Consider the following 57,671-nt stretch of genomic DNA (forward strand, 5'->3'; position numbering starts at 1 on the left):
AATCCCCTGGCAGGCTTGCCTGGACTCACCCTTGGCTTGAAGTATGCAAAAGGACAAAAGGTCGACCCGACGTTGCTGGGCTCCGCTCAGGCCGCCCGCTTACGACTCGAAGGAGAGGACGGTAAGGAATGGGAGCGTGTGACCGATATCACTTACACCATCCAGAGTGGGCCGCTCAAGAATGTGTCAGCGCAGTGGCGAAACTCGACCAATCGGTCGACGTACGCCGATAGCGCCAACGAAAACCGCCTGATTTTCCGGTACACATTTAAATTTTGACGGATCACGTCAATCGGTGATCGGCTGCTTCAGCAGCCGGTCATGATGTATTTCTTTCCAAACAGGACACTCTCATGCCTGTCGCTTCGTTATGGGCGATTCTGGTCGCGTTAGATGGCCAGGACGCTGCAAGGCACCTGATACAGGGTATGTTCGGTCGTGCTACCCAAAAGCTTTTCCAGGCCATGGGACTGGACCCTGCCCATCACAATCACATCCATATGCTGCTCATCGGCGAACGCATTCAGCACCGCGACAGGGTGCCCTTCAATGAAATGACGTCGGTCAGCGGCCACGCCATGTCGGTCGGCGAGGTCGAAAAAGGATGTTGCATGTTCTTTGCGCAACTGCGCGCCGAGGTCCGAGAGTGTTAGCCCGCCGCCGCCCATATCGCCCATGTACACCATCGAAATGTCGCAGGCGTACAGCAGGTGCAGCTCGGCATCACATTGGATGGCGAGTCCGCGTGCCTGCTGGATGATCCGCTCATTGAGCTCGTTATCCTGCGCCAGGGTATTGGAAGCGTCGACCGCTGCCACGACCTTGCGCGGCAAGGGAAGATCACCTTCACCCATCAGGTACACCGGAACCGGGCAGTGGCGCAGCAAACGCCAGTCCAGTGGAGTAAGAAAAGCCCGTTTGAACGCGGACTCGTGCTGCACCTGCTTGATCAGCAGGTCGGGTTGCATTTCGGCGACGTGATCGAGGATGTCTTGCTGCATGTCATCGGCCCAGACCACCTCCGTCGTCACCTCGATGCCTCTTTCACGCAGGTGATTTGCCTGGTCTTTGAGCCAATCTCGATGGTCTTGCAGGTAGCCTTCGCGCGCCTGTTCCCGGTCGCCTTCTTCAAGTAGCGACAACAGTTTCCAGGAAGGGATCAAGGCCGCGATGTGCAAGCGCGCACCGCTGGCCTTGGCCAGGGCCGCGGCATGTTCCAGGGTTTGGGACTGGCGCAGGGCCGGGTTGATGATCAGCAATAACCGTTGATACTGGCTCATGATCGGACTCCATGGAACTTGCACGTTTGTCACGGCCTGCCACGGCGGGCCACTGTCGTGTTTGCCGCTGCAACAGGCATCTTCGTTGTAGGTTCACCATCCTCCGTCAGGGCAACCGTGACGTTGATATATATCAAGTACCATCGTCAGCCAGGCATTCAACGGCTCATGCGCTTGATCAGGTAGACATCACCTGAAGCTTGCGATCAAGGTCGATGAAACCATCGGCTTGCCAGTCCCAATCCTGGGCTTGGGCTGCATCGGGGGCAGGTGCTCCACCGTACTCCAGGGGCCGGTCGATATAGGCCGTCATCAGGCCGCACTCCCTGGCTGCCGCAAGATCGCTGTGGTGGCAGGCCACCAGGCAGAGTTCAGCGGGTTTGATGTCCAGTGCCCTGGCCGTGGACAGGTACGCCGCAGGATCCGGTTTATAGGTTTGCGCGAATTCCGCCCCCAGCAGCGCGTCCCACTGCAAACCGTTGTAGCGGTTCATGGCGATCATCAAGGCCACATTGGCATTGGACAAGGTCACCACCGCAAAGCGCCGGCGCAGCAAGGCCAGGCCCTCGGCCACATCAGGCCAAGGGTCCAGGCGACGCCAGGCATGGGCAAGCGTGTGCAATGCCTCGGGGGCAATCTGGTCGACTTCCAGGCCGTAAGTCGTCAACAACTGGACCAGCGTCTCGTAGTGCAACGTGTCCAGCACGACGAAGCCTCCATGCCCCTTGATGCACTCGCGCAGCGCTGGCGCATACAACCGGCGCCATTGCATTGCAAATTCTGCGGGGCTGACAGCGGGCAGGTAGGTCGATACGAATGGACTCGCCTCACGTGCGATGCCTGAATGCCAGTCAACCACGGTACCGAACACATCGAATGCCAACGCTCGTGGAAGCGTCATCGCAAGACTCCTCTGCTATTTACGACCCCTGGCGCGCCGGGCTGCGGTGCAAGACTTCCCCGCCGTAGCGACTACCTCGTCGCAGGCGGCAGAGCAGGACTGCTTGCCACGTCGCTGTTCTGATAAGCATCCCAAAACCACCACCCCAAGCGCTGTGAATACTTAGTCTGATAGTGGAGAACTTTGTCGGCCTTACGTTGCAAATACTCAGGCGTGTTCATCCCAAACACTTCCATCGGAAACTCCTCATCCAGATCATTCAGCCAGAAGTCAGGGATCGTTTTGTCATCGCCATCGAAACGCAGCGGCTTTGAGAATTTACGCTTTTGCTCACGGAGCATCGCCTCGACCTTGCCCTCCAGACCGGAGTCCAGGGGAATCAACATGTCGCTCACGTGCATCAAGGCAACCTCGAGAACATCGCTATAACGATCGTTTTTTTGTCGAAGCTCCAAAAATGCGATGGCAATGATCTTGGCACCCTTTTTCCAGGCACCAATCTCCCGGCCAAAGCTTTTTTGTGCATCCGGCCAAGTACGCCCGTTGAGGTACATCATGGGCATGCCTTTACTGTTCATCAGCGAAAGGGTTTGCATCTGATCTACGGACTCACCCTCGATGTAAGGCATAAGTACACCGACGGTGACCAGCCTGTACTTGAGTCGACCTGCCTGTTTCACAATTGCAAAGTTTCGAGCTCCACACTTGGGACCCTCTTGTGCTGGACACAAAAGAACGTTGTCCAGCGTCATTCGATGGGTCTTGATGTGTTCCGCCGTTTGCTTGAGCTTCCATTGAAGAATCGAGTCATCCCGCTTGCCTTCCATGTTGGGGTGCCAGGTATTTAGATCACTGCGCGTCCACAGCAGATCCAGCAATCCCCGGAGCTTCATTGCACGCTGTGTTCGCCCCGGTTTTCGGGGATTGAGTGGGAGGTCGACTTTGACTTTGACTTCGGCGTCATCGTTCTTCTTCCTGAGCTGGATCGCTTGAGAGAGACGAACAGTGACGTCATCCTCATCCCCCTCCACCACCACGCCCTCAACGTAGGATTGCAATCCCGTCCGATACTCGGCTTCGCTGAAAAAGCGACAATCCAAGGCATGCTCAGGGCCTGTGTTCGCATACCTTGCGAGAACGTACCGCTTCAGAACCTTGAGGTGTCGGATATTGAGGTGCTTTGAGCCGTTGCCTTTACATAAACACTTGGCCTGCTGGCCATGGGCACTTTTCAGCAACAGTTGCCATTGATCGGCACTCTCGGCAAGCGTCTGGTATGTTTTCGTGCACGGGTGTTTCGCACCCGGCACTTCCACGCTGTAAATCTCTGACATGTCGTCCCTTTCTTGTCGGCGTCGGATCCGCTGTGACGGTGAATAGTGAGGCAAAGCTTACGGAGTTGGCGAGAAGAAGCACAGCCAGCCCCATAAATCCTCGGTTTCGTTCACTCATGTCCAGCCGACCCGCTCTCCAGCACAGGCTCCTAAAGCTTATGACTCCCCAGCACCAAATACCGCTGCGGCGCCACCTTGCGCAGTCGCGCCGCGAGGAATACGCCAGCCAGCAGGGCTGCAGGAATGATCGCGCAGAGGCCATACGACAAGGCCTTGCTCGCGCCCGTCAGCACATCGAAATGCACCACCGCGATAAACAGGACAGCCAATAGCGCAAGGCAAGAGAACCCCGGGAAAATCCGTCCACGCCAGATCCCCAGCTTGAGCTCGGGGTGGCGCTGGGCAAAGACCCAGACCGCGGCGGACGTGAGCGCCATCAGCAAAATCACACAAAGCGTCGCCAGGTTGGACAGCCAGGCGAACAGTTGCAGGATCGGATCGGCATCCATCGCGGCGAAAATCAGCACGACCACGGCGGAGATCAAGCTCTGCAACGCCGAGCCCATGTGCGGGCTCTGGTGGACCCGATGGGTGGTGCCTAACCGGCTGGGCAGCAAGCCGTCACGCCCGATGGCGTAGAAGTAACGGGCTGCGGCATTGTGGAACGCCAGCAGCCCGGCGTAGATGCTGACCATGAACAGCACGCGGATGACCTGGGTCAGGTGCGGGCCGACAAAGTGATCGGACATGCCATAGATAAACGTCGTCGGGTCCTGCAAGGCCTGAAGCGTGGAGACGATTTTGTCCGCCCCTACGCCAATCACCATCGACCAGACCGACAGCGCGTAGAACCCACCGATCAGCAAGACCGAACAGTAGGTGGCAATCGGAATCGTACGTTGCGGGTTCTTGGCCTCTTCGCCGTAGATAGTGGTGGCCTCGAAGCCGATGAACGCAGCGAAGCAGAACAGCAAGCCGATTGACGGCGTGCCGCTGAACACATGGCTGCGATCGAACGCGTCGAGATTGATGCCACTGTCGCCGCCCGTCCTGAGAATGGCGAAATCCAGGAGCAGGATCGCCAGGTATTCGGCGATCACAATGACCGACAACACCCGGGCCGACAGATCGATCTTGCGATAACCGAGGATCGCAACGCTGGCCATCGCCATCAGTGAGTACGACCACCAGGGCAATACCAGGCCGAACACGCTTTCCATCGTGCCGCTGACCACCCCACCGAACATGCCATACAGGCCGACCTGGAGGATGTTGTAGGCAAACATCGCCAGCACCCCCGCCGCGCCACCGGCCAGGCCACCCAGGCCGCGCGAGGTAAACGCATAGAAACCGCCGGCGTTGGTGACGTGCCGGGACATGGTCGTGTAGCCCACCGAGAACGCCAGTAACACCAGCAACGCCAGGATCAGCAACGCCGGTGTGCCGGCGCCGTTGCCCAGCATGATGCCAATGGGAAAACCGCCGGCGATGACACTCAAGGGGCTCGCCGCCGAAACCACGAAGAAGATGATGAAGCCGACACCCAAGGCCCCACGCTTGAGCTCCGTGGAGCTGTTGACCGGGAGAGGTACACTCATGTTTTCTTGACCTTATTGTATGAGGCAGGTGCTGTAGGATCGATGCAGTCAACCGCTCACCGTCACCGAATAGCGTTATTGTTCTTGTCGCACGCTGGATTCGATCCTATGCCTCTCCCTGAACACCCCACTATCCCAAATCGGTAACCAGCGCGTTCGCCTCAAAAAAAGCCTGGCGTGTGACTAATGCCTGTCAGTCAGGAGCAAACGGCATAAATCCTGTGGGAGCAAAGCTTGCTCGCGATAGCGGCAGCGTCGCCAATATTGTTGTCGGCTGGCTTACCGCAATCGCGAGCAAGCTTTGCTCCCACAGATTTGCTGCTAACCGACAGGCCTTAGGGTGTGCGGCCCCTCTCGCTTCACTGCAGGGCGATCCCCAGGTGCAACAATCTGGACGGGATCGCGTGAGCGTCATAGATGCGTCGGATCTGGCGCGGCAGCAGATACGCCAACACGACCCGCGAGGTCGCGCTGTGGAAAAGATCGATCGGCCGCCCCCTGTCGCCACCGACCGGGCCGACATCGGAACCCCGCTGGATCAGCACGTTGACCACTGAATCGCCATGCCACTCACTGACCAGTGCATCCAGGTCGGTATCGTCGACCAGTCTGTCGACCAGGTCCCGGCTGCACGCCAGCAACGGATCGTAGTTCGCCATCTGATGTTCCAGCGTGACGATTCGAGGGCCGAGTGCATAGCCGCGTGGCAACCGCTTCAAGAAGCCCGCGTCGCCGAGCTCGCGCAGATAACGATAGGCGGTGGCAGGCGTGTAGCCGAGCTCCTGGCAAATGATGCCCACGTCGATGACCGGCTGCTCGGGGCGAAACAAGTCGAAGACTCTGAGCAGGCGGCGAAGGCTATTCATCGTTTCTACATCCTTGTGAAGTCAAGCCAGCCCGTTGCGCAGTGCAGCAGGCTGATATTCAAGCGAGCGCGCAACCGCTGATGGCAGCGCGCGCGGTTTGAGACGGCAACTCGGCGAACAGTTCCTGATATTGCGCGGCAAAATGGCTGAGGTGATAGAAACCCCATTGGGCGGCGGCATCGCCGATAGAAAGACGCGACGCCTGGGTGGTCATCAAGGTCCGGCGTACACCGTTGAGCCGCACGGAGCGCAAGTAATTGAGCGGGGTCGTCTCGGCAACCGAGCGGAAGCTGTTCTGCACGGTACGTCGACTCACCTGGAGTCGCTGGCACAACTCATCGACGCTGGGCACGTTGTTCAGCTCCGCGGTCGCCAGGCGATGGCACTTCTCGACAATGAAACTGCGCGTGGAGCTTGGCGAACGCTGCTGCTTATCACAGGCCGGGTCGGTCATGAGTTGCAGCAGCTCGTCGAGCATGGCCTGTTCCAGTTCCAGCTCCCGATCTTGCGCGTTGTCGAGTTCTTCGTTCGAGAGCGCCTGGGAGAACGCCGCCAGCATCCGACGTCGAGCGTCAGCGTAGCGTTGCGCGGGGAGCCTGATTACGGGTTGGCGGAGTAACTGGCTGATTTCCTTGGCCGAGGCGGTTTGCGCCAACGCCTGTTCGAACAATTCACGTTCGAAGGTAATGGCCAGCAGTTCCATGCCCATCGGCATGTGGAACATGAACTCTTCGCCGCCATGAAGAAAGAACAGACTGCTCTCGTCCACCTCCCGACCCTGCATCCGAATCGAACCCGGGACGGTGATGGGCACGGCAAAGCACATCTTGCCTCGGGGGGCCACGCCATGCTGCACCACGCGTTGGTTGATCTGCTCGCGGAATACGTGGCAACGCCCTGTCGACAACTGGATCAGCGAACTCTCAGCCGAACCGGCGGTTAACTGGTTGTAGTCCTGGTTCCATTCCTGGACGGTGGCGGCGTGGACATGGATGTCACGAAAATGGCTGATGTTCTGATTTTTCATGATGTCGAAAGCCTCGGCCAATATTCTTGTTCTTAGGATGCCTCGTTGCGCGATATTCTCACAATAAGAGAATTATGCATAATTCTCTTTGGGTCATGTCAGTGCTCTGGTGCTGACGCTCCAGGCGGTCCGCCCAATGTGCCGATTCGGGCTACCGGCCAGGCACGGGCCACGAGGATGATCGGGACACTGAAACCGACATCCTGAGAGACCGTCATGAGTGAAGCCAAACTAGAATCCCTCCATTTCGCCGATGCCCCGCAGATTACCACCGCCATTCCTGGCCCCAGGACCACCGAGGCCCTGGCGCTGTCGGCGCGTACCGAGTCGATGGCGCGCGGCGGCGCACGCATGCCCGTGGCCATGGACCGGGCCTTCGGCGCGACCTTCAAGGACGCCGATGGCAACACCTACATCGACCTGTCCGCTGGTGTGGGCGTCAGCAGCGTAGGCCGTTGCCATCCGAAGGTGGTGCAGGCCATTCGCGAACAGTCCGAAGTGCTGATGCATGCCTTGGAAGTCAACAGCACGCGGCGCACCGAACTGGCCGCCAAGCTCTCCGAGATCGCGCCCGACGGCTTGCGCGGTGACTGCATCACCTTCTTCACGCAAAGCGGCAGCGATGCGCTGGAGGCGGCGATCAAGTTCGCCAAGCGCGTCACCGGGCGGCACCAGATCATCGCCTTCCACGGCGGCTACCACGGCGTGTGGAACGCCTCCGGTGCGCTGACCACAGGCACGGCCTACCGCAAGGGCTACGGCGCCCAGATGGGGGGTGTCATTCATGCGCCCTACCCTTATGCCTACCGTTTCCCCTTCGACACCACGCACAAAAGCGCCGAGCAGATTGCCGGCGACTACGTGGATTACCTGCTGAACACCCCCTACACCGCCGCCGATGACGTGGCCGCCGTGATCGTGGAACCGGTGCAGGGCGAAGGCGGTTACGTGCCACCCTCACCCGAGTTCCTGCAACTGTTGCGCAAGGCCTGCGACCGCAGCGGTGCGCTGCTGATCGTCGATGAAGTGCAGTCCGGCGCCGGGCGTACCGGCAAGATGTGGGCGGTCGAGCACTCGGGCGTGAAGCCCGACATGCTCACCTTCGGCAAGGGCATCGGCAGCGACTTGCCGATGGCGGGCCTGATCATGCGTTCGGACCTGGCAGCCGCGATTCCTGACGGATCGATGCCCAACACCTTCGCCGCCAACTCGTTGTCCGCGGCGGTGGCGCTGACCAACATCAGCATCCTCCAGGACCCGGAGCTCGATCTGCTCAACCGCGCTCACACACTGGGGCTGGAAGCGCAGGAACGTATTCGTGGCTTCGACAGCCCGTTGGTCGGTGAAGTCCGAGGTCGCGGCCTGATGATCGGGATTGAGCTGGTCGAGGACCCGGTCACCAAGGCGCCACTGGCACCGGAAAAGATCGGCCAACTCATGGGTTACCTGCTGAGCCACGGCGTGCTGATGATTCCCTGCGGGCGCTACAGCAACGTGATGCGCGTCATGCCCTCGCTGACGATCTCACGCGCGCTGTTCTTCAAGGCACTGGACATCTTTGGCGACGCCCTGGCCTCCCTCAAGGGATGAGGTGTGCATACCCCGACTACTCCACATCACTTGAGGGACTGCAAAATGACTCAACACTTGAACCACTTCATCGAAGGCGCGTCCTTCGAGGCCTCCGACGGGCGTCGCATCACACTCGTCGACCCCGTGACAGAACAGATCTACGGCAGCTCCGCGCGCGGCACCGCCCAGGACGTGGACCGCGCCGTAGCGGCGGCACTCAGCCAACTTGAGGGTGGCGCCTGGAGCCAGCTCGATGGCGCCCAGCGTGGCCGGCTGTTGTCGAAGCTGGCGGACCTGGTGGAGCGCGACACCGACGTGCTGGCTGACCTGGACGCCAATGCCATCGGGCGCTCACCGATCGAGCCGCGCCGGCTGGACGTACCCAATGCCATCGCCAACCTGCGCGCCGCCGCCGGCTGGGCCAACCAGTTGGAGGGCCGCACCATTCCCACCGGCGGCTACTTCGGCACCAAGGCCCTCTCGTACACGATCCGCGAGCCGGTGGGCGTGGTTGGCGCGATCGTTCCCTGGAACTCGCCGCTGATGATCACAGTCTGGAAGCTCGCCGCTTTGCTGGCGGCCGGCTGCACCGTGGTCATCAAGCCTTCGGAAGAAACGCCACAGTCGGCCCTGCACCTGGCGGCGCTGGCTCAGGAAGCGGGCTTTCCTGACGGGGTGATCAACGTGGTCACCGGCTATGGCAACGAGGTGGGACGCGCCCTGTGCGAGCACCCGCACGTCGCCAAGATCAGCTTCACCGGCAGCCCCGAGGCCGGACGCGAAATCCAGCGCACCGCTGGCGTACTTTTCAAGCACGTGGCACTGGAGCTAGGCGGCAAGAGCCCACAGATTGTCTTCGACGACGCCTCATTCGAGGACGCGCTGTTCGGTTGCTCGCTCGGCCTGTTCGCCAACCAGGGACAGATCTGCGCGGCCGGCTCGCGCATCCTGGTCCAACGCAGCCTCGCAGATCGCTTCGCCGCGGCGCTTGCCGACGCCGCGCGAGCCGTCAAGGTCGGCGACCCTCGCGAACCCGGCGTGCAGATGGGGCCGGTGGCCAAGAAGGCGCAACTGGATCGCGTTAACCGATATATCCAACTGGGCATCGACCAAGGCGCCACCCTGTTGGCCGGTGGTGTATCGAACCCTGAGCAGGGCTGGTTTGTCCGGCCGACGATCTTCGCCAACGCCCGCAATGACATGGCAATCGCCCGGGACGAGATCTTCGGCCCCGTCGGCACAGTGATCACGTTCGACAGCGAAGATGAGGCGATCGCGCTGGCCAACGATTCCAACTATGGCCTGGCGGCCACGGTCTGGACAAGGGACCTGGTGCGAGCGCACCGCGTCGCCGCAGCAGTCAAGGCCGGTGCCGTGGGCATCAACTGCTGGAGCCCGCTGGACGCCAACCTGCCCTGGGGCGGCGTCAAGTCCAGTGGCGTTGGCCGTGAAGGCGGATTTAGCGGCGCGCTGGCCTATACCGAGGAGAAAGTCATCACCGTACTGCTACCCAACTGAGAACAAAAACCTGCACTGACCGGACCACCCCTGTGTCATAGAGGGTGGCCGTTCAAACGTGCATTTTCGATGCCTTGATGATCGATGGAGAGACCGCGATGAATCCGGTAAATCAAACAATAATTGATCGGTATCCGACATCCCTGCGTATGTTGCACTGGGTGCGCGCCGTGCTCATCGCCGGCCTCCTCTGGGCGGGCTGGCACATGACCGGGCTCGATGACGAAGTGGCGAGCAAATATGAGCTCTATTACCCGTGGCACAAATCCTTTGGGGTGCTGGCGTTTCTGCTGGTCCTGATTCAGATCGCCCTGCGTGTGCGCACCCCCCGGTTGCCGCAACCGCCGGAGACGCTGGCGCGGTACGAGAGAGTTTCGTCAAGGCTTGCGCACCGTACCTTGTATGCACTGCTGGTGATCGTGCCGTTGATGGGCTATTCGATGTCGAGCACCTACACGATGAGTGACGGGGTGTTCTTTTTTGGGGTGAACCTTCCCGAGCTGCTGAGCAAGAATGACGACTGGTTCGTTGTCTTCCAATGGCTGCATAAAGTGCTCGCCTACACCCTGCTCGGCCTGATCGTGGTGCATATTGCCGGTGCCCTCAAACACCGGTTTTATGATCGCGACCCTCGAAACGATGTTCTGCGCCGCATGCTGTGACGCTGACTTGACGAGGCATCGGCGCGGTCCTCAGATGTTCAGCGCTGAGCCTTTGCCCCACCTTCGGCACCTACGACAAACCAGAACGCCAGCCCCAGGGCAACCTCCACCAGCACCGCTGGCAAGATGCCCGACTCCACATGTCCCACGGCCCACTCGCCCAGCCCCAGCAGCGCAAGCAGCAGGCACGTGGTGACAAACCCCGCCACCACGGCGGTTCGCCCTGGCGAGGGCGGCGCATTGCGTGCCAACAGCAACGCGACACCAATGCCCACGTAGAGTGGTGCTGCACGCCGGCCTACCAACCCCGTGGTACCGCCATCGAAGACCACGCCCCAATTGGCCAACAACGTGGCCGGCGCGAACAACCAGATGGCCGCCAACGCAAAAAACAACAGCGCCGAGACGATCGCCAGATAACGGAAAGCGCGCGAAGCGGTGTTCATGCGTTAACGTCCACGACAGTGCGTCCGCGCACCTTGCCTTCCAGTACCCGAGAGGCAACGGTCGGCACCTCTGCCAGGCCAACCGTCTGGGTGGTGCGGGCCAGCTTGCTCAAATCAAGGTCCTGGGCGAGTCGCGACCATGCCTGCAGGCGCACCGCTTGCGGAGCATTGACCGAATCGATACCGGCCAGGGTCACGTTGCGCAGGATAAAAGGCAGTACCGAGCCAGGCAGATCCGCGCCTTGGGCCAGGCCGAAGGCAGCGACAACGCCGCGATATTGGGTCTGTGCCAAGGCATTGGCCAGAGTGTGGCTGCCCACCGAATCAATGACGCCGGCCCAGCGCTCCTTGGCGATTGGCACGCCCGGCTGCGACAAGGTGTTGCGGTCGATGACCTGTGTCGCCCCAAGGTCGCGCAGGTAGTCGCCCTCCTCTTGCCGTCCGGTCGAGGCGATCACTCGATAGCCCAGGCCCGACAGCAGTGCGATGGCCACCGAGCCGGCGCCGCCGCTGGCACCGGTGACCAGGATATCGCCACGATCTGGGGTCAGCCCGCCATGCTCCAATGCCAGGACACTGAGCATCGCCGTGTAGCCTGCGGTGCCGATGGCCATGGCTGCCTGGGTCGAGAATACTTCCGGGATTTTTACCAGCCAGTCACCGCTCACCCGCGCCTTCTGCGCAAAGCCGCCGTGGTGGGTCTGGCTCAGCCCCCAGCCATTGACCAGCACCCGGTCGCCGGCCTCGAACCCCGGGTGGCTGGACGTTTCGACGATACCGGCGAAGTCGATGCCCGGAATCAGCGGAAACTGGCGGATCACCGGTGAGCGCCCGCTCAGGGCCATGGCGTCCTTGTAGTTCACGGTCGAGAACTCGATCGCGACGGTGACGTCACCGGGCATCAGGTCCTCGTCCTTGAAGTCGACCAGATGGGTCGAGATCGCGTCGCCGGTTTTGCTCGAGAGCAGCGCTTTGAATGTCATGGTTTTTTCCTGTTCGTTCAAACGGATCGTCATCGCTGTCAGCGTGCCTGAGCAGGCCATTTGGTTTCGAGCTGCAGCGCCTTGCGAATGCCCGTGTCCAGCAAGCGCGCCGGAGCAAAGTTGCGCAGAAACTGCAACTGGCCGGCCGCCTTGCCAGCGGTATAGCGCAACTTCGGACGCTCGGCCCGCGCGGCCTGGAGTACCACATCGGCCACTACGTCGGGGCCATCGGCGGTCGCCATGGCCTGGCTCACCACTTTCGTCACTTTTACCCGAACGTCTTCGTACACGTCGAGTCTAGCGTCGGGTTGGAGGTTGTTGCTCTCGAATTGAGTCTTGGTATAGCCGGGCTCGACGACCGTGACCCTGATGCCGTGTGTACGCAATTCGTGATCCAGCGCTTGCGAATAACCTTCCACCGCATGCTTGCTGGCTGAATAGAGGGCGGCATAAGGAACCGGCACGACGCCGAGGATAGAGCCGATGTTGATGATGCGGCCAGCGCCCTGGCGTCGCATGTGCGGCACCACCGCGCGCGTCGTGCGTACGATGCCGAGGAAGTTGGTATCGAAAAGGGCCTTGGCTTGCTCGACTGAACTCTCCTCCGCTGCTGCGGGCGCGATGCCGAAGCCGGCATTGTTGACCAACAGATCGATCCGCCCCTCCAACGTCAGCAACTCCTGGATGGCCGCTTCGACGCTGGCATCGTCAGTGACATCGAGCACCAACAGTGGAAACCCCTGCTGCCCCGCCTGCCCGCCGCGTCGGCTGGTGCCGTAGACGCTGTAGCCTGCGGCCACGAGCTTGTGTGCAATGGCTTCGCCGATGCCGGATGAAGCGCCGGTCACTAACGCTACGGGTTTGTTGATCATCATGACTTTCCTTCCGGCTATCGACGTTTTTCCGGTCAGAAGATCGCAACTGTGCTCTTGGATCATCGACTGGCAGCCTTATGATGATGATCATAATCGTAGCGGTCAATCATTTTGATGCTGATCGACATCAATAATGCCGATCGCAGCGTTGCTTCCAGCACTTGAATAAATCAGTTCTGTTTCTGCGGCCACTTAAACTTTCGGGAAAAGCGCAAAAAATGCCTCACCAATGGTTATGGGTTAGTCACATGGCTATTGGGCTTGCTCGCGAAGGCGGTGTCATAGCCGATGAAGATGCTGGATGTGCTGGCCTCTTCGCGAGCAAGCTCGCTCCCACAGGAGGTCTGTGTTGGATATGAATTTTGTGTCCACCGAGGATTGAACGTGGGAGCGAGCCTGCTCGCGATGGCGGTGGTTCAGTCACATGGATGTTGGGCTTGCTGGCCTCTTCGCGAGCAAGCTTTGCTCCCACAGAACTGACGGGTGTACGACCGGGAGAGCCAGGTCGGCTATCAGGCCGCCTCGTGGTGGACGTTGATCTCGGCGCCCCGTTAACCACGCTGGCCGAACGCAGGCATTGCGGAGTGGGCATCCCGGCATGGATGCCGGGATAGCCGCGCTGGGCCATGGATGGCCCTTCGCGGCGGGCCCACGGAGCAATGCCGGAGTGAGGGCATGCCGAGCCTAGGCGAGGCACCGAGTGGTGGGGCAAAAGCGCTTTGGTTATTTTCGCGCTTTTCGAAAGCGACCCGCCGTCAGGGCGGAACCCTAAGCGGCCGTTACCGCAGCAACGGATATACACACGCCCCCTAAACCTCAGCCCCCCAACGACGAAACAACACGCTGGCATTAACCCCACCAAACCCAAACCCATTGGAAAGCGCATAGGTAATCGGCATCTTCCTGGCCTCCAAGCCAACCAGATCAAGCCCCAATGCAGCCTCATCAGGATGAACCAGGTTCAGGGTAGGCGGAACGATCTGGTCCCGAAGCGCCAACACCGTAAAAATAGCCTCAATACCGCCAGCCGCCCCCAGCAGATGCCCGGTGGCCGACTTGGTGGAGGTGATCGCCACATCGCTATCGCGCCCGAACACCGAGCGAATCGCCGCCAGTTCACCGTTGTCGCCGACCTGGGTAGACGTCGCGTGGGCATTGATATGCTGCACATCGGCCGGGCTGACAGCGGCCTGGCGCAGCGCCTGTTCCATCGCACGCCGAGCGCCGTTGCCGTCTTCCGGGCCCGCCGTCAGGTGGTAGGCATCGGCGCTGGTGCCATAACCCACCAGTTCCGCCAGGGGCTTGGCCCCGCGTGCCAGGGCATGTTCCAGCGATTCGATCACCAGCACGCCGGCGCCCTCGGCCATGACAAAGCCATCGCGATCACGGTCGAAGGGACGCGAGGCCTCCTGCGGGCGCTCGGCAAATCCCGTGGACAGCGCGCGAGCCGCCGCGAAGCAACCCAGGGTGACACGATCGATTGCCGCTTCGGTACCGCCGCACAAGGCGATATCCGCCTCACCGCTCCTGATCAGCCTGGCCGCATCGCCAATGGCCTGCACCCCAGCCGCGCAGGCCGTTACCGGCGCGCCAAGCGGCCCCTTGAAACCATGGCGGATGGAAACGTGCCCCGCCGCCATGTTGGCGAGAAAGGCCGGCGCCGTGAACGGTGACAAGCGACGTGGGCCGCGAGCGTCGGTGGTACGCACGGCATCGGCAATCGCGCCAAAGCCCCCCACGCCCGACGAGATGATAGTGGCAGTCCGCTCCTGGTCGGCCGCTTCGGTCGGATGCCAGTCGGCCTGGGCCAGGGCTTCGTCGGCGGCTACCAGCGCGAACTCGATAAAGCGATCCATCTTCTTGCGATCCTTGGCCGGGATGATGCGCTCCGGGTCGTAACCGGCGATGGCGTCCTCCTCCAACGACGGCACCTGGCCCCCCACCGCCACGCCAGTTCCCTCGGTAATGTCGCCAGACAGGATACGAATGCCGGAGCGCCCGGCCAGCAGGCGCTGCCAGACTTCTTCGACACCACAGCCCAACGGGCCGACAATGCCCACGCCGGTGACGACGATGCGTTTTTGACCTTGGGAAGTCATCATTGAAACCTCTTCATATCTCAGTCGATGTTCACTAAAAAGCACAAATGCGCTGCTTAAACCTGCACAGCTGTCTGAGCGTGCGCTGAAGGGTCAGGACGGATCCTGAACCAGATGGAATACATCGCGGGCAGGAACACCAGCGTCATGATGGTGCCCACGAACGTGCCGCCGATCAGCGTGTAGGCCAGCGTCCCCCAGAACACCGAATGCGTCAGCGGAATGAAAGCCAGGATGGCCGCCAGTGCCGTCAACAGTACCGGGCGGGCCCGTTGCACCGTGGCCTCGATGACCGCATGGAAGGGCTCCAGCCCTTCCTGTTTGTTGTGATGGATCTGCCCGATCAGGATCAGTGTGTTGCGCATCAGGATGCCCGACAGTGCGATCAGTCCGACCAGGGCGTTGATCCCGAACGGCTGCTGGAAGATCAGCAACGTCGGCACCACGCCAATCAGGCCCAGCGGTGCGGTGAGGAACACCATGATCATGGCCGAGATCGAACGCACCTGCACGATGATGATCAGCAGCGTCAGGGCCACCATGATCGGCACCAGCGGCACGATCGCCTTGCCGGCCTTGCCCGACTCCTCGATGGCGCCTGCCTGCTCGATCCGGTAGCCGCTCGGCAGCGTCTCGATGATCGGCTGCAGTGCCTTTATGATCGCGCTCGAGACGTCCGGTGGCTGCAAGCCTTCGGCAATGTCGCCGCGCACGGTCATGGTCGGGGTGCGATCACGGCGACGAAGAATCGGATCCTCCATGCGCACATCGACCTCGCCTACCTGGGACAGCGGAATGCGCTGGCCCGCCGCGCCCACCAGGGTGAACCCTTCGATCCTGGCCGGATCGAGGCGAATGTCACCGGCAGCACGACCGACCACCTGCACCGAACGGATGTCCTCGCGAACCGCCGTGATCGGCACCCCCGTGAGCAGGAACTGCAATTGCTGCGCGACGGCATTTGACGTCAGGCCGACCGCCTGCAAACGATCCTGGTCCAGGGTGAAATGCAACGTCGGCACCAGCGGTCCCCAGTCGGTATTGACGGTTCGCATCAGCGGGCTCGCCTGCATGACATCCTGGACCTGGCCCGCGATCTCGCGCAATGTCGACGGATCAGGCCCCATCACCCGGTAGGCAACCGGAAATGGCGAATAAGGGCCGAACACCAGTTGCGTCACCCGGATCCGCGCCTCTGGGGCGAGCCCCTCGGCAGCCGCCTCGCGGAGACGGAACTTGAGGATCTCGCGCGCTTCCTGGCTGTCGGTCAATACTACGATCTTGGCGAACGAAGGATCGGGCAGTTCCGGCGCCATTGCCAGGTAGAAGCGCGGCGAGCCCTGGCCGATGTAGGCCGTAACGATTTTTGCCTCGTCCTGTTTTTGCAACCAGGCCTCGACCTTGGCGGTGGTGGCGCTGGTCTGCTCAATGGAGGTGCCATAGGGCATTTGTACTTCGATCAGCACCTCCGGGCGGTCGGAGGTCGGGAAGAACTGTTTCTTCACCAGCCCCATGCCGAGAATCGCCACGACAAATGTCGCGATCACGGTGCCGGCCACCCACCATTTGCGCGCGATGACGCGGGTCAGGACCCGGCGAAAACGATTGTAGTGTCGAGTGTTATAGATGGCTGCGTGGCCGCCCTCGACCTGCTTGATGTCCGGCAACAGCTTCACCCCCAGGTAAGGGGTGAAGGCCACCGCCACCACCCAGGAAGCGATCAGGGCAATGCCGACGATCCAGAACATGTTGCTGGTGTACTCGCCAGCGGTCGACTGAGCGAAACCGTTGGGCATGAAGCCGATCGCCGTCACCAGCGTGCCGGACAGCATCGGTGCGGCCGTATGGCTCCAGGCATACGCGGAGGCCTTGATCCGGTCATAGCCCTCCTCCATCTTCACCACCATCATCTCGATAGCGATGATGGCGTCATCCACCAACAGCCCGAGCGCCAGGATCAGCGAACCCAGGGTGATCCGGTCGAAGTTCTTTCCGGTGGCCGCCATCACCACAAACACTATCGCCAGTGTCAACGGTACGGCGGCTGCGACTACAACGCCTACACGCCAGCCCATGCTGAGAAAGCAAACGAGCATGACAACCAGCAGCGCGACAAAAAACTTGACCATGAACTCGCCGACGGCCGAGTCAATGTTCACCGCTTGATCGGTGACTTTGGTCAACGTCATGCCCAGTGGCATGCCTTCATTGATCTTGGCCGTCTCCGCGTCCAGGGCCTTGCCCAGGTCCAGCCCGTTCCAGCCCTCGCGCATCACGACGCCCAGCAACAGCGCTTCTTCGCCGTTATTGCGCACCAGGAAGGTGGCCGGATCTTCATAGCCACGCTCGACGGTCGCGACGTCCGAGAGCTTGAGTGTGCGACCTTGAATCGCCAGGGGCGTGTCGCGAATTTTCGCCAATTTATCGAAGGCCCCGTCTACCCGCAGGACAACCTGCGGCCCGTTGGTTTCGATGGAGCCGGCGGGCGTGAGCAGGTTCTGGCTGTTCAGCGCGGCGAAGATGTCCTGGGGCGAAACGCCCAGGGTGGCTAGCCGGTCATGGGAGAAGGACACAAAGATGCGCTCGGCCTGCTCGCCAATGATGTTGACCTTTTTCACACCCGCCACGTGCAACAGGCGCTGACGCAACGCTTCGGCATCACGCACCAGAAGCCGCTGCGGCTCGCCTTTGGCTTTCAGGGCGAACAGCGCGAACGTCACATCGGCAAACTCGTCGTTGACCATCGGCCCAATGACGCCCGCCGGCAACTTGAGTGCTTCGTCCTGGAGCTTCTTGCGCGCCTGATAGAACTCCTCCTGCACTTGCGAAGGTGGCGTGCGATCGACCAGCGACACCATGGTGAACGCCAGGCCCGGACGGGTGTAGGTTTCCGTGCGGTCGTACCACTTCAGTTCTTGCAGGCGCTTTTCAAGCGGCTCGGCAACCTGGTCCTGCATCTCTTGGGCGGTCGCGCCCGGCCATGCCGTGATGACGGTCAACTGCTTGACCGTAAACGGCGGGTCCTCGGCACGCCCCAGCTGGAAGAACGCCAAGGTGCCTGCGACGGCAATCAGAAAAATCAGGAACACGGTAATGGAGCGCTCGCGAACGGCGAGTGCCGACAGGTTGAGGCTCATGGACGGCCCCCGGCAACCTTCACGTCACCCGGTTGAGCCAGCCGCACTTCCTCCCCTTCACGCAGCAGATGGGCGCCGAGCCCGACAATCCGCTCGCCCACATTGAGCTTGCCGGCGACTCGCGCAGCGTCATCGCTCAAACTCAGGATTTGCACAGGTCGCCAGGTGACTTTCGCCGGCTCCCCGTCTATGACCCACACGCCGGTGCCGTTGCCCGGGTCAAAAACGGCAGCGATCGGCACTTGCAGCGCCTGCCGTTGCGCACTGTCTTCGGCGATGCGAAGGGTGACAGTCGAACCCAGCGGCGCATTGGCCAGCGCGCCCTCCAGCACATACCGCGCCTCGAAGGTCCGCGTCACGCGGTCAGCCGAATCCGACAGCAGCCTCAGCTTCGCGGTGACCGCCCCCGTGGTGACGCCATAAAGCGTCGCCTGTGCGGTGGCGCCTGCGGCAGGCCGCAAGGTCTCGGGCAATTGCACAACGGCTTCGCGCTGCCCTGCTCGCGCCAGTCGAACCACGGTTTGCCCGGGACTGACGACTTGCCCGGGCTCGGCGAGCGTGTCCATCACCACGCCGTCGGCATCAGCGAGCAACACGGCATAACCAGACGCGTTCTGGGCGACGTCGGCCTGCGCTTGTGCGGCACTCAGTTGTGCCTTGGCGGTATCGGCAGCGGCTTTTATCTGGTCGTAGCCCGAGGCGGAAATAGCGCCTGCGGCGACCAGGTCGCGATAGCGTGCCTCGTCATCGGCGGTCTGCTTGGCCCGGGCCCGGGCGGCAGCGACCGCCTCTTGTTGGGCTCGCGCCTGCAGCCCCAGGTCGATGGGATCGAGGCGCATCAACGGCTGCCCCCGTTTGACGGCCTGTCCGCTATCGACCAGGCGCTCAAGCACCTTGCCCGCTACCCGAAAGCCCAGGTCGCTCTGGACCCGAGCCGCCACGACACCGGTAAAAGATCGTGAGAGATCAGACGAACCCTGGACTTCAGAGACGCGCACCAAGGGCGCAAGCGTGCGGGGATCTTTAGTGGTGGATGAGTCGCCACACGCCGTCAGGACGAGAGGCAACAAGCAAACGGCAAAGGTGACAGGTCGAAGCCGGAGCATAGGTTCCCTTTTGGGCAGATAGGACAGGAGCCCCATTCTCAATCTAGTGACCATTACTGTCAATCGTCACCATTCATCACATTGCATTGGTTGCAGCGATGCTTGCCGATTAATAGATCATCTTGCCGCTGCGTCCTACGGGTGTTCATTGACAGATTGTGACCACAATATAATATGGTCACAAATCATCCATGGCTCCAGGAGTCTCAATGTCGCCCCTCCACCCCGCTGCTTTGCTGGTGAGCTTCAGCTTGATGACAGGTTGCACGGTCGGCCCGGACTACCAGCGTCCGGACGCTGCGCTGGCGCATCGTTACCTGGGCCAGGCGTCTGTCGAGCAGAGGTCCGCAGCGACATCGGCCAGCCTTGTCGCATGGTGGGAAGGCTTTGCTGATCCAGTGCTCAGCGACCTGATTGCCCAGGCACTTGAGCAGAACCTGGACCTGGCCCAGGCGTCGGCCCGCGTCACCCAGGCACGGGCAGGCCTGGGTGCTGCAAATGCCGCGTTATTGCCCTCTGGAAACATCAACGGCCAGGCCGCGCGCTCCTACCAATCCGTGGAAACTCCCCTTGGCCAAGTGCTGAACTCGACACCTGGATACGATCGATACGGGAACGCCTACGAACTCAATGTGGGGGCCAGCTGGGAAATCGACCTCTTCGGCGGCCTGCGCCGTGGACGCGAGGCCGCATTGGCCCAATACCAAGCTTCAGAGGCAGGCGTCGCGGCTACACGACTGGTCGTTGCCGCACAGACCGCGGATCTCTACATCACTGCCCGCGGGTTGCAGGCGCGGCTGGACATCGCCAACCAACAAGTCAAGACGCAACAGGATTTGCTGGAAAAAGTCCAACTGCTCTACAGCAAGGGCCTTGCGGCCAGCTATCAGGTTCACCAGGTCGAGGGCACCCTCTCGCAGGTCCGGGCGACGGTACCCGTGCTGCAGACCGGCCTGGATGCCGCCATGAATGCGCTGGACGTCATGCTTGGCACGCCGCCCGGCACCCATCGCACGCAACTGGTGAACGGACGAAGCATCCCTCTGGCGCCACAGATAACAGCCATGGGAACCCCCGCCGATCTGCTGCGCCGCCGACCAGACCTGATCGTGGCCGAGCGCCGTCTTGCCGCCTCCAATGCGCGTATCGGCGAGGCCGTCGCTGAGTACTACCCGAAATTTTCCCTCAGTGCGTTACTGGGCAGTGCCACAGCGGTTTCCGCCGGCAACCTGTTCACCGGCGACGCCAGCCAGGCGGCCGGCGCGCTGGGCCTGCGCTGGAGACTCTTCGACTTTGGCCGCATCAATGCGCAAATCGATCAGGCCAAGGGGCAGGAAGCCGAAGCGCTGGCGGCTTACCGCCAGTCCGTATTGCGCGCCACCGAGGACGTCGAGAACGCCTTCTCCGCGCTGGTGAATCGAGAATCCCAGGCGAGCACCCTCACCCAGGGCGAAACCTCGCTGACGCAGGCCCGCCAATCGTCATTCATCGCCTATCAGAAAGGCACAGCCAGCCTGATCGATGTCCTGAATGCCGACGCGACGCTGCTGCAAGTCTCCGATGCCCGGGCGCAAGCACGCACGGAATCGGCACGGGCGGCGGTGGCAGCATTCAGGGCGCTCGGCGGTGGCTGGCAGCCTTCTGAAACCCAACCGGTGGCGACTCGCTGAGCCGACCCCGTTACACAACACCTGCGGCTCCTTCTCCTTCCGCTCACAACCAGAGAACAACGATATGAAACCGAACGAACGCTCCTGGGTGCTCATCACTGGCGCCTCAAGCGGATTTGGCGAAGAGTTTGCCCGGCAATACGCAGCACAAGGAAAATCGCTCATCCTGGTAGCGCGCAGGTTGGATAAGCTCGAAGCGTTATCCGCTCAGTTGCGCGAACGCTTCGCCATTGATGTGATCGTCGAGCAAGTAGACCTGTCGTCGATCCCTGCGGTCATCGAACTGCATAAGCGTCTGAGCGAGCGAAAAATAGTGGTCGATGTGCTCATCAACAATGCGGGACATGGACTGCAAGGGCCTTTTCTGGATCAGCCTCTGGATCGTTCCCTGGCCATGATTGATCTGGATATCGCCAGCCTGACGGCCCTGACTCACGTCTTCGCGGCAGACATGCGAGCCCGCAAGCGTGGACACATCCTGATGGTCGCCAGCCTGCTGTCTTTTCAAGGCGTGAAGAATTTTGCCGTTTACTCTGCCGCTAAAGCTTACGTGCTGCGCTTCTCTGATGCGTTGCATCGTGAACTCAAAAGCGACGGCGTCATCGTGACGGCACTTTGTCCAGGGATGTCGGATACCGGGTTTGCGCAAAGCGCCAGGCAAACGATTACGCCAGCCTTGAACATGGTCATGATGCAGCCACAACCCGTGGTCCGCGCAGGCATTCGAGCACTGCAAGCCGGACGATTGAGTATCGTGCCGGGCTTTGGCAACAAGGCGATGACCGTCCTGACCTGGGCCACGCCGCGTCGGTTTCACCAAGGGCTCATGGCACGCATCATGGGCGCCTGAAAGGATGGCGAAGTGCTCTGAAAGCCGGGAGTCAGCCTACACTCCCGGCCGGCAAAGCGGCACTCGATCAGAAGCGATAGCTAACGGAAGTACCCAGGCCGCTCGCGCTGTTCCTGTACTTGGCGCTGTAGGCACCTCTGGCTGGCGAGGTTTCATTGACCCGTACGCTCTCCTCCCACAGATAGGAATAAGCGACGTCGATCGTGACGTTGTTCACTGGCGTCCAGCCGGCGCCGAAACTGACGATTTTTCGGTCGCCGGTAGGAATACGTGGCCCACGGTTGGTGTTGTTGGCGGGCGACTGGTCGACCGAGAAGCCTGCGCGTAGCACCCACTGGTTATTCAACTGATACGACGTGCCAATGGCGTGAGCCCACGTATCGTGCCAGTTCTGTTCTTCGGTAATAGTGCCCAGCGAGCCGCTCAATAAAGGTGGCAAGCCGGTGTTCTCGATGGTCAACTCCTCGAAGCGACTCCAGCGTGTCCAGGTACTGCCCGCGTACAAGGTCCAATCATTGTCGAGCTGGTGAGTCACCGACACGTCCACGGACTCCGGGGTGTCCACATCCAGCGAAGCGTCATAGCTCTCGCCGCTGACACCTAACACGCTAAAGATGCCGTTGGTGACCTTGGTCTTGGCGTCCAGGTGGTAGCTGACCTTGGAATGGTAGGTCAATCCCACACGGGTTCGATCCGTCGCCTGCACCAGCACTCCGGCATTGAAACCAAGGGCCGTATCGTCGCCATTGCTTTTGAGTTTTCCATCATTGCGACCCGGGCTCAGTGGGTTGGGCACTGTGCCGGTTATCTCGCCACTGATGCGGTTGACAGTCGGACCGAACCCGATCGAAACCCTGTCATTGAAGGCATAGCTGATGGTGGGCTGAAACGTGAGCGTCGTGACCTCGCTTTTGTTGCCATAGTAGCGCCCGGCAAAGTCGCTGCCGTAATCGGTAATCAAGCCGAACGGCACATAGAAACCCACGCCGAACGCCCAATGTTCATCGATGGGCTTGACGTAGTAACCCATGGGCACGGTGGTCGTGGGCACGACGTCGCCGTCTTCCTGGCCGCCAAAGGTACTGCGGGTCTGGCTGATGTCATTCTTCGCGAAGAGCGTCGCCGCCCCCAGGCTGACCTGCTCTGATTTCAGACGAGACATGCCCGCGGGGTTGCCGAAGACGGTGCTCGCGTCCTCGGCCGAGGACGAGCGACCGGCAAACCCCGATCCCATCCCGCTGATGCTCTGTTCATTGAGGGCAAAACCGCTTGCAAGCGCATGAGAAGTGGCGAACGCAACGGCAAGACCCATAGGGGCCTTGAGCTTTATTTTTTTCATTATTGGAACTCTGGGAGCGGTAGTCTGGTTAGGGTGTTTTGTATCAGGTAAAAATCGCCACCGTTTGGCGCGCCCAAAGCACGCGGCGGCCACTTTCGTCCCATATCTCCATGTCCTGTAGCGAGTACCCTTCCAGTGCCTGCTGGCTGAAAGAGCTGACGAGGAACCATTCGCCGACAGCGGCTGGCTGCGGCAGGTCAATCATCCAGGACGCGGAGCTGATAGCGGCGGGTTCGGTGAAACAGGTCATGGCGGCCGGCGGCAAACTGTCAGCCAGTGCAATCAGGGCAACGGCCGGGTCCACGCCCTGGGCATCCCGATGGCGGACCCACATCAATAATTCGGGACTTTCAGCACCGGACACCGGCAGCGAACCGCCCGCAGGACGCATCTCGAAGTTATAAGCACAGGCCGGAGCAATCTTGCTGTCCAGCGCCAGGGTGGCGTAGTGGGACGGTCCCGCCACAAACGGCCGGCCCCAGGAATCGTGCGTAATCTTGCTCGCCCGGGGCTGGGCGAACAGCAGGATCGTGCGCAACGCCAGGTCATTGCCCGACAGGCAGTCGACGGATACCGAGGTGACTGATCGCCCTTGGCGCAACACGCTTACATCGAACGTCTGGGCCTGTGTCACCGGGGCGATGAACGACACCTGGGCGGACTTGAACGGAGGAAAGTCGGCTGGACGTTCCCGCAAGACCGCCTGCAACGACAACGCCGCCGAAAGCCCGCCAAAGATGGTACGACCTTGCTGCCAGTTGGGCGGAGAAACAAAGGGGGCGTCTGGATCGAATTGCTGCAGCAGTTTGGCAAAGCTCGTCATACCGACGCCCCAGGCTAAGAGCAGATGCGTCATATTTATTCATGTGACCATTTGTGTCAATGGTCACGAAGTGGATAAATAAAGACGACCATCAACCGCTGAAACAAGAGGTGAATCGGATGGGTAAAGGCGTCGCCTGCAATGGCCGGGGTGCAATCTTCAGCCACAGCTCAAGGCATGAGGCTGCGCAAGATCAGGTTGCAGGTGAGCGTGGGGGCAACCTCGACGTAATCGAGGCTGTACTGCAGCAGCAAGGGATTGACGAAAGGCCGCAGCGCCAGATGGATCGCGTCTACGGTTTCGTCCAATGGCGTCTTGCGTTCGAACTCGCCCAGTTCCCGTCCCTCGCGCACGATTTGCAACACGAAGCTCTTGATCCGAGCGTTATAGACTTGCGAACTGGGCCATTGCTCAGACGCGGAAAACGCCGCAATGTCATAGAGCTTGCGATCATTGAAAAACAGGTTTACGCCTGTGGTAATCAGGGCCTTGACCAGGCGGCGAAAACGCTCCGTCGCTGAAAGCCCGTCTTCGCTGATGGCCTGCTCCACCGCCGCGACGATTTCTGCCAGGCACTGGCTACAGATGGCCTCGCCAATCGCCTGCTTGGAGTCGAAGAACTTGTAGATGTAGGCCTTGGAGAACCCGATGGCCTTGGCCAGGTCGGACACCGTGGTCTTGCCGTAGCCGTATTGACTGAAATGCTCATTGGCCGCCGCGACAATCTGGTTTCGAATGTCGTGATCGGCGGGGCCGCGGGTGCTTGGCGAAAGTATTGAGGGCTGGTTCATGGGAGCAGCTTACGCATCCTGAAGATAGTTGACAACTTGTGACCATGTTTAAAACTCGTCACAAACTGACCATTATCAAGCCACCGGCAGCCCCTAATGTCAGTTGAGCTGCAAACCTGTGGGAGCAAAGCTTGCTCGCGATTGCGGTAAGCCAGCCGACAACGCTATTGACAACTCTGCCGCTATCGCGAGCAAGCTTTGCTCCCACAGATTTATGCCGTTTGCTCCTGACTGATAGGCATTAACCAGCAGCCCCTTCCTTTTATTTCGCGAAGAGCTGGCTCATATCCTTGAACGCCTTGAACTCCAGCGCATTGCCGCAAGGATCGAACAGAAACATCGTGGCCTGCTCCCCCACCTGCCCTTTGAAGCGTATGTAAGGCTCGATCACAAACTCGGTGCCAAAGGATTTCAGCCGCTCGGCCAGCGCCTCCCACTCCTGCCAACCCAGAATGATGCCGAAGTGAGGCACCGGCACGTCGTGCCCATCTACCGGGTTGCTGTGGACGCTCTCTTGGGAAGCGGTCTTCGGCTGTTCATGGATCACCAACTGATGGCCGTAGAAATTGAAGTCGACCCAGTGGGCGCTGGAGCGGCCCTCTTGCAACCCAAACACCTCGCCATAAAAGGCCCGAGCGCCTGGAAGGTCATAAACAGGGATTGCGAGATGGAAGGGAGAAAGGCTCATCATGGCTCCTGTTGCTTTTGTAAGGATCGGGCCATCGTAAGGCCGGGCTCAAAACAAGAAAAACAATATATTTCTCTCAGTAACACAATTAATATTTGTGAATGATCAAAGAACTCAAGACCCTTATCGCCGTAGCACGGGAAGGTACTTTCGCTGCCGCAGGCAATAAAATCGGCCTCACCCAGGCGGCGGTCAGCGCGCAGATCCAGCGTCTGGAGGCCGAGCTTGGCTTCGAGATTTTCGACCGCAAGGGACGCTCGGCTCATCTCAATCGGATGGGCCATCAAATACTCTTGCAAGCCCAGGAATTGTTGCGCCTTTACGACAATCTTGGCGCGAGTCCTGCCGGGCTTGCCCCCAGCGTCCTGGTGAACATTGGCGCTATCGCTTCGGTGCAGCGCTCCTTCCTGCCAGACGCGCTCGCCAGGTTTCACCAGCAATGTCCGCAATGCCGAACGCGGGTCCTTCCTGGCGTATCGATGGAGTTGATCAACCTGGTGGATGCCGGCGAAATCGACATGGCCGCCATCATCCGCCCGCCGTTCTCGCTGCAGAGCGACCTGCGCTGGATGACCCTGGCGCTGGAGCCGTATCGACTGATCGTTCCGAGCACGCTCCCCGGAGACGACTGGGCCGAACTGCTTGGCAGCCAGCCCTTCATTCGTTATGACCGGGCGTCGTTCGGTGGCCGGCAGGTGGACCGTTTCCTGCGCAAGATGCATTTCGCCTTGCATGAAGTCAGCGAGCTGGATGAACTGGAGGCCATCATCAAGCTGGTTGGAAACGGCGTCGGTGTGGCCCTGGTGCCGCAAACCGCGACCCACCGCAAATGGCCAGAAGGTGTGCGCGCCCTCGACCTCGCGGAGCACACCTTCCACCGTGATGTCGGGCTCGTCCATCGGACTCGACCAAGCCTTGCCGAACCGGCGGAGATACTGGTGCAACTGATTGCGGCGCAAGCCCGGGCTGACGTTGGGCTCATCCCATAGCCCTGTCCGCAAAAGAACCCGTGGCGCACGTCCTTCAAACAATCTTCCTCACGACGCTATCGGCCAGTACCACCTGATTGCGGCCCCGCGCCTTGGCGCTGTAAAGGGCTTGATCGGCCTGCTTGAGCAGTTCGTCTGCCGTCCCCTCCTTGATGAACGCCATCACTGCCAGGCCAATACTCACGGTCACCCTGCCGAACGGTGACATTTCGTGGGGCAGTGCCATGTCTTGCGTCGCTTGGCAAATGGCCTGGGCATGCTCCAAGGCCTTGTCGATCCCCGTGGTGGTGGTGATGAGCACAAATTCCTCGCCGCCGTAGCGCGCCACCCGATCACCCGCCCGCAGGGCATGGGTCTTCAGTGCCTGGGCGACCCTGCGCAAGCAGTCGTCACCTGCCTGATGCCCGTAGTGGTCGTTATATTTCTTGAAATAGTCGACGTCGATCAGCATCAGTGACAGCACGGTGCCTGCACGCAAGCTGCGCCGCCATTCACTGTGCAGCACTTCATCGAAATAGCGACGATTGGCAATACCGGTCAAGCCATCGGTGTTGCTCAGCTCATACAATTGTCGATTGGCTTTTTCGAGTTCGGCGGTGCGCCCCTGCACCTTGAGTTCCAGATGTTCATGGGCATCCTGGACCCGCTCGGCCATTGTGGCAAAGGCGCGGGCCAGCTCACCGATTTCGTCAGAGGACTGGGTTGGCAACTGCTGGGCTCGCAGGCGCTCCTTGCTTATCCCAAGGAGTCGCGCCGCCTGGATCAAGCGAAACAGCGGCGCCGCCACCTGCTTTTGCAGAATGGAACGCAAGATGAAGATTTCCACCAACAGGGTCAGCAGCCCAAGAATAACCACGATCGCCAGGTTATCCAGCACCGCCGGGGTCATCAGCTTGCGCGGGTAATGGACAGCGAGCGCCCAAGGCGTATCGGCAATAAGGCCTATCGCGACGATGTCGTCTTGGGTCTGAACGATCCGCGCCTGGCCAGGCGCCAGCGCGGGAACGGCTTCGAGCAACGGGTAGTATTGAGCCATCTTGAGCGACTGGATGGATGCCTTGCCCTCGCTGCTCTTGACCTGTTCCATGACGCCAGGATGGTAGATCAGCGTGCCTTCATCATTGGCGATGAACAGCGTGCTATACGCACCGTGCATGGCGGGCTTGGCGGTACGTTTCATCAACTCATCGAGCAGCACATCGACACAAGCCAGGATACGGTGCTTGCCGGACGCATCGGCCACATCGGGCGTGGCGATGGTCGTCATCCAGGCATTGTTGGAGAAATCCCAATACATGCGGGTAAACAGTGTGTCGTTGCCGGGCGTGCCGAAGCCGCGTTCAAAGAACTCATAAGTTTCCAGCTTGAGGGCTTCGGGCCCCGAGTAGGTGAACACCTTGGCGATGTCGGCGTCCTGATAGATGGGGAAGCCTTTTTCGGGCACCACGCCGTAGAAATTGAATAGACGGCCCTTGGTGCTGGAACCGTACTTGTGGGACAGGATGTAGGACAGGGCAAACCGCGCCTTGGTGTCGTCGTTGGGCGCGATGTCAGGCGCGTAGGTCGCAGACATCTCGGCAAAGCGGCGCCCGTCGGCCAACGGTTGGCCTTCGAACAGCTGAGGGCGCTGCGTATAGGAGCCGTCTTCGTGACGGTAGAATATCTGCTGGAAGTCGTTCACCAGCCTGGCTTGCATGCCAGGGCGAGACAGGATTTCCTTGAACTCATTGAGAAAGTTCTGTTGCAGATCCTTGATTTCACGAAACGGCAAGGCTTCGCGCTGCAAGGACTGCTCGGTAGACAACAGCAACTGCCCGGTTACCTCTCTTTCGATCGAGGTGGAGTTGACATAGTAGGAAATCGCCCCCGCGCTCAACGACACCAAGCCAATGCGAAATATGGCAAGACGCAGCGCGCGTGTCGTAAGCGAGTGCTTACGGGAGATGACCTCATGGGATTCTTGCACCATCTATCGACTTCCTTTACTGACCCAGCACCGAACCCTGTGATCCCCCTTTTATGCATAGGGCGATGACGCTTGATCGGTAAAGCTGGGTTACTGCCGAGGGCCAGAGATTTACCCCCTCTCGATATGTAACGGGCCCGCTCCTCCGTTACTTGAGCGGTTTGCCGATAAATAAAGTGGTGGACATTCCAATCATCCACATGGGTGCCACCGGCCGTTGAATTAACCGCCTTGATCCGGTATCGACTCAAGGTTTTTATCGACGGGATGATCTATACCTTCAGAGACACGCGGTCAGGCCAATGCAACAGACTGACGTGTCCAGATAAACGACTGTGGCGAACCCGCGTGGGATGCGCCGTATCACATAAAATCGGCCTGCATCACGCTGTTCCCGGCGCCGCCTCGTAGAATGACGCCCCCACCTTCCCATGCCTGAAGTATCGATCATGAGCCCGAGTAAACGCGTCTTGAATGCACCCACCAGAGCGCTATCCAGGCTTTGTCTGTTGTTACTGCTGTTGGTTGTCAGCAACGCACGCGGTGAACCCTTGGAGATAGAACTGCATATCCTCGACGCGCCGCCGCTGACGTTCGTCAACGACCCGAGGGGCCACGGCATCGTTGGCGATGTCGCCGTGGCGGCCATGACCAAGGCCGGGTACGCCGTGAAAGTCCATCTACTCCCCTGGGCCAGGGCACAGAAACACGTCAGTGAAGAACATGACCACTTGATCGCGCCACTGTCGCGCATCCCCACCCGCGAGGATCGCTTCACCTGGATCGCCTCGATCATGCCCATGGAGCGCGCTTTTTTCAGCCTTGAGCGGCGCGTGAGCAGCTTCGCCCAAGCGAAAGAAACCTACCGCAAGATCGGCGTCGGCCTGGGCAGCGCCCAAGCAGATATCCTGCACACGGAAGGGTTCAGCGATGAGCAGATCTATCCGCTGGCCATCGGCGACAACCCCGCCCAGATGCTGTTGATGGGGCGTATCGATGCCTGGTTCAACGGCGTGCCGGAGAGTCTGTACATCTGGCCGAAGGTGTCCAAGCGCAAACTGCTCATGAGTAAGGTCGGCAGCAGCGCTGACCTTTACCTGGCCTGCTCGAAGCAATGCACGCCAAAAATGGTCGAGGATTTGCGCAAAGCGGTTGAAGCGCTTCGCGCGGATGGAACCATCAAGCGGGTCCATGACATCTACTTGCCGCAGTAGACTGCAATCATCAATACATTTGATAGCAAGCGCTCTTACTCTCGTTCGACCGTAGGAGCTGTGTAGGAGCTGTGTAGGAGCTGTCGAGTGCAACGAGGCTGCGATCTTTCCACAACCAATTGAGTCCAGAGCGAAAGATCAAGGTCAAAAGATCGCAGGCTTCGCCAGCTCCTACAGAACCCCGCGGGAGCAAGCTCCCTCGCCACGGCTTCCCTTGCTTGTCCAAAGTGCCCCGCACTGCCGGACTAGAGGCCTTATCGATGGCTTATATCATTCTGAATGATAGTTACCTTTGCTTCATTCGATTCGTTCCTCTGCCTTGCGCCACGCATCATCCGCCCATTCTCAATACATTGGCGGATGCTATCCATGGAACATTCACTTTCAAAACTGCGTTTTCCCCTCGCGCTGCTGGCGGTGCTGGTGATGAGCGCTTGCGGCAAGACTCCCGACACGGCAGCGTCCATGCCGCCGGCCAAAGTCAGTGTGGCCAAGGTATTGGAGCAACCTGTCAACGAATGGGATGAGTTCACCGGGCGCCTTGAAGCGCCGGAAACCGTCGAGATCCGCCCACGGGTTTCCGGGCAGATCGACGAAGTGGCCTTCACCGAAGGTGCGCTGGTCAAGAAAGGCGACCTGTTGTTCCAGATCGACCCACGCCCCTTCCAGGCTGAAGTACGTCGTCTCGAAGCCCAACTGGCCCAAGCCCGCGCCACCGCCACCCGCAGCGAAAACGAAGCCCAGCGTGGCGAACGCCTGCGCTTGAGCAATGCCATTTCCGCCGAGCTGGCCGACTCGCGCACCAGCGCCGCCCAGGAAGCCCGCGCTGCCGCTGCGGCCATCCAGGCACAATTGGACCTGGCCAAGCTGAACCTGAGCTTCACCCGGGTGACCTCGCCCATCAGCGGTCGCGTCAGCCGGGCGGCCATCACCGCCGGCAACCTGGTGACCGCCGACGTCACGCCGCTCACCAGCGTGGTCTCCACGGACAAGGTCTACGCCTACTTCGATGCCGACGAACGTGTCTTCCTCAAGTACACCCAACTTGCCCGCCAGGGCCAGCGCGGCCAGGCCACACCGGTCTACATGGGCCTGTCCAACGAAGACGGCAACCCGCACCAGGGCCAGATGAACTTCGTCGACAACCAGGTCAACCCGCAGACCGGCACCATCCGCGGTCGCGCCGTGTTCGACAACAAGGACGGCGCCTACACCCCAGGCCTGTATGCCCGCCTGAAACTGGTGGGCAGCGGCACCTACTCCGCCGTGCTGATCAACGACGAAGCCGTGGGCACCGACCTGGGCAAGAAATTCGTGCTGGTGATGGATGCCGAGAACAAGCCGGCCTACCGCGCCGTCGAGCTGGGGCCGAAGATCGAAGGCCTGCGCATCGTGCGCAGCGGCCTGAACAAAGACGACACCATTATCGTCAAGGGGCTGCAACGGGCTCGTCCGGGCGCACCGGTCACGCCTGAAACCGTGCCGATGGCCAGCGACGAAACCATTGCCGCCCTGGCACAACAACGTAAAGCGCTCGAAGCCAGCAACCTGCCCCAAGTCGCGCCGTCCAAGGCCGCGTCAGGATCGGCAGGCAAACTGGCCGCTGCGACCCCACGCGGTTAAGGGACTGAATCCAAGATGAAATTTTCCCAGTTCTTCATTTCGCGGCCGATCTTCGCAGCAGTGCTTTCGCTGCTGATCCTGATCGCCGGCGCCATCTCGCTGTTCCAATTGCCGATCAGCGAATACCCGGAAGTCGTGCCGCCGACCGTGGTCGTGCGCGCCAACTTCCCGGGCGCCAACCCCAAGGTCATCGGCGAGACCGTGGCCGCGCCCCTGGAGCAAGCCATCACCGGCGTCGAGAACATGTTGTACATGTCTTCGCAGTCCACCGCTGACGGCAAGATCACCCTGACCATCACCTTCGCCCTGGGCACCGACCTGGACAACGCCCAGGTGCAGGTGCAGAACCGCGTCACCCGGACCGAGCCCAAGCTGCCGGAAGAAGTGACCCGGATCGGCATCACGGTGGACAAGGCGTCGCCCGACCTGACCATGGTCGTGCACTTGACCTCGCCGGACAAACGCTACGACATGCTCTACCTGTCCAACTACGCCCTGCTCAACATCAAGGATGAGCTGGCGCGCCTGGGCGGCGTGGGTGATGTGCAGCTGTTCGGCATGGGCGACTACTCCCTGCGGGTCTGGCTGGATCCGAACAAGACCGCTTCGCGCAACCTGACCGCCACCGACGTGGTCACGGCGATCCGTGAACAGAACCGCCAGGTGGCTGCCGGTGCCCTGGGTGCGCCGCCAGCACCCAATGCCCAGGCTTTCCAGCTCTCGATCAACACCCAGGGTCGCCTGGTGAACGAGGAAGAGTTCGAAAACATCATCATTCGTTCCGGCGCCAACGGCGAGATCACTCGCCTAAAGGACATCGCCCGGGTCGAACTGGGTTCCAGCCAATACGCCCTGCGTTCGCTGCTGGACAACCAGCCGGCGGTGGCGATCCCGATCTTCCAGCGTCCAGGCTCCAACGCCATCCAGATTTCCAACGACGTCCGCGAGAAGATGGATGAGTTGAAGAAGGGCTTCCCGGCCGGGATGGACTACAGCATCGTCTATGACCCGACGATCTTCGTCCGGGGCTCCATCGAGGCAGTGGTGCATACCCTGTTCGAAGCACTGATTCTCGTGGTGCTGGTGGTGATCCTGTTCCTGCAGACCTGGCGCGCCTCGATCATTCCATTGGTGGCCGTGCCGGTTTCGCTGATCGGTACGTTCGCGGTGATGCACCTGTTTGGCTTCTCGTTGAACGCCCTCTCGCTGTTCGGCCTGGTACTGGCGATCGGTATCGTGGTGGACGACGCGATCGTGGTGGTGGAGAACGTCGAGCGAAACATCGAACTGGGGCTCACCCCCGTGGAGGCGACAAAGCGCGCCATGGGCGAAGTGACCGGCCCGATCATCGCCACCGCCCTGGTGCTATGCGCGGTCTTCGTTCCGGCGGCGTTCATCAGTGGCTTGACCGGGCAGTTCTATAAGCAGTTCGCCCTGACCATTGCCATCTCCACGGTGATTTCGGCAGTCAACTCCCTGACCCTGTCACCGGCCCTGGCTGCCGTGCTGCTCAAGGGCCATGACGCGCCCAAGGACCGTTTTTCCAAGTTCCTGGACAAGGTTTTCGGCGGCTGGCTGTTCCGTCCGTTCAACCGCTTCTTCGAACGTGCCAGCCACGGTTACGTGGGCACCGTCGCTCGGGTGATCCGCAGCAGTGGCATCGCCCTGGTGCTCTATGCGGGCCTGATGGTGTTGACTTTCTTCGGCTTCTCCAACACCCCGACCGGCTTCGTACCCGGCCAGGACAAGCAATACCTGGTGGCCTTCGCCCAACTGCCGGATGCCGCGAGCCTGGATCGCACCGAAGACGTGATCAAGCGCATGTCGGACCTGGCCCTCAAGCAACCGGGCGTTGAAAGCGCCGTGGCCTTCCCGGGCCTGTCGATCAACGGTTTCACCAACAGCCCGAACGCCGGCATCGTGTTCGTGACCCTCAAGCCCTTCGACGAGCGCAAGGACCCGAGCATGTCGGCCGGCGCCATCGCCGGCGCCTTGAACGGCCAGTACGCCGGGATCCAGGAAGCCTACATGGCGATCTTCCCGCCGCCGCCGGTACAGGGCCTGGGCACGATCGGTGGTTTCCGCCTGCAAATCGAAGACCGGGGCAACCTGGGCTACGACGAGCTGTACAAAGAAACCATGAACATCATTACCAAGAGCCAGAACGTGCCGGAACTGGCCGGGTTGTTCACCAGCTACACCGTGAACGTGCCCCAGGTCGATGCCGCCATCGACCGTGAAAAAGCCAAGACCCACGGCGTGGCCGTCAGCGACATCTTCGACACCCTGCAGATCTACCTGGGTTCGTTGTATGCCAACGACTTCAACCGCTTCGGCCGTACCTACCAGGTCAACGTCCAGGCTGAGCAGCAGTTCCGTCTCGAGTCGGACCAGATCGGCCAGCTCAAGGTGCGCAACAACCGTGGCGAGATGATCCCGCTGGCGACCTTCATCAAGGTCAGCGACACCTCGGGGCCAGACCGCGTGATGCACTACAACGGTTTCATCACGGCCGAAATCAACGGTGCCGCCGCCCCGGGCTACAGCTCCGGCCAGGCTGAAAAGGCCATCGAGAAACTGCTCAAGGACGAATTGCCCAACGGCATGACCTACGAGTGGACCGACCTGACCTACCAGCAGATCCTCTCGGGCAACACCGCGCTGTTCGTGTTCCCGCTCTGCGTACTGCTGGCGTTCCTGGTGCTCGCGGCGCAGTACGAAAGCTGGAGCCTGCCATTGGCGGTGATCCTGATCGTACCGATGACCCTGTTGTCGGCGATTACCGGGGTGATTCTCTCCGGTGGCGACAACAACATCTTTACCCAGATCGGCTTGATCGTACTGGTGGGACTTGCCTGCAAGAACGCGATTCTGATCGTCGAGTTCGCCAAGGATAAACAGCTCGAAGGCATGAACCCGCTGGCGGCGGTCCTCGAAGCGTGCCGCCTGCGTCTGCGGCCGATCCTGATGACCTCTTTCGCCTTCATCATGGGCGTGGTGCCCTTGGTGTTCTCCAGCGGCGCAGGTGCGGAAATGCGCCACGCCATGGGTGTGGCGGTGTTCTCCGGGATGCTCGGCGTGACCTTCTTCGGCCTGCTGCTCACCCCTGTGTTCTATGTACTGATCCGCAACTTCGTCGAGCGCAGCGAGGCCCGCAAAGCGGCCCGGGCTTTGAAACTGGAGGCGCAACAATGAGTTTGAAAGCGTTCGTGCCGAGCTTGCTGGTGTTGGCCTTGAGTGCCTGTGCCGTGGGCCCGGACTACAAGGCCCCGCAAACGGAGGCGGCGAACATCACCACCGCCACCGACGGCGCCGCCGGCCAGAAGAACTTCGACCGAGCCCGTTTCGAAGGCATCTGGTGGCAGCAGTTCGACGACCCGACCCTAAACGCGTTGGTGACCCGCTCGCTGGAAGGCAACCGCGAGTTGCGCGTGGCTTTCGCCCGCTTGCGGGCCGCCCGGGCGATTCGCGATGACGCCAGCAATGACGCCATGCCGACCATTACCAGCCGCGCCAGCAGCGAACTGGGCAAAGGCCAGAACCCGATGGGGCAAACGGACGACCGGGTCAACTCCGAGCGTTACGACCTGGGCCTGGACATGGCCTGGGAGCTGGACTTGTTCGGGCGCATCCAGCGTAACCTGGAAGCCACCGATGCCGACCAGCAGGCAGTCGAAGCCGATCTCTACCAGTTGCAGGTGACGATGATCGCCGAACTGGTGGATGCCTACGGTCAATTGCGCGGCGCCCAACTGCGGGAAAAGATCGCCCTGGCGAACCTCAAGAACCAGCAGGATTCGCGCAAGATCACCGAAAGCCTGCGTGATGCCGGCGTCGGCGATCAGCTCGATGTGGTGCGTGCCGATGCCCGCCTGGCCGCGGTGGAAGCCAGCGTGCCGCAGCTGCAGGGCGAACAGGTGCGCCAACGCAATCGCATCGCCACGTTGCTGGGCGAGCGTCCGGACAAACTCAGTGTGGACCTGAGCCCGAAACAGTTGCCCGCCATCGCCAAGGCCCTGCCCATCGGCGATCCGGGTGAACTGCTGCAACGGCGCCCGGACATTCTCAGTGCCGAACGCCAGTTGGCCGCTGCCACGGCGCGCATCGGCGTGGCCAAGGCCGACCTGTTCCCACGGGTCAGCCTGAGCGGTTTCCTTGGCTTCACGGCTGGACGCGGTTCGCAGATCGGCTCCTCGGCGGCCAACGCCTGGGCGCTGGGCCCGAGCATTACCTGGGCGGCTTTCGACCTGGGCAGCGTGCGGGCTCGCTTGCGCGGTGCCGACGCCGAAGCGGACGGCGCCTTGGCGACCTACGAACAGCAAGTGCTGCTGGCCCTGGAAGAATCGGAAAACGCCTTCAGCGACTACGGCAAGCGCCAACAACGGCTGATCTCGCTGATCCGCCAGAGTGAATCGAGCCGCGCCGCCGCCGACCTGGCCGAGATTCGCTACCGCGAAGGCACCGAGGACTTCCTCGTGCTGCTCGACGCCCAGCGCGAACGCCTGGCCGCCGAAGACACCCAGGCCCAGGCCGAAGTGGACCTGTACCGCGGCATCGTCGCGATCTACAAGGCCCTGGGCGGCGGCTGGAAGCCGGAGACCGTTGCCAGCAACTGATCCCCCCTGCTCAACCGAGCTCCTTTGGTTGGCCGCAACCAGCCAAATTTTTGCCCCGCCTCTCATTTGGACGCGGGGCTTTTTTTCGGCTGACGCTAACCTCCACCTCCTCCTGTAGGAGCACCCTGTGGGAGCAAAGCTTGCTGAGGACAACCCTGTGGGAGCAAAGCTTGCTCGCGATAGCGGTGTGTCAGTTACGTTGATGCTAAATGTGCCGCCCTCATCGCGGGCAAGCCTTGCTCCCACATTGACTCGGGCAAACTTACCCTGGGCGCATGAGATGCTTCACAGGGTTTGACTCAAGCCCTTACCTGACCGAAGCTTGCGACATTTCACGCTTCTGGTAATGGATTCCCTGCATGCTCTCGCCTCGCCGCCGCTTTCTGCTCCTCAGCCTCTGTGTCCTGTTGTTGATCGGTCTTGTCGCGGTGTGGCTACGCAGCACCACGCCGCAAATCCCCGAAGCGATCAAGCGTGGCTACAGTGATGCCTTGGAAAACGCCCGTAATGGGCAGCCAGGGGCGGCACGGATGCTTTACCAGCAATTGGGGCGTCCGGACCTCTCGCCCAAGCGCCGCGTATGGCTGCACGCCGAACTGCCCAACTACCCCAGCCCTCAAGCCCTGAAACTGGCGGACGCGGACCTGCACAGCGAATCGCCGGACGTGCGTCGAGCCGCCATCGGCAGCATCGTCGGGCTGGTGCCGACCGGCCAGCGCAGCCTGTTGCTCGGCCCGCTCCTGGATGATGATGACCAGAACGTCCGATTCGCCGCCGTGAACGCGCTGCTGGGCTTGTCGCCGGATGACCTCGGCTTGTATTTCGGGGCGATGCAGTTAGCCATCGACACCTGGGAACAGGTGCTCGAGGACGGTCCGAAAACCGCTGAGACCCACTACCAGCTCGCCCGACTGCACCTGCACAACGCCGAACTGAAGAAAGCCCAACTGGCGCTTGAGCAGACTTTGCGCCTGCAACCGAACAACCTGCCGGCGCTGGTCATGCAGATCGAAGTGCTGGACAAACAAGGCCAGGGCGAAGCCGCACGACAATTGCTCGCCCGACAGTTGCAGACCCAGCCAGCGTCGGCTTATCTGCAACATGCGCTGGGCATGTGGCTGCTGCAACACGGTCAGAACGAGTATGCGCTGCTTGGCTTGGCAAAAGCCGTGGAACTGGAGCCCGAGAACCGCCATTACCGCTATGACCTGGCGACCACCCTGCATGCCGAGCAGGAAGTGGAAGCGGCGCAGAAACAGTTGCAGGAAATCGTCCAGCGCTACCCCGCCGACCGCAAGGCACGGGTGCTGCTGATCAACTATTGGCAGGAGACCGGCCAGTTGCAGAATGTTCAAGTCCTGCTGGCGCAACTTGAACAATTGAACCCTGACGACCCGGCGCTGCAACAAGGCCTGTAGGCGCTGCCGAAGGCTCGGGCCGCGTTCGGACGATCTTTTGATCTTAATCTTTCGCTTGCGACTCAATTGTCTGGGACAAGATCGCAGCCTAGCTTCGCTCGACAGCTCCTACAAAGTTGTGCAGCACACCGCGTTTTATCGATATAAGCGGAACCGCCATCACCGCCAAGGGTCAAGTGTTCAGGCAGTTGAATTCAGGCGTTACCCCGCCTGCTGCCCACTTCCCTAGTCATGAGAGGGCTATTTTTGTCTACATCTAACGAGTTGATCAGTGCAAAAGCCGCCACCGGCATCGAAGGACTGGACGACGTCCTTTCCGGTGGTTTGTCCCGCGGCCATGTGTTCCTGCTTGAGGGGGAACCGGGGACTGGTAAGACCACGGTCGCGCTGCATTTTCTGTTGGCCGGCGCCAAGGCTGGCGAGCGCTCGTTGTACATCACGCTATCGGAAACCGAGCGTGAACTGCGTCAGGGCGCAACCTCCCACGGGTGGACGCTGGACGACAATATTCATATTTTCGAGCTGACCCCACCCGAAAGCCTGCTCAATGCCGAGCACCAGCAAAGCTTGCTGTACTCCTCGGACCTGGAGCTGGGCGAGGCGACCCGGCAGATCTTCGAAGTGGTCGAACGGGTCAAGCCAACCCGGGTGGTGCTCGACAGCCTCTCGGAGATTCGCCTGCTGGCGCAAAGCTCCCTGCGCTATCGGCGCCAGATCCTCGCGATCAAGCACTACTTCGTGCGCTACGACGCCACGGTCCTGTTGCTCGACGACCTGACCACCGAGTCCCTGGACAAGACCGTGCACAGCGTCGCCCACGGGGTGATTCGCCTGGAAGAACTGACGCCCAACTATGGCGCCGAACGGCGGCGGATCCGAGTGGTCAAGTATCGCGGGCAGAAATACCGCGGCGGTTACCATGACTTCACCATCATGGGTGACGGCGTGCACGTCTTCCCACGCCTGGTGGCCGCCGAACACCGCGGCCAGTACCTGCGCCAACAACTCTCCAGCGGCATCGGCGAACTGGACTCGCTGCTGGGCGGCGGTATCGAGACTGGTTCCAGCACGTTGATCCTGGGCCCGGCGGGGACCGGCAAGTCGCTGATAGCACTGATTTTTGCCGCCGCCGCTGTGCGCCGCGGCGAGAAGGCCGCGCTGTTCATCTTCGATGAAGAACTGGGCTTGTTGTTCGAACGCATGAAAAACATCGGTATCGATCTACAAGCCCTGCAAGAGACCGGCAACCTGCTGATCGAACAAGTGGACGCCGCCGAGCTGTCCCCTGGCGAGTTCTCCCACCGCGTGCGCCGTTGCGTCGATGAGGGCGACATCAAGACCGTGGTCATCGACAGCATCAACGGTTACCAGGCGGCCATGCCGGAAGAGAATGCCCTGGTGCTGCACATGCATGAATTGTTGCTCTATCTCAACCGCAAGGGCGCGGCGACCTTCATGACCGTAGCCCAGCACGGCCTGGTCGGCGACATGCAGGCGCCCGTGGACATTACTTACCTGGCTGACACGGTGATTCTTTTGCGTTATTTCGAAGCGCTGGGCAAGGTTCGTCGGGCGATTTCCATCATCAAGAAACGTACGGGCAGCCATGAGTCGACCATCCGCGAATACCGCATCAGCGGCTTGGGCATGACCATCGGCGAACCGCTCGAAGCGTTCCAAGGCGTCTTGCGAGGGGTTCCCACTTACATGGGCGAGAGCAACCCGTTGCTCGGGGATGAACACCGGTGACGCTGGCCGAGCCCCTGTCCGAACGGGCGCTGATCCTCGCGCCGCTGGGACGGGACAGCCAGATCGCCTTGATGATCCTCAATGAAGCCGGTTTCGCCGGCCTCATTTGCCGTCATCTGGGCCATTTGTGCGAAGAATTGGAAAAAGGTGCCGGCCTGCTGGTGATTTCCTCGGAAGCCCTGGTGGGGCCCGATCTGGAAGCGCTGTTCCTGCACATCGAGCAGCAGCCGGCCTGGTCTGACCTGCCCATTGTCTTGCTGACCCATCACGGCGGCCCGGAACAGAACCCGGCGGCGCGTATCGGTACACAACTGGGCAACGTGACCTTTCTCGAGCGCCCTTTCCACCCGGTGACCCTGATCAGCCTGGTGACCACCGCCCTGCGCGGCCGTCGAAGGCAGTACGAAGCCCGCGACCGCCTGATCGACCTCAGCAACAGCGAACTGCGCCTGCAAACCACCCTTGAAACCCTCGAACAGCAAGTGGAAGAACGCACCGCCCAGTTGCGCCATAACGAAGAAGCCCTGCGCCAGTCGCAGAAAATGGAAGCGGTCGGCCAGCTCACCGGCGGTATCGCCCACGACTTCAACAACATGCTCACAGGGATCATCGGCAGCCTCGAACTGCTGCGCCGACGTCTGGCCCGGGGCCGCACCGAAGACCTGGACAGCCTGATCGACCTGGGCGTGACCTCGGCCAACCGCGCCGCCGGCCTGACCCATCGCCTGCTGGCGTTTTCCCGTCGGCAATCACTGGACTCCAAGGCCGTCCAGATGAACACGCTGGTGCTGTCCATGGGCGAGTTGCTGCAACGCAGCCTCAACGAAAGTATCCGCCTGGACATGCGGCTGGACGAACAGCTCTGGGTCGCCGAAGCCGACCCCAACCAACTGGAAAGCGCCCTGCTCAACCTGGTCCTCAACGCCCGGGATGCCATGCCCAACGGCGGGAACCTGGTGGTACAGACCTGCAACCAGCACCTGGACGCCGATTTCACCGACGCCTACACCAACCTGGAACCCGGCGACTATGTGGTGCTGAGCGTGCAGGACAGCGGTTGCGGCATGCCCGAAGCGATCATCGGTCGCGCGTTCGATCCGTTCTTCACCACCAAGCCAATCGGCCAGGGTACCGGGTTGGGCCTGTCGATGATCTATGGGTTCAGCAAGCAATCGCGTGGCCATGTGACCATCGACAGCGAAGTCGACAAAGGCACCACCGTGAACCTTTACCTGCCGCGCTTTCGCGGTGAGGAAATACACGAACCTCAGGTCACCACCCCACACGCACCCTATGCGCAGGACGGTGAGACCGTGCTGATCGTCGAGGACGATCCAGCGGTGCGAGTGCTGGTGAGCGCGGTGTTGAGCGAGCTGGGCTATGCCTTTGTGGAAGCGGCCGACGCCAACAGCGCAATACCGATCCTCCAGTCAGGCCAACGCATCGACCTGCTGATCAGCGACGTGGGCCTGCCCGGCATGAATGGCCGGCAACTGGCGGAAATCGGCCGGCAGATCCGCCCGGACCTGCGGGTGCTGTTCATCACCGGTTATGCGGAACACGCAGCGGTACGCGGCGGCTTCCTGGACCCGGGGATGCAGATGATCACCAAGCCGTTCACGTTTGATTTGTTGACGGCCAAGGTGCGGGAGATGATCACGGTTCCTTGATTCAGTGAGAGGGCCCTTAACTCTGTGGGAAGATCCTTAACTCTGTGGGAAGATCCTTGATTCTGTGGGAAGATCCTTGATTCTGTGGGAAGATCCTTGATTCTGTGGGAGCAAAGCTTGCTCGCGATGAAGTCACCTCGGTTTCAGAAAGACCGAGCAGCCCTCATCGCGGGCAAGCCTTGCTCCCACAAAAGCCTTGCCCAATCCAAACAATACTTTTGAAACCTACGACAACATCGACTGCATGATGCTCTGCAACTCATCCAGGTCGAACGGCTTGTCCAGGATCGGCGCCTTGCGGGTAATGGGGCTATCGGTGTCGCGCACTTCCTGCGCGTAGCCGCTGATGAAAATGACCTTCAGCTCGGGGCGCAACTTGACCGCAGGCTCGGCGATCTGCACCCCGGAGATACCACCCGGCAGGCGGAAGTCGGTAATCATCATGTCCAGATGAGGCTTGCTCGCCAGGATCTCGAACGCCTGGGCACCGTTTTCGGCCTGCAGCACCCGGTATCCCTCGCCCGACAGGTAAGCCGACAGCACCATCAGGATCGACGGGTCATCCTCGACGATCAATACAACATCTTGCGCATCTTCACTCATGAGAAGCCTTTGTTCGATCAATAGCTGCTGATACGACCTTGGGGTCTCGCAGAGGTTGCGTCTGTTCGGCGGTTTTGTCCAAGACAGTTTTCTGCAAGGGCAGGCAAACACGAAACAAGGCCCCGTCATTGAGGCGACTGTTGACCGTGATCGTCCCGCCATGGGCCGCGACAATCTGCTCGGAAATGAACAGCCCCAGGCCCAGGCCAGCAGCGGCCGCCTTGGACGATACGCGCTCGAACTGCTGGAAGATACGTTTCTGGTTTTCCTCGCTGATACCGATGCCATGGTCCTGGACCTCGATGCAGGCGTGGTCGGGCGTCTTGTAGACGCGCACCTCGATCGGGCCCTTGCCGCCGTAGCGCAACGCATTGGTCAACAGGTTCGAGACCACCTGCTCGATACGAAACTCATCCCAAAGCCCCTCCACCGCAGGTTCAGCCATGCAGGTCAACGAGCACTCGGCGACGGCGATCTGCGGCTGGAAATTGCGCAGCAGGTTCTCCACCAATGCCGTCAGGTTGAAGCGGGTCGGACGGATCGAAAGCTTGCCGGTGCGAATCCGCGACACATCCAGCATGTCCTCGATCAGCCGGATCAGGCTCTTGATCTGCCGCTCGTCGCGTTCGACCATCGCCCGCACTTTATCCAGGCTGAAGGCGGCGGCGTTGTCCCGGGCCAGGTGCATCTTGCGCAATTGTGTCTCGAGAATGAGACCATTGAGGGGCGTACGCACCTCGTGGGCGACGATGGACATGAAGTCGTCACGCATGCGCACCGCTTGCTCCAGCTCGCCGCGGGTGGTCTCCAGTTGCTGCAACAGCACCTCCTGCTCGCGGCGACTCTGCTCAAGGGCTACGACCTGCTCCTTCATGGCCTTTCGTTGACGGTACAACTCGACGAACACATTGACCTTGCTTTTGACCGCCTGGGTGTCCAGCGGCTTGTGCAGGAAGTCCACCGCACCGTTTTCATAACCGGTAAAGGCATAGTTGCGTTCACGACCGGCGGCACTGACGAAGATGATCGGAATGCTGCGGGTCTTCTCCGTGCCGCGCATCAGCTCGGCCAGTTGGAAACCATTCATCTCCGGCATCTGCACATCGATGATGGCCAAGGCAAAGTCGTGTTGCAGCAACAGCGACAGCGCTTCGTCCGCCGACGGTGCCTTGAAGACCTCGCGGTCGTGCCCCCTGATCAACGCTTCCAGGGCCAACAGATTCTCAGGCAGATCATCGACGATCAGCAGTTTGGCTTGAACATCTCTTGGCATGTGGTTCATTCCAGCCCGGCCAGCAATTGGCCGATGCCTTGCAAAGTAAGGATATGGTCGGGCTCGTGCAGGGCCAGCGCCGCTTCGGGCATGGTCGAGACCTGGGCTTCACCGGGGTCCTGGACCACCGTGATCCCGCCCAGTGCCCTGACCTTCGCCAAGCCACAGGCGCCATCGTTGTTGGCGCCGGTCAGCACCACGGCCAGCAATTTCTGGCCATAGACATCGGCGGCCGATTCAAACAACACATCGATGGACGGCCGCGAATGATGCACCGGTTCCTCCAGGCTCAACGACAGGCTACGGTCAGCCTCGACCGACAAGTGATAGCCAGGCGTGGCGACATACAAGGTTCCCGGCACGATGTCTTGCTTGTCCCGGGCTTCCTCCACCGGCACCGCCAGACGATGTCCGAAGACACGGGCCAGTTGGCTTTCGCGCTCGTCCGGCAAATGCAATACCACCAGGATGGGCACGCCAAAACCCTTGCGCAGGTGTCCGAAGACCCTGAGCAACGCTTCGACGCCACCGGCCGATGCACCGACGACAATGGCCTCGATGGGCGGGTTGGATCTGTCCTTCGTCTGGTTCATAACTTGCGATAGATCCGTTCCTGTTTGACCAACGGCTCGAATCGATGGCCGTAAGCCGAAAAATCCAACGTCTCCTTACTGCCCAATACCAGGAAACCACGGTGACAAAGGGACTCATGAAACAGCCCAAACGCACGATCCTGTAGTTTCTTATTGAAATATATCAATACGTTACGACAGGAAATTAACTGGGTTTCTGAAAAGACACTGTCGGTCGCCAGGCTGTGATCGGCAAAGGTCACGTTCTCGCACAGGGTTTTGTCGAACATCGCATAATCGTAGGCGGCGGTATAGTAATCGGCAAACGAGCGCCGGCCTCCGGCGGCCTGGTAGTTCTGGGTATAGGTGCGCACGTTCTCCAGGGAGAAAATCCCCTGCTTGGCTTTTTCCAACGAGCGCGGGTTGATATCGGTGGCATAGATGAGCGTGCGGTCCAGCAGGCCTTCTTCGCGCAGCAGGATCGCCATGGAGTAGACCTCCTCCCCCGTGCTGCAACCAGCGATCCAGATCTTGATCGAAGGGTACGTCCTGAGCAGCGGCACGATTTCCTCGCGGATCGCGAGGAAATGCGAGGGGTCGCGAAACATCTCGCTGACCGGGATCGTCAGCAGTTGCAGCAACTGCATGAACGCCCCCGGGTCGTGCAGCACGCGCTCCTGCAATGCCGAGATGGTCCTGCACTCGAGCTGGCTCAGCGCATGGTGGACCCGGCGCTTGATGGACGCACCGGAATAATCGCGAAAATCGTAGCTGTACTTGAGGTAGATCGCTTCGATCAACAAACGAAGTTCAATGTCAGTGTCACGTTCCACTAAATTCTTTCCATATTCGGCAACCACACGCGAATCAGCGAGAACAGACGATCCAGATCGATCGGTTTGGCCAGGTAGTCGTTGGAACCCGCCGCCAGGCAGCGCTCCTGATCATCCTTCATGGCCTTGGCCGTCACGGCAATAATGGGCAGCTTGCGCCAGCGCGGGTCCTTGCGGATCAGCGCGGTGGCTTCGAAACCGTCCATCTCCGGCATCATTACATCCATCAGCACCAGATCGATATCGTCGAACTCGTTCAGGCGATCGATCGCCTCGAAGCCGTTACGGCCGATGACAACGATCGCCCCCTTCGTCTCCAGGGCGCTGGTCAGGGCAAAGATGTTGCGCACATCGTCGTCCACCAGCAGCACCTTGCGGCCTTCAAACACCTTGTCGCGGCTGCGGGCGGCCTTGAGCATCCGCTGCCGTTCATGGGACAACCGGGATTCGACTTTGTGCAGAAAGAGTGTCACCTCGTCCAACAGGCGCTCTGGCGAACGGGCACCCTTGATGATGATCGAGCGCGAATACTTGCGCAGTTCGGCCTCTTCGTCACGGGTCAGGTTGCGCCCGGTGTAGACGATCACCGGCGGGAAGGAACAGATGTCTTCGCTGGACATGCGCTTGAGCAGGTCATTGCCGAGCATGTCCGGCAACTTGAGGTCGATGATCATGCAGTCGTAGACATTGGTCCGCAGCAGGTCCAGGGCTTGCTGGGCCAGGCCAACGGCGGTGATCTCGATGTCATCATCGCCGATCAGCCGGGTAATACTGTCACGCTGCAGGTCATCGTCCTCCACCAGCAGCACCCGCTTGACCTTCTGGGTCAGCTTGGCCTCAAGGCGGGCGAATACATCCTTGAGTTCTTCACGGGTGGTCGGCTTGACGGCATAGCCGATGGCGCCCATGTGCATGGCGGCTTCGACGCGGTCTTCGACGGAAATCACGTGCACCGGAATATGCCGGGTTTCGGCTCGCTCCTTGAGCCGCTGCAACACCGTCAGCCCGGAATGGTCCGGCAGGCGCATGTCCAACAGGATGGCGTCGGGGGCCAGTTGCAAAGCCAGGTCGAAACCTTCATCGGCACCGTGGGCCACCAGGCACTGGTAACCGAGCTCATGGGCCAGGTCGAACAGGATGTGGGCGAACTTGGGTTCGTCCTCGATCACCAGAATGCACCGGGTGTCGAACGGCGCCTTGTCGCGGTCGTCGGCGAAGCGGGCAATCGGCGTATCCACTTCAGCGATCAGCGGTGCCGGGGCGGCTTTTGGCGCAACCGGCGCTGGCGCGGTGGCCGTCGGGGTGAAGGTCATCAGCGCTGTCGGCGTGTCCCCGGGCTCGACATAACGCTCAGGCATTACCAGCGTAAACACGCTGCCCTGCCCAGGCTCGCTGGAAACCGAGATAGAGCCGCCCAGCAACATGGCCAGGTCCCGGGAAATCGACAACCCCAGGCCCGTGCCGCCGTAACGACGGTTGGTCGTGCCATCGGCCTGGCGGAACGCTTCGAAGATGCTCTGCTGCTGATCGGCGGCGATGCCGATCCCCGAGTCGCGCACCATGAACGCGATGCCCGAACCCGGCTGCCCGGCCACAGCCAGGCAGACGGAGCCTTGCTCGGTGAACTTCACGGCATTGGACAGCAGGTTCTTGATCACCTGCTCCAGGCGCTGGCGGTCGGTGTAGAGCATCGCCGGCGCATCGGGCAATACCTGGACCTCGAATCCCAGGCCCTTGTCGGCTGCCAACGGCTCGAACATGTCCCGCAGGCCCTCCACCAGACGCTGCACGCTGGTGTTTTCCGGGCGCACTTCCAGCTTTCCGGCCTCGACCTTGGAGATGTCGAGAATATCGTTGATCAGGTTCAACAGGTCGTTGCCGGCGGAGTAGATCGACTCGGCGAACTTGACCTGTTCCTCGCTGAGGTTCTGCTGCGGGTTTTCCGCCAGCAGCTTGGACAGGATCAGCGAGCTGTTGAGCGGCGTGCGCAGCTCGTGGGACATATTGGCCAGAAACTCGGATTTGTACTTGCTCGAACGCTGCAACTCTTCGGCGCGCTCCTGCAATTGGATCTGGGCCAGGTTCAGCTCGCTGTTCTTCTGGTCCATGGCGTCGCGCTGCTCGGCCAATTGCTCGTTGGTCTGCTCCAGCTCCTGTTGCTGGGCTTCCAGGTGGGCCTGGGATTCCTTGAGGATGCGTGACTGCTCTTCCAGCTCCTCGTTGGCGGTCTTGAGCTCTTCCTGCTGCACTTGCAGTTCTTCGTTCAACTGCTGGGTTTCGGCCAGTACTTCCTGCAAGCGCTGGCGATAACGGGCGGCCTCGATGGAGGTGCCGATATTGCCGGCGATCAACTCCAACAGCTCGATATCGCGCTCGGTCAATGGCCGCAGGAAGCCCAGCTCGATGACCCCGTTGATCCGGTCATCGTCACTGGTGGGCACCACCAGCACGCTGTTGGGCAAGCCTTGCCCCAATCCGGAGCTGACTTTGAGGTAATCGTCCGGTACGTCGTCCAGGCGGATGAGGCGGCCCTGTTGCACGGCCTGGCCGGCGATGCCTTCACCGTCGACGATCATCTGTTGCTGCTGGTCATCCTCCCGGGACAGGCCATAGGTGGCGACGCGCTTGAGGACGCCATTTTCTTCCCGCGTATAGAGTGCAGCGACCGCCACATCCAGGTACTTCGCACAGAACTGCAGGATATTGCGGCCCAACAGGTTCAGGGACAACTGCCCCAGGACCTGTTCGGCCAGCAGCGTCTGGCCATTGCGCAACCAGGCCTGCTTCTCCAGGTGCAAGGCGCTGCGTTGCTGGACTTTCAGGCTGGCGCTGTAGCTCTCGGACAAGCTCAACAGATCCCGGCGGCCGACGTAGGCCAGCAACCCACTGACAGCGGCGACGAACAGCAGGTACAGGGCAATGCTCCAGACCGTGGTAGTGCGCACGTCCTGGTTGCGCGCCGCGCGCAGTTGCTGCTCGGTATCGACGATTTCCTCGAAGGTGTGGCGGATCTCGTCCGTCAAGCGCTTGCCGCGCCCGGACCTCGCCGCGCTCCGGTAATCCCCGCTGCTGCGTTGCAGGTCGATCATGCCCTGGGCGTACGTGGACCATTCCGTCTGGAGCGCTTGTATCTTGTGCAACCGGTCGGTCTGGACGGGGTTGTCGGCTGTCAATTCCAGCAGTGTATCCAGCGCGACGGCAATCCGCGGCTTGGCCACTTCATAGGGCTCGAGAAAGTGCTCGTCACCGTTCAACAGGTAGCCACGCATGCCGGTTTCCAGGTCCACGCTCAGCTTGAGCGCCTCATTGGCATTATTGATCACCCGGTCGGTATGCCCGACCCACTGGATCACCGACAGCAGGTACGTGACAAGGATAATGAAAAACACCGCGCTGAGGGCGCCCATGCCCAGCGGCAGGCTGATATTGCGGCTCAGGAGCTTGCGAAAACTTTGCTCGTCGACCGAAGACGAAGGAGTCATGGAAAGGGCCTTGGTGGACAGTTGAAAACCGTGGAGTTTGCCCGAAAAACGGCGTTTGGATCCACATTATCTGACGAGTCAAAGGCGCAAGTCCCGCGACGATCTACCTTGTAGCAAGGAAGCGACTATCCTTGTCAGCTCTTGTACTATAGATCCTTTCTTGTACAACCCTGGGAACTTGTGCCACCTCGGCGCTTACTCATAAAAGAGGCTCATAAAAGAGGCTCAAGAAAGGGGCCGTTTTTTTTCGAGCCCCCTCCCGCTCCCATCTTCGAGAATGCCTACTATGTCCACCCCTCCTCCTCCCAAGCCCACCATCCTGGTAGTCGAAGACGACGACATTGTGCGGATGCTGATCGTCGACGTGCTTGAGGAACTGGAATACCAGGTGCTGGAGGCAGATGGTTGTGAGCAGGCGCTGGCGTTTTTGCGCAACGACGAGCAAGCCATTGCCCTGATGATGACCGACGTCGGCCTGCCGGTAATGGACGGGCGGGAACTGGCCAAGCAGGCTCGGTCCATGCGGCCGGCGCTGCCGGTGCTGTTTGCCAGCGGTTATGCCGAAAGCATCGATGTGCCTGAAGGCATGTCAGTGATCGGCAAGCCCTTCTCCATCGATCAGTTGCGCGACAAGGTCAAACGCATTCTTGCTTGAGCCGGATCGCATTCTTGGTCACTATCGGCGCCCCGCGCGCCGACGGCGCCTGAATCGCTCCGAGGAACCCCCTGCTCATGCATCACCCCACCGCCACCAAGGTCCTGGTTATCGGCTATGTCTGGCCCGAGCCGCGCTCATCGGCTGCCAGCGGGCATATCATGCAGATCCTCGACACGTTCCTCGGGCAAGGCTGGGACATCACCTTCAGCAGCCCGGCGGGCCCGGGCGAGCAGCGCGCCGACCTGGTCGCACTGGGCATCCGCGAAGTGCCGATCGAACTCAATAGCAGCAGCTTCGACGCCTTCATCAGCGAGCTGGCACCGGATATCGTGCTGTTCGACCAATTCATGATGGAAGAACAGTTCGGCTGGCGGGTCGAGAAGCACTGCCCCGGCGCCCTGCGGGTGCTGGAGACGTCAGACTTGCAGAGCCTGCGCCACGCTCGGCACCAGCGTTTGAAGGACCGCCTGAAGCACGATGAGGCTGGCGAGGATTTCAGCGACCTCTTCGCCCCGGCCCTGGACGAGGAGTTCCAGCGGATGGCCGACACCGACCTGGCCAAACGGGAAATCGCCGCCCTGTACCGCTGCGACCTCAACCTGATGGTGTCCGAGGTTGAAATCGAACTGTTGGTGGAACACTTCAAGTTACCCCGCAACCTGCTGCTCTGGTGCCCGTTGATGCTGGACCTGCCCAGCGAACAGCCCGTGCCGTTCGAGGAGCGAGCGCATTTTCTCAGCATCGGCAACTTCCGCCACGCGCCGAACTGGGACGCCGTGCTCTGGATGAAAAACGCCATCTGGCCACTGATCCGCCAACAATTACCCGGTGCGCAACTGCACCTGTACGGCGCCTACACCCCACCCAAGGCCGCCGCATTGCACAACCCGGCCCAGGGCTTTCACATCATGAACTGGGCCGAGGACGCCTTGCAGGTGATGTCGGCGGCACGCATCTGCCTGGCGCCGCTGCGTTTCGGCGCCGGCATCAAGGGCAAGTTGATCGACGCCATGCGCTGCGGCACCCCCAACGTCACCACGCCCGTGGGCGCCGAAGCCATGCACGGCGGCATGCCCTGGCCCGGCGTGATTGCCCAGAGCGCCGAAGGCATCGCCAATGCGGCGGTGCAGTTGTATCGCGACCCGGCACGCTGGACCCAGGCCCAGGATGCGGGCCTCGCCCTGCTGGAGAACCGCTACCGGCAACAGGTGCACGGCCCGGCGCTGATCGACAGCATCAACGCTTGCCGGGCGGACCTGGCGCAACGACGTCGGGACAACTTCACCGGCAGCATGCTGCGTCACCACCAGCACAAAAGCACCCAATACATGTCCCAGTGGATCGAAGAAAAAAACCGCAACGGTTAGACGTCAGAGTGGCAGCCGCCTGGCGAAGGGGGCATTATCCAACGGCGATAACAATAAAAGCGCCAGACCCATGACCCGAACAGCCAGAATCACCGACCCCTCCTACGAGTTGATGGACGACCATAACGGGCTGTCCATCATCTACCGTCAGCACGGTTTTCCCTGCCCCCTGGTGCGCTGGCATTTCCACAAGGAATACGAGCTGCACTTGATCGTCGCCAGTTCCGGCAAAGTGTTCATTGGCGACTACATCGGCAACTTCTATCCCCAGTCGCTGTTCCTCACCGGCCCCAACCTGCCCCATAACTGGATCAGCCAGGTGGCCGAGGACGAAGTGGTGCACAAGCGCGACATGCTGGTGAACTTCACCGACGAGTTGTTCGAAAGCGGCCACCAGGTGTTCGCCGAACTCAAGACGGTCGCACCGCTGCTCGAACGTGCCCAATACGGCATCGAGTTTCGCTGCAAGCGCACCATCCGCCAGGCCATGACCCTGATGCAGCGCATCGCCGATTCCCAGGGCATGAGCCGCCTCGGGCATTTCTTCATCCTGATGGAGCTGCTGGCCGGCACGGATGACTACCAACTGCTTTCCGGAGCGACCTCCCCGCAAGCGGCGGACGAACACAGCATCGACCGCACCAACCGCGCGGTGGACTACATCTTTGCCCACTACGCCCGGGAAATGTCCCTGGAAGAAGTGGCCGAGCACCTGGGCATGAAACCCACCTATTTCAGCCGGGTGTTCAAACAGGCCACCGGTCGCTGCTTCATCGAATTCGTCAATCGCCTGCGCATCAGCAAATCCTGCGAATTGCTGGCCGACGGCGACAAACCGGTGACAGACGTGTGCTTTGAATCCGGCTTCAACAACATCTCCAATTTCAACCGGCGTTTCCAGCAACTCAAGGGCATGACCCCGTCCCATTATCGGCGGCTGGCGGTGCAGCGGTTGACCGAGCAGAATCAAGGCTGAGAATCTCGGATCATTTCTGTGGCGGGATTCATGTGGGAGCAAGGCTTGCCCGCGATGCAGGCGCCTCGGTTCCCCGGAAGACCGCGTCAACTTCATCGCGGGCAAGCCTTGCTCCCACAGATAATTTCCATCGCCACACCCCACCCAGTGCAAAAAAGTATCAGCACAAGTGCGACGGATGATTTGTCACGCCGTCCAATGAGGGCTGTAATCAGCGCACATTCTTCCCTTCATCCGGAAGACACAAAAACAATAACTGTCCTTCTGCAGCCTTCGGGCGCGGAAAAGGAGTGCGCGATGAAACCTTCGGTAAAAGCTCTGCTTGTCTCCACCTGCATGACCCTCAGCAGCGTCAGCTTCGGCGCAGAGACCCTCACCATTGCCACGGTCAATAACAGCGACATGATCCGCATGCAAAAGCTCTCGAAAACCTTCGAGGCCGAGCACCCGGACATCAAGCTCAACTGGGTGGTGCTCGAAGAAAACGTCCTGCGCCAGCGCCTGACCACCGACATCGCCACCCAGGGCGGACAGTTCGACGTACTGACCATTGGCATGTACGAAGCTGCACTCTGGGGCGCCAAGGGCTGGCTGGAACCGATGAAAGACCTGCCGGCCTCCTACGACCTGGACGACGTATTCCCTTCCGTGCGTGATGGTTTGTCGGTCAAAGGCTCGCTGTACGCCCTGCCGTTCTATGCCGAAAGCTCGATCACCTATTACCGCACGGACCTGTTCAAGAACGCCGGGCTGACCATGCCCGAACACCCGACCTGGACCCAGATCGGTGAGTTCGCCGAAAAACTCACCGACAAATCCAAGGAACAATATGGCCTGTGCCTGCGGGGCAAGGCCGGTTGGGGCGAGAACATGGCGCTCATCACCACCCTGGCCAACGGCTTTGGCGCGCGCTGGTTCGATGAGAAGTGGCAGCCGCAATTCAATGGGCCCGAGTGGAAGGATGCGCTGAACTTCTACGTCGACAATATGAAGAAATCCGGCCCGCCGGGCGCTTCCAGCAACGGCTTCAACGAAAACCTGGCGCTGTTCAACAGCGGCAAATGCGCGATCTGGGTGGATGCCAGCGTCGCCGGTTCGTTCGTCACCGACAAGACCCAGAGCAAGGTGGCCGACCACGTCGGATTCACCTTCGCCCCCCACGAAAAAACCGCCAAGGGCACCTCGTGGATGTACTCCTGGTCACTGGCCATCCCGGCCAGTTCCAAAGCCAAGGAAGCGGCCACGGTCTTTACCACCTGGGCGACGTCCAAGGAATACAGCCAATTGGTCGCCAAGACCGACGGTATTGCCAACGTACCGCCAGGCACCCGCACCTCGACCTACAGCGACGAGTACATGAAGGCCGCGCCGTTTGCCAAAGTGACCCTGGAGTCGTTGAAAGTCGCCGACCCGAAAGCGCCAACTCTCAAGCCTGTGCCCTACATCGGCATCCAGTTGGTGACCATCCCCGAGTTCCAGGCCATCGGCACCCAGGTGGGCAAGTTCTTTTCCGGCGCGCTGACCGGCCAGCAGACCGTGGACCAGGCGTTGACCGCCGCGCAGTCCACCACCGAACGCGAGATGAAACGTGCTGGGTATCCCAAATAATCCGCGCCGCCTGCTCTCGCTTTCTGTGGGAGCGGGCTTGCTCGCGAATAGGTCGGCACATTCAACATTAATGTGACTGACAAATCGCTTTCGCGAGCAAGCCCGCTCCCACAGGGGGATCTTCATAGGCCCGCAAAAATCGGTTCAATGCCATGAATAGCTCAACAACAACTGCCAAAGCCCCCATCGAGATTGCCCCGCCGGCACGCAAGATCCGCCTGGCGAACCCCGGTTGGTTCCTGGTCAGCCCTTCGGTGGCCTTGTTGCTGCTGTGGATGATCGTGCCGCTGGGCATGACCGTCTACTTCTCGCTGATCCGCTACAACCTGCTCTACCCCGGTGAAAACGAATTCGTCGGGCTGGAGAACTTCACCTACTTCCTGACCGACTCGGGTTTCATGCCCGGTGCCACCAACACCTTGTTGCTGGTGGGCAGCGTGCTGCTGATCAGTATCGTGCTGGGGGTGTTGATCAGCGCGCTGCTGGAGGCCAGTGAGTTTTTTGGTCGCGGCATCGTCCGTGTGCTGCTGATCTCGCCGTTCTTCATCATGCCCACCGTCGGCGCGCTGATCTGGAAGAACCTGATCTTCCACCCGGTGTCGGGCATCCTCGCCTCGGTGTGGAAACTGTTCGGCGCCCAACCGGTGGACTGGCTGGCCCATTACCCGCTGCTGTCGATCATCATCATCGTGAGTTGGCAATGGCTGCCCTTCGCGATCCTGATCCTGATGACCGCCATGCAGTCGCTGGACCAGGAACAGAAAGAGGCCGCGCGCCTGGACGGTGCCGGCCCGATCGCGATTTTCTGGCACCTGACCCTGCCGCACCTGGCTCGCCCGATTGCCGTGGTGCTGATGATCGAGACGATCTTCCTGCTGTCGGTGTTCGCCGAGATCTTTACCACCACCAACGGTGGCCCTGGCTACGCCTCGACCAACCTTGCCTACCTGATCTACAACCAGGCACTGGTGCAGTTCGACGTCGGCATGGCGTCGGCCGGTGGCCTGATTGCCGTGGTCATTGCCAACATCGCCGCCATCATCCTGGTCCGGATGATCGGCAAAAACCTCACCGACAAGAACTGAGGCCGTCGCCATGACTCTTCAACAATCCCGTCGCCTGCAAAGCCTGCTGCTGGGCACGCTGGCCTGGGCCATCGCGATCCTGATCTTCTTCCCGATCTTCTGGATGGTGCTGACCAGCTTCAAGACCGAAATCGATGCGTTCGCCACGCCGCCGCAGTTCATCTTCGCGCCCACGCTGGAGAACTACCTGCACATCAACGAGCGCAGCAACTACTTCAGCTTCGCCTGGAACTCGGTGGTGATTTCCTTCAGCGCCACCGCCCTGTGCCTGCTGATTGCGGTGCCGGCGGCCTACTCCATGGCGTTCTATGAAACCCAGCGCACCAAAGGCACATTGCTGTGGATGCTCTCCACCAAAATGCTGCCGCCGGTGGGCGTGCTGATGCCGATCTACCTGCTGGCCAAGCAATTTGGCCTGCTGGACACGCGTGTCGCGCTGATCATCATCTACACCTTGATCAACCTGCCCATCGTGGTCTGGATGATTTACACCTACTTCAAGGACATCCCTCGCGACATCCTCGAGGCCGCACGCCTGGATGGCGCCACGCTGTGGCAGGAGATGGTCCGCGTGCTGCTGCCGATTGCCAAGGGCGGCCTGGCCTCCACTGTGCTGCTGTCACTGATCCTGTGCTGGAACGAGGCCTTCTGGTCGCTGAACCTCACCTCCTCCAAAGCCGCACCACTGACGGCGTTGATTGCCTCCTATTCCAGCCCGGAAGGTTTGTTCTGGGCCAAATTGTCGGCCGTCTCGACCCTGGCCTGCGCGCCGATCCTGATTTTCGGCTGGATCAGCCAGAAACAGCTGGTGCGCGGCTTGTCCTTCGGCGCGGTGAAATGAACCGTCAAAAGATCGCAGGCTTCGCCAGCTCCTACACACAGCTCACAGCCTCCGCGATCCCTGTAGGAGCTGCCGAGTGCAACGAGGCTGCGATCTTTCCCAGCCAACTGAATAAATGACAAGTGGAGGCCCATCATCATGGCCAACCTGAAAATCAAGAATTTGCAAAAGGGTTTCGAAGGTTTCTCCATCATCAAGGGCATCGACCTTGAGGTGAACGACCGCGAGTTCGTGGTCTTCGTCGGCCCGTCAGGCTGTGGCAAGTCCACGCTGCTGCGGCTGATCGCCGGCCTGGAAGAGGTCAGCGACGGCACCATCGAACTCGATGGCCGGGACATTACCGAGGTCAGCCCGGCCAAGCGTGACCTGGCGATGGTGTTCCAGACCTACGCCTTGTACCCGCACATGAGCGTGCGCAAGAACATGTCCTTCGCCCTGGACCTGGCCGGCGTACCCAAGGCCGAGGTCGAGAAGAAGGTCAACGAGGCGGCGCGCATCCTCGAGCTGGGGCCGATGCTCGAGCGCAAGCCCAAGCAACTGTCCGGTGGCCAGCGCCAGCGTGTAGCGATCGGCCGGGCCATCGTGCGCAACCCGAAAATCTTCCTGTTCGACGAACCACTGTCCAACCTCGACGCCGCCCTGCGGGTGCAGATGCGCCTGGAGCTGGCGCGCCTGCACAAGGAGCTGCAGGCGACCATGATCTACGTGACTCACGACCAGGTCGAAGCCATGACCCTGGCCGACAAGGTGGTGGTGCTCAATGGCGGGCGCATCGAGCAGGTCGGCTCACCGCTGGACCTGTATCACCAGCCAGCCAACCTGTTTGTCGCCGGGTTCCTCGGCACGCCGAAAATGGGCTTTCTCAAAGGCAAGGTTACCGGCCTGGACAGTCTGGGCTGTGAAGTGCTGCTGGACGCCGGCACGCGTATCAGCCTGCCCTTGAGCGGTGCCAACCTGAGCGTCGGCGGCGCGGTGACCCTGGGGATTCGCCCGGAACACCTGAACCTGGCGCAACCGGGGGATTGCACCCTGCAAGTCACCGCCGACGTCAGCGAGCGACTGGGCAGCGACACCTTCTGTCACGTCGTCACGGCGTCCGGCGAAGCCTTGACCATGCGCGTTCGCGGCGACCTGGCGAGCCGTTTCGGCGAGCAACTGAGCCTGCACCTGGACGCTGAACACTGCCACTTATTCGATGCCGAGGGCGTTGCGGTGACCCGCGCGCTGCGCGCCGCCGCCTGATTGCCGAGACCTGCGATGAAACTCAACCGACAAAACCTGCACAACCTCAAGCCTGACGTCGCCCTGCCCGCCTACCCTTTGGGCGACATCCGCCAGGGCATCGCCCACATCGGCGTTGGCGGTTTCCACCGGGCTCACCAGGCCTACTACACCGATGCGCTGATGAATACCGGCGCCGACCTGGACTGGGCCATCTGCGGCGTGGGCCTGCGGGCCGAGGATCGCCGCGCCCGGGATGACCTGGCCGGCCAGGATTACCTGTTCACCCTGTACGAACTGGGCGACACCGATGACACCGAAGTCCGGGTGATCGGCGCGATCAATGACATGTTGCTGGCTGAGGATGGCGCCCAGGCGCTGATCGACAAACTGGCCGATCCGCAGATCCGCATCGTCTCGCTGACCATCACCGAGGGCGGCTATTGCATCGACGACAGCAACGGCGAGTTCATGGCCCACCTGCCGCAGATCCAGCACGACCTGGCCCATCCTGACACTCCGAAAACCGTCTTCGGTTTCCTCTGCGCCGCCCTGGCCAAGCGCCGCGCGGCCGGCACCCCGGCGTTCACGCTGATGTCCTGCGATAACCTGCCCCACAACGGCGCAGTCACTCGCAAGGCGCTGCTGGCGTTTGCCGCACTGCGCGACCCGGAACTGGGCCATTGGATCGACGCGAACGTGAGTTTTCCAAATGCCATGGTCGATCGCATCACCCCGATGACCAGCAGCGCGCATCGCTTGCAGCTACATGACGAACATGGCATCGACGACGCTTGGCCGGTGGTCTGCGAACCATTCGTGCAATGGGTCCTGGAAGACAAGTTCGTCAACGGTCGCCCGGCCTGGGAAAAGGTCGGCGTGCAGTTCACCGATGACGTCACACCTTATGAAGAGATGAAAATCAAGCTGCTCAACGGCAGCCATCTGGCGTTGACCTACCTGGGTTTTCTCAAGGGTTATCGCTTCGTCCACGAAACCATGAACGACCCGTTGTTCGTGCGTTACATGCGCGCCTACATGGACCTGGACGTGACGCCGCAACTGGCGCCAGTGCCGGGCATCGACCTGACCGACTACAAGAACACCCTGGTGGAGCGTTTTTCCAATCAGGCGATTGCCGACCAGTTGGAACGGGTCTGTTCGGACGGCTCGTCGAAGTTTCCAAAATTCACCGTGCCGACCATTAACCGCTTGATCGCCGACGGTGGCGAAACCCGTCGCGCGGCGCTGGTGGTGGCGGCCTGGGCCGTGTACCTGAAGGGCGTGGACGAAAACGGCGTGACGTATTCAATCCCGGACCCACGGGCGGCGTTTTGCCAGGCACTGGTGGCTGACGATGCGCTGGTGACTCAGCGGGTGCTGGAGGTGGAAGAAATCTTTGGCACCGCCATTCCCCGCTCGCCGGAGTTCGTGGCAGCATTCGAATGGTGCTGCAACAGCTTGCGTGAGCATGGGGTAACACGAACACTTGAGCGGGTACTGGCTGACGTGAACTAAGCTCGACGCGATCCGCTCTTGTGGCGAGGGGATTTATCCCCGCTGGGCTGCGAAGCAGCCCCAAATGTTTCTGCTGCTTCGGTGTATCAGACAGTACGTCTGGGGGCCGCTTCGCGACCCAGCGGGGCGGTGCGACGTTTCGCTAAATCCCCTCGCCACAGGTTCTGTGTTTTGTTCTTTGATCCGAGGATTTCCATGGCAAACCAACAACTGTTCCTGGGCATCGACTGCGGCACCCAAGGCACCAAGGCGCTGATCCTGGACGCGACCAGTGGCCAGGTCCTGGGCCAGGGTGCCGCGGCGCACGCCATGATCAGCGGCCCCAACGGTCGCCGTGAACAAGACACCCAGCAATGGCTCGATGCATTCACCCAAGCGACTCACCAAGCCTTGGCAGACGCCGGCGTCGATGGCCAGGCGATCCTCGGCATCGGCGTCTCCGGCCAGCAACACGGCCTGGTCCTGCTTGATGACCAGGGCCAGGTCTTGCGCCCGGCCAAGCTGTGGTGCGACACCGAGACAACGCCGGAAAACGATCGGCTCCTGGCGCACCTGGGCGGTGAAGACGGCAGCCTCGAACGCCTCGGCGTGGTGATCGCGCCGGGCTACACGGTTTCCAAACTGCTCTGGACACGGGAGCAGCATCCCCAGGTTTTCGAACGCATCGCCAGCGTCCTGCTGCCCCACGACTTCCTCAACTACTGGCTCACCGGCCGCCATTGCAGCGAATACGGCGACGCCTCGGGAACCGGCTATTTCAACGTACGCACCCGCCAATGGGACGTGCAACTGTTACAACACATCGACCCCAGCGCACGCTTGCA

The 57,671-nt window shown here is 60.9% G+C and carries 46 protein-coding genes (2 of these 46 cut by a window edge); 24 read left to right on the forward strand and 22 right to left on the reverse strand.

The features are described from left to right. Together CFII68_RS23595 and CFII68_RS26400 are read left to right on the forward strand one after the other, a co-directional pair. Positions 1 to 125: the final stretch of an AraC family transcriptional regulator gene (locus CFII68_RS23595; RefSeq protein WP_018601430.1), read on the forward strand. The gene continues 655 nt to the left of window position 1, outside the view; only the last 125 of its 780 coding nucleotides appear in the window; the start codon falls outside the window, past its left edge; the stop codon is at positions 123 to 125. After that, on the forward strand, positions 37 to 279 hold the full coding sequence (locus tag CFII68_RS26400) for an OprD family outer membrane porin (protein WP_256211702.1): 243 nt from the start codon (positions 37 to 39) through the stop codon (positions 277 to 279). The genes CFII68_RS23595 and CFII68_RS26400 overlap by 89 nt, the downstream gene beginning before the upstream one ends. 110 nt (positions 280 to 389) lie before the next feature. Here the strand turns inward: CFII68_RS26400 and CFII68_RS23590 are convergent, their stop codons facing one another. The 6 genes from CFII68_RS23590 to CFII68_RS23570 form a co-directional block, all read right to left on the reverse strand. After that, positions 390 to 1,280, reverse strand: coding sequence for a universal stress protein (locus CFII68_RS23590; RefSeq protein ID WP_018601432.1), 891 nt, complete (start codon positions 1,278 to 1,280; stop codon positions 390 to 392). Between the two features lie 178 nt (positions 1,281 to 1,458). Next, entirely contained in the window at positions 1,459 to 2,181 is a 723-nt protein-coding gene (locus CFII68_RS23585) for a haloacid dehalogenase type II (RefSeq protein WP_018601433.1), read from the reverse strand. A 71-nt stretch (positions 2,182 to 2,252) separates the two neighbouring features. Further along, the gene (locus CFII68_RS0125755; RefSeq protein WP_018601436.1) at positions 2,253 to 3,515 is read right to left on the reverse strand and encodes a DUF1173 family protein; all 1,263 of its coding nucleotides are present in this window, start codon (positions 3,513 to 3,515) and stop codon (positions 2,253 to 2,255) included. A gap of 149 nt (positions 3,516 to 3,664) precedes the next feature. Beyond that, the gene (locus tag CFII68_RS23580; RefSeq protein ID WP_018601438.1) at positions 3,665 to 5,113 is read right to left on the reverse strand and encodes an APC family permease; all 1,449 of its coding nucleotides are present in this window, start codon (positions 5,111 to 5,113) and stop codon (positions 3,665 to 3,667) included. Positions 5,114 to 5,472: 359 nt separating this feature from the next. Next, positions 5,473 to 5,979 (reverse strand): helix-turn-helix domain-containing protein, encoded by a 507-nt coding sequence (locus tag CFII68_RS23575; RefSeq protein WP_018601440.1) that lies wholly within the window; start codon positions 5,977 to 5,979, stop codon positions 5,473 to 5,475. A gap of 58 nt (positions 5,980 to 6,037) precedes the next feature. Further along, positions 6,038 to 7,006, reverse strand: coding sequence for a helix-turn-helix domain-containing protein (locus tag CFII68_RS23570; RefSeq protein WP_033062406.1), 969 nt, complete (start codon positions 7,004 to 7,006; stop codon positions 6,038 to 6,040). Between the two features lie 216 nt (positions 7,007 to 7,222). Here CFII68_RS23570 and CFII68_RS23565 point away from each other — a divergent pair, with 216 nt between their 5' ends. The 3 genes from CFII68_RS23565 to CFII68_RS23555 all read left to right on the forward strand — a co-directional run bounded on the left by CFII68_RS23565 (position 7,223) and on the right by CFII68_RS23555 (position 10,758). Further along, positions 7,223 to 8,596, forward strand: coding sequence for an aspartate aminotransferase family protein (locus CFII68_RS23565; protein ID WP_018601444.1), 1,374 nt, complete (start codon positions 7,223 to 7,225; stop codon positions 8,594 to 8,596). Between the two features lie 45 nt (positions 8,597 to 8,641). Then, positions 8,642 to 10,096: an aldehyde dehydrogenase gene (locus CFII68_RS23560; protein ID WP_018601446.1), complete on the forward strand. Its 1,455-nt coding sequence runs from the start codon at positions 8,642 to 8,644 to the stop codon at positions 10,094 to 10,096. A gap of 98 nt (positions 10,097 to 10,194) precedes the next feature. Then, a complete protein-coding gene (locus CFII68_RS23555; protein ID WP_024618793.1) occupies positions 10,195 to 10,758 on the forward strand; it encodes a cytochrome b in 564 nt (187 codons plus the stop codon). Positions 10,759 to 10,796: 38 nt separating this feature from the next. On the opposite strand, the gene CFII68_RS23550 is transcribed toward CFII68_RS23555, so the two are convergent. From CFII68_RS23550 to CFII68_RS23525, 6 genes are all read right to left on the reverse strand, one after another. Beyond that, positions 10,797 to 11,204 (reverse strand): hypothetical protein, encoded by a 408-nt coding sequence (locus CFII68_RS23550; RefSeq protein WP_018601450.1) that lies wholly within the window; start codon positions 11,202 to 11,204, stop codon positions 10,797 to 10,799. Then, positions 11,201 to 12,187, reverse strand: coding sequence for an MDR family oxidoreductase (locus tag CFII68_RS23545; protein ID WP_033062408.1), 987 nt, complete (start codon positions 12,185 to 12,187; stop codon positions 11,201 to 11,203). Before CFII68_RS23545 ends, CFII68_RS23550 begins: the two co-directional genes overlap by 4 nt. A 38-nt stretch (positions 12,188 to 12,225) precedes the next feature. Continuing rightward, positions 12,226 to 13,059, reverse strand: coding sequence for an oxidoreductase (locus CFII68_RS23540; protein ID WP_018601454.1), 834 nt, complete (start codon positions 13,057 to 13,059; stop codon positions 12,226 to 12,228). Between the two features lie 812 nt (positions 13,060 to 13,871). After that, positions 13,872 to 15,164: a beta-ketoacyl-ACP synthase II gene (gene fabF, locus CFII68_RS23535; protein ID WP_033062391.1), complete on the reverse strand. Its 1,293-nt coding sequence runs from the start codon at positions 15,162 to 15,164 to the stop codon at positions 13,872 to 13,874. Between the two features lie 53 nt (positions 15,165 to 15,217). Beyond that, positions 15,218 to 18,298 (reverse strand): efflux RND transporter permease subunit, encoded by a 3,081-nt coding sequence (locus tag CFII68_RS23530; RefSeq protein WP_018601458.1) that lies wholly within the window; start codon positions 18,296 to 18,298, stop codon positions 15,218 to 15,220. Further along, positions 18,295 to 19,404 carry an efflux RND transporter periplasmic adaptor subunit gene (locus CFII68_RS23525; protein ID WP_033062409.1) on the reverse strand — a complete coding sequence of 370 codons (1,110 nt, stop codon included), beginning with the start codon at positions 19,402 to 19,404 and terminating at the stop codon, positions 18,295 to 18,297. Before CFII68_RS23525 ends, CFII68_RS23530 begins: the two co-directional genes overlap by 4 nt. A 209-nt stretch (positions 19,405 to 19,613) precedes the next feature. Between CFII68_RS23525 and CFII68_RS23520 the strand changes: the two genes are divergently transcribed. Both CFII68_RS23520 and CFII68_RS23515 read left to right on the forward strand, forming a co-directional pair. Continuing rightward, positions 19,614 to 21,074: an efflux transporter outer membrane subunit gene (locus CFII68_RS23520; RefSeq protein ID WP_018601463.1), complete on the forward strand. Its 1,461-nt coding sequence runs from the start codon at positions 19,614 to 19,616 to the stop codon at positions 21,072 to 21,074. Positions 21,075 to 21,138: 64 nt separating this feature from the next. After that, the gene (locus CFII68_RS23515) at positions 21,139 to 21,924 is read left to right on the forward strand and encodes an SDR family oxidoreductase (RefSeq protein ID WP_018601465.1); all 786 of its coding nucleotides are present in this window, start codon (positions 21,139 to 21,141) and stop codon (positions 21,922 to 21,924) included. A 67-nt stretch (positions 21,925 to 21,991) separates the two neighbouring features. On the opposite strand, the gene CFII68_RS23510 is transcribed toward CFII68_RS23515, so the two are convergent. The 4 genes from CFII68_RS23510 to CFII68_RS23495 all read right to left on the reverse strand — a co-directional run bounded on the left by CFII68_RS23510 (position 21,992) and on the right by CFII68_RS23495 (position 25,565). After that, entirely contained in the window at positions 21,992 to 23,263 is a 1,272-nt protein-coding gene (locus CFII68_RS23510; protein ID WP_018601467.1) for an OmpP1/FadL family transporter, read from the reverse strand. 43 nt (positions 23,264 to 23,306) lie between these two features. Then, entirely contained in the window at positions 23,307 to 24,086 is a 780-nt protein-coding gene (locus CFII68_RS23505; protein ID WP_018601469.1) for a thioesterase family protein, read from the reverse strand. 170 nt (positions 24,087 to 24,256) lie between these two features. Further along, positions 24,257 to 24,877, reverse strand: coding sequence for a TetR/AcrR family transcriptional regulator (locus CFII68_RS23500; protein WP_018601471.1), 621 nt, complete (start codon positions 24,875 to 24,877; stop codon positions 24,257 to 24,259). 262 nt (positions 24,878 to 25,139) lie between these two features. Next, positions 25,140 to 25,565 carry a VOC family protein gene (locus CFII68_RS23495; RefSeq protein ID WP_018601473.1) on the reverse strand — a complete coding sequence of 142 codons (426 nt, stop codon included), beginning with the start codon at positions 25,563 to 25,565 and terminating at the stop codon, positions 25,140 to 25,142. 101 nt (positions 25,566 to 25,666) lie between these two features. Here CFII68_RS23495 and CFII68_RS0125760 point away from each other — a divergent pair, with 101 nt between their 5' ends. Continuing rightward, the gene (locus CFII68_RS0125760; protein WP_033062392.1) at positions 25,667 to 26,554 is read left to right on the forward strand and encodes a LysR substrate-binding domain-containing protein; all 888 of its coding nucleotides are present in this window, start codon (positions 25,667 to 25,669) and stop codon (positions 26,552 to 26,554) included. A gap of 34 nt (positions 26,555 to 26,588) precedes the next feature. Here the strand turns inward: CFII68_RS0125760 and CFII68_RS23490 are convergent, their stop codons facing one another. Continuing rightward, positions 26,589 to 28,523: a GGDEF domain-containing protein gene (locus CFII68_RS23490; RefSeq protein ID WP_018601479.1), complete on the reverse strand. Its 1,935-nt coding sequence runs from the start codon at positions 28,521 to 28,523 to the stop codon at positions 26,589 to 26,591. 446 nt (positions 28,524 to 28,969) lie between these two features. Here CFII68_RS23490 and CFII68_RS23485 point away from each other — a divergent pair, with 446 nt between their 5' ends. The 7 genes from CFII68_RS23485 (at position 28,970) to CFII68_RS23455 (ending at position 40,810) form a co-directional block, all read left to right on the forward strand. Further along, positions 28,970 to 29,734 carry an ABC transporter substrate-binding protein gene (locus CFII68_RS23485; protein ID WP_033062410.1) on the forward strand — a complete coding sequence of 255 codons (765 nt, stop codon included), beginning with the start codon at positions 28,970 to 28,972 and terminating at the stop codon, positions 29,732 to 29,734. Between the two features lie 369 nt (positions 29,735 to 30,103). Continuing rightward, positions 30,104 to 31,357 (forward strand): multidrug efflux RND transporter periplasmic adaptor subunit MexE, encoded by a 1,254-nt coding sequence (gene mexE, locus CFII68_RS23480; protein ID WP_018601483.1) that lies wholly within the window; start codon positions 30,104 to 30,106, stop codon positions 31,355 to 31,357. Positions 31,358 to 31,372: 15 nt separating this feature from the next. Beyond that, positions 31,373 to 34,552: an efflux RND transporter permease subunit gene (locus tag CFII68_RS23475; RefSeq protein WP_018601485.1), complete on the forward strand. Its 3,180-nt coding sequence runs from the start codon at positions 31,373 to 31,375 to the stop codon at positions 34,550 to 34,552. Further along, the gene (locus tag CFII68_RS23470; RefSeq protein ID WP_018601488.1) at positions 34,549 to 35,973 is read left to right on the forward strand and encodes an efflux transporter outer membrane subunit; all 1,425 of its coding nucleotides are present in this window, start codon (positions 34,549 to 34,551) and stop codon (positions 35,971 to 35,973) included. Before CFII68_RS23475 ends, CFII68_RS23470 begins: the two co-directional genes overlap by 4 nt. A 359-nt stretch (positions 35,974 to 36,332) precedes the next feature. Beyond that, positions 36,333 to 37,391, forward strand: a complete 1,059-nt coding sequence (locus CFII68_RS23465) for a lipopolysaccharide assembly protein LapB (protein ID WP_018601490.1) — start codon at positions 36,333 to 36,335, stop codon at positions 37,389 to 37,391. Positions 37,392 to 37,637: 246 nt separating this feature from the next. After that, positions 37,638 to 39,140, forward strand: a complete 1,503-nt coding sequence (locus tag CFII68_RS23460; RefSeq protein ID WP_033062393.1) for an ATPase domain-containing protein — start codon at positions 37,638 to 37,640, stop codon at positions 39,138 to 39,140. Next, on the forward strand, positions 39,137 to 40,810 hold the full coding sequence (locus CFII68_RS23455) for a response regulator (RefSeq protein ID WP_018601495.1): 1,674 nt from the start codon (positions 39,137 to 39,139) through the stop codon (positions 40,808 to 40,810). The genes CFII68_RS23460 and CFII68_RS23455 overlap by 4 nt, the downstream gene beginning before the upstream one ends. A gap of 225 nt (positions 40,811 to 41,035) precedes the next feature. Here CFII68_RS23455 and CFII68_RS23450 read toward each other — a convergent pair whose 3' ends face one another. Genes CFII68_RS23450 through CFII68_RS23430 form a run of 5 tightly spaced genes read right to left on the reverse strand, consistent with a single transcriptional unit; the run spans position 41,036 to position 47,573 of the window. Next, positions 41,036 to 41,413, reverse strand: a complete 378-nt coding sequence (locus CFII68_RS23450) for a response regulator (RefSeq protein ID WP_014338183.1) — start codon at positions 41,411 to 41,413, stop codon at positions 41,036 to 41,038. After that, positions 41,406 to 42,686, reverse strand: a complete 1,281-nt coding sequence (locus CFII68_RS23445; protein WP_018601497.1) for a hybrid sensor histidine kinase/response regulator — start codon at positions 42,684 to 42,686, stop codon at positions 41,406 to 41,408. The genes CFII68_RS23450 and CFII68_RS23445 overlap by 8 nt, the downstream gene beginning before the upstream one ends. Before the next feature lie 5 nt (positions 42,687 to 42,691). After that, a complete protein-coding gene (locus CFII68_RS23440) occupies positions 42,692 to 43,279 on the reverse strand; it encodes a chemotaxis protein CheB (protein WP_003202309.1) in 588 nt (195 codons plus the stop codon). Next, a complete protein-coding gene (locus CFII68_RS23435; RefSeq protein WP_018601503.1) occupies positions 43,276 to 44,091 on the reverse strand; it encodes a protein-glutamate O-methyltransferase CheR in 816 nt (271 codons plus the stop codon). Before CFII68_RS23435 ends, CFII68_RS23440 begins: the two co-directional genes overlap by 4 nt. Further along, a complete protein-coding gene (locus tag CFII68_RS23430) occupies positions 44,091 to 47,573 on the reverse strand; it encodes a response regulator (protein WP_018601504.1) in 3,483 nt (1,160 codons plus the stop codon). The genes CFII68_RS23435 and CFII68_RS23430 overlap by 1 nt, the downstream gene beginning before the upstream one ends. Positions 47,574 to 47,859: 286 nt before the next feature. Between CFII68_RS23430 and CFII68_RS23425 the strand changes: the two genes are divergently transcribed. The 9 genes from CFII68_RS23425 to xylB all read left to right on the forward strand — a co-directional run. Further along, entirely contained in the window at positions 47,860 to 48,228 is a 369-nt protein-coding gene (locus tag CFII68_RS23425; protein ID WP_018601506.1) for a response regulator, read from the forward strand. A gap of 77 nt (positions 48,229 to 48,305) precedes the next feature. Beyond that, entirely contained in the window at positions 48,306 to 49,598 is a 1,293-nt protein-coding gene (locus CFII68_RS23420; RefSeq protein ID WP_018601508.1) for a glycosyltransferase, read from the forward strand. A gap of 70 nt (positions 49,599 to 49,668) precedes the next feature. Next, entirely contained in the window at positions 49,669 to 50,574 is a 906-nt protein-coding gene (locus CFII68_RS23415) for an AraC family transcriptional regulator (RefSeq protein ID WP_018601510.1), read from the forward strand. 297 nt (positions 50,575 to 50,871) lie between these two features. Then, positions 50,872 to 52,182, forward strand: a complete 1,311-nt coding sequence (locus CFII68_RS23410) for a sugar ABC transporter substrate-binding protein (RefSeq protein WP_018601512.1) — start codon at positions 50,872 to 50,874, stop codon at positions 52,180 to 52,182. Positions 52,183 to 52,334: 152 nt separating this feature from the next. Continuing rightward, positions 52,335 to 53,267 (forward strand): carbohydrate ABC transporter permease, encoded by a 933-nt coding sequence (locus CFII68_RS23405; protein ID WP_018601514.1) that lies wholly within the window; start codon positions 52,335 to 52,337, stop codon positions 53,265 to 53,267. Positions 53,268 to 53,277: 10 nt separating this feature from the next. Next, complete coding sequence (locus CFII68_RS23400; protein WP_018601515.1) at positions 53,278 to 54,108, forward strand: carbohydrate ABC transporter permease; 831 nt, start codon at positions 53,278 to 53,280, stop codon at positions 54,106 to 54,108. A gap of 138 nt (positions 54,109 to 54,246) precedes the next feature. Continuing rightward, positions 54,247 to 55,350, forward strand: coding sequence for an ABC transporter ATP-binding protein (locus tag CFII68_RS23395; RefSeq protein WP_018601517.1), 1,104 nt, complete (start codon positions 54,247 to 54,249; stop codon positions 55,348 to 55,350). 15 nt (positions 55,351 to 55,365) lie between these two features. Further along, the gene (locus tag CFII68_RS23390) at positions 55,366 to 56,847 is read left to right on the forward strand and encodes a mannitol dehydrogenase family protein (protein WP_018601518.1); all 1,482 of its coding nucleotides are present in this window, start codon (positions 55,366 to 55,368) and stop codon (positions 56,845 to 56,847) included. A 195-nt stretch (positions 56,848 to 57,042) separates the two neighbouring features. After that, positions 57,043 to 57,671, forward strand: the start of a protein-coding gene (xylB, locus tag CFII68_RS23385; protein WP_018601520.1) for a xylulokinase. The gene runs 859 nt beyond the window's last position; 629 of the gene's 1,488 nt are visible here — the first part of the coding sequence; the start codon lies at positions 57,043 to 57,045; its stop codon lies off the right edge, out of view.

This window comes from Pseudomonas sp. CFII68, assembly GCF_000416195.1.
GTDB lineage: Bacteria > Pseudomonadota > Gammaproteobacteria > Pseudomonadales > Pseudomonadaceae > Aquipseudomonas > Aquipseudomonas kilonensis.

Excerpts from the sequence above, each read along its gene's own strand:
- CFII68_RS23590 (WP_018601432.1), bottom strand. The coding sequence starts at position 1,280 with ATGAGCCAGTATCAACGGTTATTGCTGATCATCAACCCGGCCCTGCGC.
- CFII68_RS23585 (WP_018601433.1), bottom strand. The coding sequence starts at position 2,181 with ATGACGCTTCCACGAGCGTTGGCATTCGATGTGTTCGGTACCGTGGTT.
- CFII68_RS0125755 (WP_018601436.1), bottom strand. The coding sequence starts at position 3,515 with ATGTCAGAGATTTACAGCGTGGAAGTGCCGGGTGCGAAACACCCGTGC.
- CFII68_RS23580 (WP_018601438.1), bottom strand. The coding sequence starts at position 5,113 with ATGAGTGTACCTCTCCCGGTCAACAGCTCCACGGAGCTCAAGCGTGGG.
- CFII68_RS23575 (WP_018601440.1), bottom strand. The coding sequence starts at position 5,979 with ATGAATAGCCTTCGCCGCCTGCTCAGAGTCTTCGACTTGTTTCGCCCC.
- CFII68_RS23570 (WP_033062406.1), bottom strand. The coding sequence starts at position 7,006 with ATGAAAAATCAGAACATCAGCCATTTTCGTGACATCCATGTCCACGCC.
- CFII68_RS23565 (WP_018601444.1), top strand. The coding sequence starts at position 7,223 with ATGAGTGAAGCCAAACTAGAATCCCTCCATTTCGCCGATGCCCCGCAG.
- CFII68_RS23560 (WP_018601446.1), top strand. The coding sequence starts at position 8,642 with ATGACTCAACACTTGAACCACTTCATCGAAGGCGCGTCCTTCGAGGCC.
- CFII68_RS23555 (WP_024618793.1), top strand. The coding sequence starts at position 10,195 with ATGAATCCGGTAAATCAAACAATAATTGATCGGTATCCGACATCCCTG.
- CFII68_RS23550 (WP_018601450.1), bottom strand. The coding sequence starts at position 11,204 with ATGAACACCGCTTCGCGCGCTTTCCGTTATCTGGCGATCGTCTCGGCG.
- CFII68_RS23545 (WP_033062408.1), bottom strand. The coding sequence starts at position 12,187 with ATGACATTCAAAGCGCTGCTCTCGAGCAAAACCGGCGACGCGATCTCG.
- CFII68_RS23540 (WP_018601454.1), bottom strand. The coding sequence starts at position 13,059 with ATGATCAACAAACCCGTAGCGTTAGTGACCGGCGCTTCATCCGGCATC.
- fabF (WP_033062391.1), bottom strand. The coding sequence starts at position 15,164 with ATGATGACTTCCCAAGGTCAAAAACGCATCGTCGTCACCGGCGTGGGC.
- CFII68_RS23530 (WP_018601458.1), bottom strand. The coding sequence starts at position 18,298 with ATGAGCCTCAACCTGTCGGCACTCGCCGTTCGCGAGCGCTCCATTACC.
- CFII68_RS23525 (WP_033062409.1), bottom strand. The coding sequence starts at position 19,404 with ATGCTCCGGCTTCGACCTGTCACCTTTGCCGTTTGCTTGTTGCCTCTC.
- CFII68_RS23520 (WP_018601463.1), top strand. The coding sequence starts at position 19,614 with ATGTCGCCCCTCCACCCCGCTGCTTTGCTGGTGAGCTTCAGCTTGATG.
- CFII68_RS23515 (WP_018601465.1), top strand. The coding sequence starts at position 21,139 with ATGAAACCGAACGAACGCTCCTGGGTGCTCATCACTGGCGCCTCAAGC.
- CFII68_RS23510 (WP_018601467.1), bottom strand. The coding sequence starts at position 23,263 with ATGAAAAAAATAAAGCTCAAGGCCCCTATGGGTCTTGCCGTTGCGTTC.
- CFII68_RS23505 (WP_018601469.1), bottom strand. The coding sequence starts at position 24,086 with ATGACGAGCTTTGCCAAACTGCTGCAGCAATTCGATCCAGACGCCCCC.
- CFII68_RS23500 (WP_018601471.1), bottom strand. The coding sequence starts at position 24,877 with ATGAACCAGCCCTCAATACTTTCGCCAAGCACCCGCGGCCCCGCCGAT.
- CFII68_RS23495 (WP_018601473.1), bottom strand. The coding sequence starts at position 25,565 with ATGAGCCTTTCTCCCTTCCATCTCGCAATCCCTGTTTATGACCTTCCA.
- CFII68_RS0125760 (WP_033062392.1), top strand. The coding sequence starts at position 25,667 with ATGATCAAAGAACTCAAGACCCTTATCGCCGTAGCACGGGAAGGTACT.
- CFII68_RS23490 (WP_018601479.1), bottom strand. The coding sequence starts at position 28,523 with ATGGTGCAAGAATCCCATGAGGTCATCTCCCGTAAGCACTCGCTTACG.
- CFII68_RS23485 (WP_033062410.1), top strand. The coding sequence starts at position 28,970 with ATGAGCCCGAGTAAACGCGTCTTGAATGCACCCACCAGAGCGCTATCC.
- mexE (WP_018601483.1), top strand. The coding sequence starts at position 30,104 with ATGGAACATTCACTTTCAAAACTGCGTTTTCCCCTCGCGCTGCTGGCG.
- CFII68_RS23475 (WP_018601485.1), top strand. The coding sequence starts at position 31,373 with ATGAAATTTTCCCAGTTCTTCATTTCGCGGCCGATCTTCGCAGCAGTG.
- CFII68_RS23470 (WP_018601488.1), top strand. The coding sequence starts at position 34,549 with ATGAGTTTGAAAGCGTTCGTGCCGAGCTTGCTGGTGTTGGCCTTGAGT.
- CFII68_RS23465 (WP_018601490.1), top strand. The coding sequence starts at position 36,333 with ATGCTCTCGCCTCGCCGCCGCTTTCTGCTCCTCAGCCTCTGTGTCCTG.
- CFII68_RS23450 (WP_014338183.1), bottom strand. The coding sequence starts at position 41,413 with ATGAGTGAAGATGCGCAAGATGTTGTATTGATCGTCGAGGATGACCCG.
- CFII68_RS23445 (WP_018601497.1), bottom strand. The coding sequence starts at position 42,686 with ATGCCAAGAGATGTTCAAGCCAAACTGCTGATCGTCGATGATCTGCCT.
- CFII68_RS23440 (WP_003202309.1), bottom strand. The coding sequence starts at position 43,279 with ATGAACCAGACGAAGGACAGATCCAACCCGCCCATCGAGGCCATTGTC.
- CFII68_RS23430 (WP_018601504.1), bottom strand. The coding sequence starts at position 47,573 with ATGACTCCTTCGTCTTCGGTCGACGAGCAAAGTTTTCGCAAGCTCCTG.
- CFII68_RS23425 (WP_018601506.1), top strand. The coding sequence starts at position 47,860 with ATGTCCACCCCTCCTCCTCCCAAGCCCACCATCCTGGTAGTCGAAGAC.
- CFII68_RS23420 (WP_018601508.1), top strand. The coding sequence starts at position 48,306 with ATGCATCACCCCACCGCCACCAAGGTCCTGGTTATCGGCTATGTCTGG.
- CFII68_RS23415 (WP_018601510.1), top strand. The coding sequence starts at position 49,669 with ATGACCCGAACAGCCAGAATCACCGACCCCTCCTACGAGTTGATGGAC.
- CFII68_RS23410 (WP_018601512.1), top strand. The coding sequence starts at position 50,872 with ATGAAACCTTCGGTAAAAGCTCTGCTTGTCTCCACCTGCATGACCCTC.
- CFII68_RS23405 (WP_018601514.1), top strand. The coding sequence starts at position 52,335 with ATGAATAGCTCAACAACAACTGCCAAAGCCCCCATCGAGATTGCCCCG.
- CFII68_RS23400 (WP_018601515.1), top strand. The coding sequence starts at position 53,278 with ATGACTCTTCAACAATCCCGTCGCCTGCAAAGCCTGCTGCTGGGCACG.
- CFII68_RS23395 (WP_018601517.1), top strand. The coding sequence starts at position 54,247 with ATGGCCAACCTGAAAATCAAGAATTTGCAAAAGGGTTTCGAAGGTTTC.
- CFII68_RS23390 (WP_018601518.1), top strand. The coding sequence starts at position 55,366 with ATGAAACTCAACCGACAAAACCTGCACAACCTCAAGCCTGACGTCGCC.